Source organism: Armatimonadota bacterium (assembly GCA_016223145.1).
Classification (GTDB): domain Bacteria; phylum Armatimonadota; class Fimbriimonadia; order Fimbriimonadales; family Fimbriimonadaceae; genus Nitrosymbiomonas.
This window is the reverse complement of the sequence record JACRPN010000008.1, coordinates 114850-172520: the sequence shown is the minus strand read 5'-3', so window position 1 is coordinate 172520 and position 57671 is coordinate 114850. Positions and strand designations below refer to the sequence as shown.

The following is a 57671-nucleotide window of genomic DNA, read 5'->3' as shown; positions in this document are numbered from 1 at the left end:
GAACGGCATGAGCGCCGTCTCCAGCATCGTGAAGCACTTGAAGTCTGTCGTGTAGCCGATCCCTATGCTGGGCCCGTGAAATCCGCTGCACCAGGTCACCCAGTAGCGGTCCTCGATCCAGCAGACGCGCGGATCATAGCCGTATTGCGGCGGCTCGATCTCCGGGTCGGCGTACTTCCACTGGATCGGTTCATGGTCGAGGTTCCATTTGTAGCCGTCGTCGCTGAAGCCGGCATGAAGCACCATCTCGCGGCGGCGGCTGTCGCAGCGGAACACTCCCGCGAACTTGCCCTCGAACGACACGGCGGCGCTGTTGAAGATGCTGTTCGAGCTAGGAGTCGCGTCGCGCGGGATGATCGGGTTCTTGCTGTAGCGCCACACGGGCCGGCCGAAGTCCCCCTGGCTTTGGCCACTCTGGGAGCTTGGGCGATCCTCCCAGGGGAGGTTTGGAATGGCAGAACCGACGACTTTGACGCTGGACATGGTTAATGGAAGGGTTACCCGAAATGGAGCGATTGGAGCACGATGTGTGGTTCGACTTGGGTGAGGTTCTGGCACGTAGAACAGACCTGTCGCACGAAGGCCGAAGGCCTGGATTGGGGGCCGCGGCATCAGAACGTTGGCTCAGGCCCGAGGGGCCTATCCGGATGTCCATTTGTCCTTTTGTCCCGTATTTCTACTTCCCCCCGGGACCATCCAGAGCCCGATAGTTGACGTCCATGATCCTGAACCGCTCGAGTTGGGCATTGAGCCGAACGAGGAAGTCCGGGTAGTTCCGAAGCTCCTTTTTCGACCACACCACCTCGGCCACCGCGCAGCCCCGCGGGAAGGTCATGTACTCCAGGTGTTTGGGGTGAGGGATAAACTCGGTCCAGAGTTGGAACTGTCCGCCCAGGATGAACTTTGCCTCTTCTGCGGATAGCTCTGCAGGCACAGGCTCGAAGCGGTAGACCACTTCGAGCGGCAGGAAGCCGCCGATCGCCTTGGGTTCTGCCTTTGTGTCCTTGCTTTGATAGTAGTCGAGGTAGGTGTAGGTGGTCGGGGCCATCACCACCTCGTGCTTGGCCTTGGCCGCGGCGATGCCGCCATCCATCCCTCGCCACGACATCACCGTGGCCTTGGGGGCGAGCCCGCCCTCCAGGATCTCGTCCCAACCGATCAGCCTTCGCCCTTTCGAGGAGAGATAATCATCGAACTGCTTCACGAACCAGCTTTGCAGTTCGTGCTCGTCCTTTGCCCCGACTGAGGCCATCTTCTCTTGCGCCTTGGGGTTGCTTTTCCAGGGCGTTTTGTCTACCTCGTCGCCTCCGATATGGATCCACTGAGATGGAAACAACTCCATCACTTCATCCAGCACTTGTTTCAAAAACTTGATCGTATCGTCTTCCACATTGAAAACGTTGTTCCAGATACCAGACTTGGACTTATCGCCGAATTGGAGAATCTGCGAGAGGTTGCCGAGCTCGGGGTAAGCGTCGATGGCGGCCTTGGCATGTCCGGGCATTTCGATCTCGGGGATGACCGTGATAAATCGCTTGGCCGCGTAGGCCACGATTTCGCGAATGTCGTCTTGGGTGTAGTAGCCGCCAGGCTTCTGATTGATGGAGCGAGTCGCCCCCTTTGGGTTCATCTCCGAGAAATCCGAGCCCGAACTGCGCCCCGTCAGCCCGGGGAACCGTTTAATCTCGATGCGCCATCCGGTGTCGTCGGTGAGGTGGATATGGAAGCGATTCAGCTTGTGGAACGCCATAACGTCCAGGTATTTCAGCACGAACTCTTTGGGCATGAAGTGCCGGGCGGAGTCGATCATCGCGCCGCGCCACCCGAACCGAGGGCTGTCCTCGATGTGCACGCAACCCACGGTCCACGAACTCCGCGAGGCAGGCGCCTTCCGAAAAATGTCTGCCGGGAAAAGCTGGCGCAGGGTCTGGATGCCGTAGAAGACGCCCACGGGCTTGAGCGCGCGAACCTCGATCCGATCCTTTTTGACGGTGAGCCGATACCCCTCATCGCCAAGCCCAGACAGTCGCTTGTCGAGCTTCAGGTCGATGGTGTTTGGGCCGGTCTCTCGGGTTAACGGCATGTCGAAGCCGGTTGCCGGCGCGAAGTAGCTGCGAGCGAATTCGCCAACGGCCTCCGTGTCCTTGTTCACCGCGATCCGCGTGGACTGGTTGAGTTCGAAAGACCCTTCTGCAGGTTGGATGGAACTGGGTTGTGGGATCACGGCAACTTGCGCTCCGCTGATGGCGGCTCCGGCAACGGCGATGCTGACGAAAGGCTTCTTCATGGCGTCCTCGGTGACGCTCTCATTATGCCGGGCGCGGCTTCATTGGGGCTTTCACGCGGAGGACGCGGAGGTCCACAGGGCGCGCAGGGCTATTCGGTAGCCGCCGGTTCCGTGCCGGCGAGCTTGGAGCATTCTCGCAATGGACGCAGGGTAGCGCAGTGGACGCAGGTGTCTGGTTGGTGGCCGTGTCGCCTGCCTCGGCAGGTCGCAGTTCCGTGCCGGCGAGCCTTCGTCCAAGTGCTTTCACACAGAGACGCCGAGGTCCGCAGAGGGCGCAGACGTTGGACCGTAGCCGCCGGTTCCGTGCCGGCGAACCAGCGTCTCAGACTCGTTGAGCACCCCCCTCACCCGGTTCACTTCGTTCACCGCCTCTCCCCAAGGGGCGAGGTGAGAAACGCCCTCTCACCCTGTCGCGAAGCGATAGGGGGAGGAGGTTAGGGGTGGAGGTTCCGAAACGAAGAAGTTGGGTTTAAATGCCCCCTCACCCGGTTCACTTCGATCACCGCCTCTCCCCAAGGGGCGAGGTGGTTCTCTGGCTCAGGCCTCAGGCCCCGCACCCCGGACCCCGGACCTCAGACCTCAGACCTTCAGGAGCGACACGCGATGCGCGATACGGAATGAGTCCGTTAGCCCCCCGGGCCTCAGACCTCGGACCCCGGACCTTCTTCCCCTCACCTCTTGTGCTTCTCGAACCACGCCATCAGATAAAGCTGCTGCATCAATTGATGGCTCGGCCGGCGCCAGCCGTGGAACTCATCAGGCATCCGCACCAGCAGCGTGTCCTTCTTCAAGAGTTTCATTGCCCGATAGAACTCCTCGCTCTGCGAGATCGGCGTCCTCAGGTCGGCCTCGCCGGTCATCACCATCGTCGGCGTCACCACGTTGCTGACGTACGTGAGCGGCGAGCGCTTCAGATGGTCCGTGGGGTCCTCCCAGGGCAGCTTCTCGAACTGGTCGTACCAGAACCGTCCTCCGTCGGTGGTCCCGTTGAAGGAGATCCAGTCAATCACCGGGCGCATCGCGCACGCCCCGGCGAACCGGTCGGTGTGCCCTACAATCCAGGCGGTGAGGCACCCGCCCCCGCTCCCCCCGCAGACGAAGAGGTTCTTTGGGTCGACCCATCCCTTCGCCACGGCCGCGTCCACACAGGCCATCAGGTCGTCATAGTCCTTGCCCGGATAGCTGTATTGGATGCCGTTCACGAAGTCCTGGCCGTAGCCCGTGCTGCCGCGTGGGTTCGTAAAGAGGACGCCGTAGCCCTCTGCGGCCCAGTTCTGGAACGGCCAACTCCAGCCGATGCCGTACATCGACCAAGGCCCCCCGTGAATCCAGAGCACCAGCGGGAACTTCTTCCCTTCCTGATAATTGGCGGGCTTGACGAGCCAGCCTTGAACTTTCAGGCCGTCTTTCGAGGTCGCCCAAAGCTCCTCCGCCGTAGAGAGACTGACCCCCGACAGCACGTCCTTGTTGACGTCGACCAACTCCAGCATATCGCTCGCACGCCGAAGGCTGAACACGCTCAAGACTCCGGGATTCGTGAAGGTCGAACGGACCGTCGCGACGGTTCCATTGTCGGAGAGCGAAAAACCTCCGAGCTGCTGGACACCCTTGGTGATCTCCGAGATCTTGCCCTCGAGCGAGACGAACCAGAGGTTGGTGCTGCCCTCTTTGCCCATCAGGAAGTAAACGCCCGAACTGTCGGGCGCCCACGTCGCCCCTGACGGTGAGTTGGGCAGGCCTGTGGCGAGCACCTTCTTCCCGGCGCCTTTCGTGTCCATCAAGTAAAGGCTCGAAAGGTGGCTCGTGAAGTCCTTGTGATCGAATCCCGTGTAGGCGATCCATTTGCCGTCCCGGGAGACCGTGGGACCGCTGTCGGGGCCCTTGCGATCGGTGAGCGCGGACATCGCCCCGGTCTGTGCCTCGATGGCATAGATCTCGCCCGCTCCCTTAGTCCAGTCATCGTCCGGCACCTTGGTGGCCGAGGCGAACAGGGTCTTGCCGTCCTTGGACCAACTTGGCGAACCGAAGGAGAAAGCCCCGCTCGTTACCTTGCGTGGCGTGCCGCCAAGAATGGCGTCGAGCACATAGATCTGGCTCGTTCCCGGTTGAGTTGGCCCAACGCCATCTTGCCCCCAGGAGAGCCGATTCACCAGCGTCGGAGGTTTCGCCCATGTGGCCCCGGCGGGCCGCTCGGGCAGCTTGATCGCCAGGATCGGATCGCGGTCGGGCTCAAACTGGGTGTAGGCGAGTTGCCTGCCGTCTGGCGACCAGACCACGCCGCCCGGCGTGCGTTCGCTGTTGGTGAGCTTGGCGATCTCGCGCGTGTCCAGCCACATTACATAAAGCTGGGTCGTGCCGTCCCGATCCGAGAGGAACGCGATGCGCTTGCCATCGGGCGACCAGACAGGGCCGCTGTCCCGCCAGCCGCCCTCCGTCAGCTGCCGGGTTCGCTCGCCTTTGGCATCGGTGATCCAGAGGTTGCTCGCCGAGGAGTCCTTGACTTTGTCAATGCCGGTTCGCGTAAACAGGACGCTGGTGCCGTCGGGGGAGATCTGCGGGCTGCCGACCGATTCCATCTCGAAGAACGTGTCGCGCGTCAGCAGCTTCGATTGGGAAAATCCGGCATTCGCAAGCGACAGGATGAGGAGGCACCCGCCAAGGAATTTGACTGTTCGATTCATGCGCTACGGATTCTGCAGGAGCCCCGGTATTCCTGCTGAAAAGTCGCGCACCTTTTGCCCCGCGATCCTGGCCAAATCGGGAGCCCTCACCTGCGAGTTAGGCTTGGGTGCGGCGACTTGCCAGGCAGAACACCACATTCTTGAAATTCGTCGTGAACAAAATCGCACAAGCCTCGTCAAACATTCTTGCCGCTTCGGATGGGTGGTCTTCGGACCTCTCGTCGGAAGCGCCCTGGGGCATGGCCCAGGCTAAGGGTAAGCGGCGGTAACGTCGTGAAAGGGTCGGGCGCTCATCCCGGCCGCCTCATCGCAAGGTGGGGACCGCTATGCAAGCTGAGGCTCCTCAGACCTCCGAACCGCAAGTCGGGGGTTGATCCTGAAGGCCGGAGCTTAGGACCGACGGCAAGTGCAGAGGTCCGCGCGAGGATCGCTCCTCGCAAGGCTCCCGCGAAGGGCTCAGGGGTGAGAGCCGAAGAGTAGGGATGTTTGTTCGACCGTTCCGCCGGTAGAGCTTCATTCCAGTCGCTCGGGTTTCGGGTTCCGATGACATCGGGGCACGCCGTCCGGGACGATCGTCCGGTACCCGCGGTACGGGGAAGGGCAGAATGGCGCGGCGCATTTTGTGCCTAACAAGGTACGGAACGCCAGGCCGCGCGCGTCGTTCGAGCAACATGTGAATAGCTCAGTGGATAGAGCAGTCGCCTAATAAGCGATAGGTCTCCGGTTCGAGTCCGGATTCGCCTGCAAAGCGAAAGAGCGGCCCGCACAAGATGAAAGCAGCCTTTTTCCTCCGGCTTCGGCCAGGGAGGAGCGTGAGGGATCTCGCAAGGTCCCTGACGTAGAGTCGTGAAAGCGCGGTGTTTCCCGTAGCCGGGATTCAGCGGGGGTTAGCTGCCCTCGGCCGTCGGAAGCGGCATAACAGTTTTGTGCGATAGAGGGAGCCGAACCTCTGAAAAAAGTCGGCGGCTGAGGCGCTTGCCTGGTTACGGCTCACAACGGGCCAGGCGGACAAAACGGCGAAACGATAATGCCGTCAAAGAGTGGCCGAGGCGCAGCCAAAGTCTAGGGCTGTTCCAACGACTGTTCTCCTTCTTCCCTGAAAAGGGAAAGGAGGGAGCACGGTCGAATTCGATGCCGTGAAAGACGGCCGACAATCCCCTTCGAGCAGACGCTCCTTCTTGAAAGTTGCGGGCGCGGGCGCACTTTGCGCCCTGACTCCAGCGAATTCCCTGGCCCAGTTCGGCCGTTCGCCCCAACGCAAACGATCCTTGCGGGTGGCGCACCTCACCGACATCCACCTCCAACCTGAGCTTCATGCCGCAGAGGGCATGGAAATGTGCTTGAAGCACGCGATGGAGCAGAAGCCGGACCTCGTGGTCTATGGCGGCGACAACATCATGGACGCGCTCACCGCCGACCGTGACCGGGTGAAACTTCAGTGGGACCTGTTCAAGAGCGTGCACAAGGCCAACAGCCACGTCGAAAGCCACTACTGCTTTGGCAACCATGACGTCTTTGGCTGGGGCGCTCGCGAGCGATTCAAAACCGACCCGCTCTTTGGCAAGCGTTACACCCTCGACGTCCTGGAATACGAGCGGTCCTATCACAGCTTCGACAAGGGGCCGTGGCACTTCGTCATCCTCGACAGCATCCAGCCCAAAGAGGGCAACGGCTATGTGGCGGGACTGGACCCGGAGCAGTTCGACTGGCTGAAGGCCGACCTGGCGACTATCCCCTTGTCTCGTCCCGTTCTGGTCGTCTCACACATCCCTATTGCAGCGGTGTGCACACTCCTTGGCAGCAATGTGGTCAAAGACGGCGCCCACTCCGTTTCCATTTCCTCGATGCATGCCGACGCGAAGCCGCTCAAAGACCTCTTCGCCAAGCACCCCAACGTCAAGCTCTGTGTGAGCGGGCACATCCACCTCGGCGACCGTCTGGAGTATCTGGGAGTGACTTACGCCTGCAATGGCGCGGTGAGCGGGGGATGGTGGACCGGGCCGAACCAGGAATTCAAGCCGGCCTATGCGCTCCTCGACCTCTATGACGACGGCACCTTTGACCGGCAGCTGGTGGAGTACGGCTGGGTCGCCAAGCCCTGACGGCAAAGCAGCGGAGCCACCTCGCCCCCCCCCGGGAGAGGTCGGTGCTTGCCCCGGTTCCATCGGGGAGCGCAGCGAACCGAAGATCCCGCGCCTTACGGGACCGGGTGAGGAGTACGGTTGTGGCGACATGCGATGCGCGATGCGAATGGCGGATCCCAAGCCAAAGCCCTAACAGCCAAAGCCGACGGCGGTGGGCCATGATGGCAAAGTGGACCGCACGTGGCTGTACCTTTCTCGCGACGACCTCCTGACCGAACGCCTGCAGGCGGAGCAGGAAGGGATTGATCTCTCACCCTTTGTGGCCGAGTTTGACTCCCTCTTGAGCCAGGAAGAACCCGACCAACGCCGTGCCGAAGCACTTTTGGATGCGATTCAGACTGAGCCGATACGGGAGGGCTACCCGTTTGTGGAGCCCAACGACCTGCAGAACATCCGAGACGAGTGCGCAATGCCAGTCCCGACCTCGGACCTCGGACCTCGGACCTCAGGCCTCGACCTCGACCGGCTCCACGGCACCTGGCTCGGGCGGTGCTGTGGGTGCATGCTCGGCAAGGTCACCGAAGGTTGGCGTAGACCGACGATGGAGGGCTTTTTGAAGGACACGGGCCAGTGGCCGCTCCGCGGTTACATCTCGAAAGGGCCATCCGAGGAGATCAGAACGAAGCACGGTGTTGCTGGACGACGTTTCTGGATCGACGACCATCGCGAGATGCCCGAAGACGACGACCTGAACTACACGGTCAGCGGGTTCGAGATATTGAGGCGCTATGGGCGCGACTTCACGCCAGACCAGGTGGCGCAGTTCTGGATGTCCGACATCCCGATCCTGCACGTTTGCACCGCCGAACGCGTGGCGTACAAGAACTTCGTCAATGGCGTGCTGCCGCCTGCTTCGGCGAGCTTTCGCAATCCCTATCGTGAGTGGATCGGAGCCCAGATTCGGGCGGACTTCTGGGGTTACGCCAATCCCGGCGAGCCGTGGAAAGCCGCCGAGTTCGCCTGGCGCGATGCGAGCATCAGCCACGTGAAGAACGGCATCTACGGCGAGATGTGGGCGGCCGCGATGATCGCGGCGGCGTTTACCGCCGAATCGCCCCAAGGAGCCATCGAGGCGGGCCTGGCGTGCATTCCGCAGAAATCGCGGCTTGCGGATGCCCTCAGGCGCGTCATCGCCTGGCATGGAGAGGGTATCGACGCCTCGGAAGCTCAGCGGCGCATCCACACCGAGTGGGACGAGACCCGCTCGCACGACTGGTGCCACACAATCTCGAACGCGATGATCGTGGCTATTGCCCTGCTCTGGGGCGAAGGCGACTTCGGCAGGACCCTCTGCCTGGCCGTGGAGACCTGCTTCGACACCGACTGCAACGGCGCGACCTCGGGTTCGGTGTTAGGCGCGATGCAGGGAGCGTCCAAGCTTCCGAAACAGTGGACCGAGCCCCTGCACGACACCCTGGAAACGGGGGTTCAGGGCTATCACCGCGTGAGCATTAAGGGAATGGCGGAAAGGACGATGGAGCTAACCAGAAGAGAATCATGACCTATTTGTCACCTTTCTTCATTCGAACTTGGAGTTTGGTGAATCGTCAGGTTTTGTGGAGTAATCAGCATGATCGCAATTCTATTCCTGCTGGCGGTTGTCTCTGGTCAGGATACGGGCTGGCCGCCCAGAGACAGAGTGTTGGGCTATCGGCCCACCTGGGTTCCGAGCGTGGCAAAGGAACTACCCGTTGTTGTCTCCAACTGCGGAAGCGACTCCTATCGGGGTTATAGCTCCGTTCGCTCCACGTTCGTCCTCAAGAAGCCCCTCGCTCATGTGAATAAGGCGCTCTCACAAGAGTTTGCAGTTGTCGAACTCGAGTCATCGGACGGAAGAGTCGTTCATGGCACCCGGGTCCTGTCTGACCGGTTCATGGCGGTGAGTACGTCAGCGGGCCGGCTTGTGACCCGGCAAGAACCAACGGGTTCCCGAACGGAAACTGAAGATCGCGATTCCTACTCGACGATCGTGATCTATGAGCGACCGCTCTACGTGGGGCCAATGCCAAGGAACTGGCCCACTCCAGCGAAGAACGGCCTGAAACTCCCCAGGCGCGCGACGTACCCGCCACTTGCCGAGACCTCACGTCCACCGGATTCGTTTCATCGCCAGATCGCCTCAGCCGCTGTGGGCTACAGAATGCTGTGGGTCATCAAGGAGCCGATTGTATCTGCCGGGCCTCGCATAAGGGCTGCAATCGAGGGAAAGGGGAAGTGGAAGATCCGTTCAGAATCGAGTTTCCGAGACTCCAGCAGTGGCTTCTGGGCCGAGGACTATCCTGGTCCAAAGACAGGACGCCAAGACAGCCGGGACAACCCTCCACGGATAACCCGAATTCACGTCTATGAACGAGGAGACGCCGAAGTACCCAAGGGGTACACCATAATCGACGCGGATTGGTGGGATGGAAGTCTGTCGGATGCGCGTTGGCGCATCAGAGGGTAGAAATTCGTGGCTTGTAGAGCGGCCTTACGAGCCTAAGCAGGCAATGTACTCCTAACCAGGTCTGCGTCCTTCGCTCCAACAGGTCAGCCCGATGGGCCGCCCCTCGCTATCAGTTTCTTTCGGCTAGCCTGTGAATTGAACCTGCACAGGGCGACTCAAACTTGTCTTTCAATCTTGATCCAATTGTCCAGATTCATTTTCGTATCAGCGCGGCGATCCTGGTCCTCCCTTTCACATCGGAGGACAATCCATGCGTTCTGCTCCACATCGAAAGAGACGCCTCATCATCACCTCACTGGTGACCCTCGCAACCTTGGGTGTGTGGGGGGCGGCCGTGGGCGGCATTCCGCCCAATGCTCCCGCCGCCGAGACCTTTGTCGTGTTCGGCTTCAACGACCTGGGCATGCACTGCATGAACCAGGACTTCTCCAAACTCTGTATTCTGCCGCCCGCCAACTTCGTCCACGCGCAGGTGGTCCGGCGCGGCGAGAGCCCAGAGGTCATGACCAGCGACGTCACCGTCCGCTACTCCATGCCCGGCAACACCAAGTCGAGCACCAAGACCAACTTCTGGAAGTACGACGTGCCCCTCTTCGGCGTCGACCTTCCCAACGACATCGGGCTCTTCGGCACCGGGCTCTCTGGCAAGATGGCCAAGACCGGAAACGGCGACTTCTGGGCCCCCGGCATCCCGATCACGCCCTTGCTCGATACTGGAAGACTCGACCCCTACCAGCTTGCAAAGATCCAAGTGACGTTCAACGGCTCGGTCGTGGCCTCGGCGCAACCGGTAGTCCCAGTGTCGTGGGAGATCCGGTGCGATCTTTGCCACGGTGGGGCGACCCTCCACCCGGAGATCGACATCCTGAAGAAGCACGACGCCAAGCACGGAACCAACCTGATCAACCAGCAGCCGGTGCTTTGCGCCAAGTGCCATGCCGATCCTGCGCTCGGAGCACCTGGCGCCCAGGGCGTCTCGACGCTGTCCAGTGCCATGCACGCTTCTCATGCGACGCGAATGGCCGGGACGAAGCTTGCCAATGCATGCTACGCGTGCCATCCTGGCCCCCAGACGCAGTGCTTGCGCGACAACCACTCCGCTCGCGGCATGAACTGCAATTCCTGCCACGGCAGCATGGCCATGGTGGGCGACCCGAGCCGAGTCCCTTGGCGCGATAACCCCAAGTGTGGCGATTGCCACAACGTGCCTGGCCACGAATATGAGGAGCCAGGCAAGCTGTTCAAAGAGTCGAAGGGCCACGGCGGGATCCTTTGCGCCTCCTGCCACGGATCGCCCCATGCGATCACGCCTTCGACGAACCCGCGCGACAACGTGCAGGCCATCGCCAAGCAGGGCTACGCCGGCACCATCAACAAGTGTACGGTTTGCCACACCAAGCAGCCGGAGCACGCCTTCTTCCATCGGCGCGACGATGACTGATCGGCGAGCCTACTGACAACCCTCCTTTGATCCTATGGGTGGGCGCCTGCCCCGGCGCTCCACCCCTTTTTTTTTGTTGGGGGGAGAGTGGAAGTGAGGAAGGGCGGGTCGGCGGAACTTGGTGGGATGAGGCGATGAGGAGATGAGCACCGTTTCCGCCGAGCTTGCCCCGATGATTCAGGGTTCCGTGCCTGCGCTGTTGGGTGGAGGGAGTCACGCTAGCTGCATCGCTTGGCTCGTCCACGGGTACCCTGCCGCCTATGTTGAGGCTGGATGGCCAGGTAGCTCTGGTGACGGGCGGTGGGACGGGTATTGGCGCCGCGATTGCATTTGTGCTTGCAGAGGAGGGTGTGAAGATCGTCCTTTGCGGTCGAAGGGCCGAGCCCCTCGCCGAGGTTGCCGATCGGTTGATAACCGATTCGCTCTGCCTGGTTTGCGACGTCCGGGAGGCATCGCAGGTCGAGAGGACGGTGGCTCGGGTGGTGCAGCAGTTCGGCAGGCTCGACATCCTGGTCAACAACGCCGGCATCTTCCAGTCGGTCCCGTTTGAAGAGACAAGCACCGAACAGTGGGACGCCATCCACGACACGAACCTGCGCGGGGCGTTCCTCTTCTCCAAGGCCGCGTGGCCGCACCTCAAAGAATCAAAGGGCCAGATCGTCCAGGTCAGCTCGATCGCCGGAAGCCAGGGCTTCAGCGGCTGCTCGGCCTATTGCGCCAGCAAGCACGGCCTCAACGGGCTTTCGGAAGTCCTCACGATCGAGGGCAAGCCGCACGGCATAAGAGTTCTCTCCGTATGCCCGGGATCAGTGGATACGCCTCTTTGGCAAGCGCTGGAAACCGACGATGTGCTTGAGCGCATGATGCGCGTCGAGGACATCGCCGAGCTCTGCCGGTATCTGGTGTGCTCGCCTCGGAACATCGAGCACGGCAAGCACATCATCACGAACTACCAGAGTCCGTGGGGATGAGCCCCTCCCTTGGTTTGCGCAGCTCCCCGTTTGAACCGGGGCAGGCACCAGCCTCTCCCACAAGGGGCGAGGCGAGATGAGCCCCTCCCTTGGTTTTGCGAAGCGAAACTGAGGGAGGGGTTGGAGAGGGAGACCTACTGAATCACGTAGATGTTCTTCTTCTCGCAGATGTCCCTTAGTTGCTTCGGCCACACGGTCACGCTGACCTCGCCCAGGTGCGCCTTGCGCAGCAGCAGCATGAGCACCCTTGACTGCCCGATGCCGCCGCCGATGCTCAATGGGATCTGGTCGTTCAGGATCGCCTGGTGGTAGGGCAGCTTCAGGAAGTCCTCCTGGCCCGTGATCTTGAGCTGCTCCCTCAGCGTGTCCTTGGTCACGCGGATTCCCATCGAGGAAAGCTCGTGCCGGCGTTTGGTCACCGGGTTCCAGACCAGGATGTCGCCGTTCAGGCCGTGCATTGGGCGGCCGTCTTTGCTGACGGTCGGCGTGACCCAATCGTCATAATCCGCCGCGCGCATCTCGTGCGGATACCCGTCGTTCAGCACGTAACCGATCCCGTAGATGAACACCGCCGGATATTTCTGCAAGATCTGCGTCTCGCGCTGCTTGCGGGGCAGGTCCGGATACATGTCCAGAATCTCCTCGGCGTGCAGGAACTTCAGCTCGTCGGGCAGCTCGGGGTATCGCGGGTCCTTGAGCTGCGGATACATCTCGAGCGCAAACTTCTCGGCGCCGCGAAGCACCTTCCAGATCTTCTGGATGATGTCGGTGAGGAAGTCCAGGTTGCGCTGGTCGGCGGTCATCACGCGCTCCCAGTCCCACTGGTCGACATACGCGCTGTGGTCGTGGTCGAGGAAGTAGTCCTTGCGCACGGCGCGCATGTCGGTGATCAGGCCCTCGCCGACGTCCATGCCGAAGGTCTTCAGCGCCATACGCTTCCACTTCGTGGCCGCCTGCACGACCTGCGCCTCGATGCGCTTCTCCAGGCCGAGCCCGCATGGGAAATCAATCGGCGTGCGCGAGCCGTCGCGGTCCAGATAGTCGTTGACGCCGCTGTCCTTGTCCACGATGAGCGGGACCTCGACGCGAATGAGGTTGAGCTCCTTGCACATGCCGTCCTCGATGTACCGCTTGACGGCGGCGACGGCGATCTGGGTCTCTTTGGGAGACAGCAGGGAGCGGTAATCGGTGGGAAGGATGCGTTCGATCTCTTCGTACGTGCTGATGCCCGGACCGGCGAGATCCGCCGTCTTGTTCGACAGAGTTTGCGCCATTGCAGCTCTGTGTTTACCCTGGATTGCCTTCCTCGGTGGACCGTTATGGTGTTGTTCTAAGGATCAAAGTGCTATATTACATACGTTAACGTAAAGATTCACCAGCACATCCACTCCTACAACAGTAATTCTGGGCCGGAACCGTCAATCCGCGCACTCGCGTAAACTGCCCGAAGATGAAACGCTTGCTTCCGCTTGCACTTCTCGTCCTTTCGGCTCTGGCTGCCGCCCAAGTGGAGCGCGGGGAACCCCTCAAGCGGTCGGGCTTCCTCGGGCTGCAGACCCAAGCTGCAGAAGGTGGCAAGGGCGCCAAGGTCGTGAGGCTCCTTCCGGGAGGCTCCGGTGAGGCCCTCAAGCTCCAAGTCGGCGACATCTTGACCTCCGTCAACGGGACCGCCGTCGCCACACCCCAGCACCTCGCCAACGCCGTCCGCGGCATGAGGGAGGGCGATGCGCTCAAGATCGAATATCTGCGCAAGGACAAGCCCGGCGCCGTCTCGGCCAAAATCGCCCCTCGCCCCAAGCAGACCGAGACTGACGTCGACGTGATTTACGACCAAGTCCTTAGCCAGGGAAAACGCATCCGCGTGATCATCAACAAACCCAAAGGGCCGGGCAAGTTTCCCTGTCTCTTTTACATCGGAGGCATCGGCGCCTACACGCTAGACGCCTCGTTCTCCTCACTCTATGCGTTTGCCACGTCGGTGCTGCAACCCGCCGTTCAGGCCGGATTTGTGACCGTGCGCATCGATAAACCGGGACAAGGCGACAGTGAGGGACCGGTTTACAAGGACCTCGGTTTCGGTGTTGAAAAGGACGCTTACCTTCAGGCGCTCAGGCTTGCCAAGACCCTGGACTTTGTGGACAAGGACCGCATCGCCATTTTCGGCCACAGCATGGGCGGCTGCTTCGGCCCGATCGTCGCCTCCGAGGAGCCGGTGAAGGCGGTGATCGTAACCGGCACGCTTATCAAGACCTGGGGCGAGTACATGCTTGAGAACTCGCGCCGTCAGGCGGAGTTGGGCGGCATGGCGCCGGAGCAGCTTGATCAGGCAGAACGCGATTCCATCAAGGCCGTGCACTACCTCTTCAACGAGGGCATGAGCGCCAAGGAAATGGTCGAAAAGCACCCGGAAATGGCCGCCTGGCAGCGCGGCAATATCCCCGACGGTGAGACCTACTCCGGTGTCGGCATCCCTTTCTTCCGCGAACTCGCGCAGACGAACCTTCCCAAAGCCTGGGCGGGGGTGAGCGCGGACGTGCTGGCGATCTACTGCGAGAACGACTTCCTCTGCGGCAGGGACGATCACGAGCGCATTGCGGCAGCCGCGAACGCTCGCCGGGCGGGCTCCGGCGAGTTCAAGTTGCTCACAGGCTCGGACCATCTGTTCCGAAAGACCACCTCGCAGCGAGACAGCCAGTCGACTTGGGGGCAGGCGGGCACCCTGAACCCGAGCATCTCGGAGACCCTGGTTGAGTACTTGAAGCGAAAGCTAGGCTGACTCTGCTATCAACTGGAAATCTGTACTTCAGTACCATGTCCCAGGAGTGGACTATGGGCACGAGTCTAGGATCAGGCCGCATCTCTATATGCCCAAGATTCCGTACTTTTATTGGCAGTATCGCTGGACCTTTCTAGGATTACGATGAACCTCGAAGCCGTTTGGGCTTCACCGCTCGGTTGGATCGTTCCAACCGGGTTTCTTCGGCCAAAAGGAGGCAGAAAAATGAAGAGGGCATTGCGCCTGTCATTCGCGACGATGGCCGCCATCGGCGTCCTCGCCGCCCAATCACTTTCCGTGGTGACCCTGGCCACATCAGGATCCACCGTCGAACTCGCCGACAACGGTGCAGATGCAGGCATGGCCTACACCTGGCTGCTAGGCGGGAAGGACCACCTTTATGAGGAGCGGTACTTCTTCCGTACCAGCCCCAATGACGTGTTTCACTCGCTCGGCGATCTCGGGTTCACCGGGTACATCCATCCGCTGGCCAATCTCGCCGTGTTCTATTACGATGGGTTTGGAGTGCACATCGAGGTCAGCTACTACTTGACCGGAGGGCTCCTGACGGCTGACCTTGCTGAAAGCGTCCTTGTACAAAACGTAAGTGGGCAGACCGCCTACTTCGACCTGATCGAGTACGACGACTTTGATCTCAACCAGACGATTGGGCCGGACACGGCTCAAATCATGGGCGATCACGCTATCAAGCAATGGGATGGCAACATCGCCATCAATGCTGAAGTAGTGACGGCGCCACCGGCGACCTTCAAAGAAGTTCGCGGCTTCGCAGGGCTTCGGAACGACATCACGGGCACTCCCGGATACATGCTGAACCCTGCGAACAACTTCCATGTGGGAGACGCGACGTTCGGGTTCCAGTGGGTCTTCGAGCTCGGTCCGAACGAGGAATTCCTGATGAGCAAGGACAAGCTCTTGGTGGTTCCCGAGCCGACGACGCTACTGGCGTTCGCGGGCCTGGCAGCCCTTGCCCTTCGAAAGCGACGATAACGAGAGCCCTGCGGAGGCAGGATGGCCCTGGCGGCCCGAGGAAGACCTCGGGCCGCCGCCTTATGAGCCACAACCCGACTCAATCTTTACTAAATTGTCACAATTCCGCGCCCCACGGACAATTACTAGGTTGAGGGCGCTACATGTGCGCCGCACGCAGTGAGCCGATCGGGGTGACAGCGGCGCATCGCAAGGTAGTGCGCTTTCAGGCGATGAGCCTGAAAAGGAGTGAGTGAAATGAAACGCATCAACTTGATTGCGAGCATAGGAGCTGCGCTCTTCGCAGCGTCATCCGCAGTGGCTCAGGTGAATCCTCCGTCGTGGTTTAACATGCAAGGCCCAGATGACACCGCGCTTTGCCTTGAGTTCAACAGCTCGACGTCGATCAACGTGGCGTCCATCTTGTGGAATCCGTTCGGAACTCCCAACATGAGCGGCAGCATTTTCTGGGCAGACCAGGTCACCAACCACCAAGGTGTGATTGGAGCGCCCCCTGGAGAAACCGCAAATCTCGACCTGTTCATCCCGAACAGTCGAGACAGCCATCGCAAAAAGTTGTTCTGGGTTCAGGTGGACTGGTACGTCGACGGCAACTCCGGATTTGGCGGAAACCTGACCACTCCTGGCGGAGAGCAGATTGTCTTCACAGACGATAGCCAGGTTGACATCGGCGGTGGGTGGATTCGCCAGACCCGTAACGGCTACATCATCCCTCAACCGGAGTCTGAGACCTGGCACTTCGAGTGGAACGGCGGCAGCAACTCTCAGAACGGCGCCTGGATGGACAACTTCTGCTTCGGCACGATCTGCGTGCCGGTCCCTGAGCCGGGGAGCCTGGCGGTGCTGGGCATTGGCGTTCTTGCGTTCGCCCGAAAACGACGCAAGTAAGCCCGTGGGCTAACGGCCCTAAAGCTCGGAACCTCCAATAGACGCATGCCCCGGAGCCAATGGCTCCGGGGCATGCGTTCGCGAGGGTCCCTAGATGATGCCCTGCGACCGCATCTCGTGGTAGTGACAGGCCTTGAACTTCTTTCCGCTGCCGCAGGGGCAAGGGTCGTTCCGGCCGACCTTCTTCCAGTCAACCCGCGAAAGGTCGCCGCTCGTCGCCGGCATGGAACCGGCGGCTACGCTGCGAGATCCGGTGATGGCTTGAGCCACGTCGCCGGCTGCGAGGTCTGCATCGTCGATGCGTTGCATCTGCGGCGCAGCTTCCTGCGGCTGTTGGGGCTGCTCTTGGTTGACCTGCACGTTCGCGTGATAGATCATTCGAACCGCCTGCTCCCTGATCTGTCTGAGCGTGCCCTCGAAGAGGTCGAACGTCTCGCGCTTGTAGGCGATCAGCGGGTCCACCTGGCCGTAGCCGCGCAGGCCGATGCCCTCGCGAATGTAGTCCACCATCTGCAGGTGGTCCATCCACTTGTCATTCACAGCGCGAAGCATGACGTGCTGCTCTAACCAGCCCATGACGTCTTCGCCAAGGCTGTTGGCCTTGTCTTCATAGGCCTGGTGCGCCAGTTCGATGCAACGCCGGTCCAAGGCGTCGCCCGGCCCCAATTCCTTCAGCTCGTCCACGGTTGCGTAGTCCACGAGTGGGAAAAGCTCGTTGAGCTCCGAATAGAGCGTGTCGAAGTCGAATGCTTGGCGCGCCTGATTCTCATCGTACGTGAAGCAGCCGTGCACCACGTCGACGACCATCTGGTCGATGTAGCCCTGAAGGTCTTCACGCACATGCTTGCCCATCAGGATGTCGCGGCGCATCGAGTAGATTTTCTCGCGCTGGGCGTTCAGCACGTCGTCGTACTCCAACACGTGCTTTCGAGCCTCGAAGAAGTGATGCTCGATCCTTTCTTGGGTTTTGCGGATCATTCCGGATAGGAACTTGGCGTCCACCTGCTCCATCGGCGGCCAAGCCTTCAGCAGCGGATTTTCGAGCATGTTCGCGTTGAAGATCTTCCAGAGCATGTCTTCCAGCGATACGAAGAACCGACTCTCGCCCGGGTCGCCCTGACGGCCCGATCGGCCGCGAAGCTGGTTGTCGATGCGCCTGGCCTCGTGGCGCTCGGTGCCCAGAATGTAGAGTCCGCCGAGCTTGCGGACCTCTTCGGCGAGGCCTCGCCGCTCTTGGTCATCCAGGGGAAGCGGGGGGGCTGCGCGCTCGGTGTTGCCGCCACGTCGGAACCCGCCACCGGCGCCCGATTCGAGTTCGACGTCGCCCTTCGATTTGCGAGCGAGGTCGATCTGCTCGTCGAAGATGCGCCCACCCAGCAGAATGTCTACGCCTCGACCTGCCATGTTGGTGGCGATCGTAATCTGGCCCTTCCGGCCCGCTTCGGCGATGACCAACGCCTCCCTCTCGTGGAACTTCGCGTTCAAAACGCTGTGCGGGATGCCCTTTCTGATCGCCTCGTCCCAATACTCCTTGTTGTCCGAGGTGAGCTCGAACTCTTTCAGCGCCCAATCCATGACCTCGGCGGATAGAGGGTCGCCGCTCTGGCCCATCTTGACCAGGATCGCGCCAAACTCCTTAACCGAAACCGCATCAAGGTCTTGCTCGATCAGCTTGGCCGCATCCGTCTTGAGGTCTTTCGGCATGTCCTTCTTGACCTCGGAATGCCAGCGCAGCTTGGAAGCGAGCACCATCTTTTGCAGCATTTCGCTGGTCAGCCGGGCCGAAACGCGTTCCGACATCTCGATCGAGCGCGTGCCCACGAGCACCGGCTGCTGCTTGACGAACAGCCGCATGATCTCCCAGGCAATGCCCCGGAACTTGGCTTCGAGCGTCTTGTAAATGATGTCCGGGTGGTCCGTTCGGATCATGTCGCGGTGCGTGGGGATGGTGACCACGTCCAGGCCATAGATCTTTCGAAACTCGTCCTCTTCCGTCTTGGCGGTACCGGTCATGCCGGCGAGCTTGTCGTAGAGGCGGAATAGGTTCTGGAAGGTGATGACCGCGACGGTTTGGCTCTCTCGTTGAACGGGAACACCCTCTTTCGCTTCGAGCGCCTGGTGCAGGCCGTCCGACAGCCGGCGGCCGAACATCAGGCGGCCGGTGTTGTCGTCCACGAGCACCACTTCCCTTCCGCGTACGACGTAGTCCACGTCCTTATCGAAGAGCGCATAGGCCTTCACGCCCGCGTTCACGTGGTGCATGAGCTTGGGGTCGTTGGCCATGTTGTCCACGTCCATCAGCTCTTCCACGTAGTCCATGCCCTCTTCGGTCATGGAGACCTGGTGGTCCTTCTTCTGCGCCGTAAAGTGAATCTCCGGCTGCAGCTTCTTGACCACTTCATCGATCATCTTGTAGTAGCTGACGTCGTCGTTCGAGGGGCCGCTGATGATGTGGGGCGTTCGGGCTTCGTCGATCAGGATCGAGTCCACCTCGTCGACGATGGCGAAGTTGAGCTGGCGCATCACGAGATGCTCCTTCTGGAACGCCATGTTGTCGCGCAGATAGTCGAATCCGTACTCGTGGTTGGTGCCGTAGACGATGTCGCAGAGATAGGCCTGGCGGCGCTCGCACGGCACGAGGTTGACGTAGCGCGGGTCGCCCGCCACGTCGGCGCCGGGCGTATAAAGGTAGCTGCCGCCGAGTTCGTCGGAATCCTCGCTTTGGCCCTGGATGATGCCAACGGTGAGGCCCAGGGCATGGTAGATCGGGCCCATCCAGACGGCGTCGCGTCGGGCGAGGTAGTCGTTGACCGTGACAAGGTGCGAGCCCTGGCCATCGATGGCGTTCAGATACATTGCGAGCGTGGCGACGAGGGTCTTGCCTTCACCAGTCTTCATCTCAGAGATGCGGCCGTTGTGCAGCACGATGCCGCCCATCATCTGGACGTCGAAGTGCCTCATGCCGAGGGTGCGCTTGCTGGCTTCGCGAACGGCGGCAAAAGCTTCAGGAAGGATGTCGTCTAGGGTCGCGCCGGATTTGAGGCGGTCCCGAAACTCGTCGGTCTTGGCCCTGAGCTGATCGTCGGTGAGCCCCTCCAAGGCGGGCTCGAACGCATTGATCTGATCGACGACCGGATACAACGCCTCTACATCCTTCTTGGATGTATCAAACATTTTTCGCAGATATTGAACCATGGCAATGCCTTGAAATCGGGGTTGGAACCTAGGTTCCGGATGGGGCGGCATCCCAGCCGCATTGGGCGCGGACGAAGCGCCGCGTGAACGTCCTTGAAGCCCTTTTTAGGGCTAAGCCGAGGGGCCGTCGCGGGTGCGGCCGGACTTCAGGAAGCCTTGTGAGGGCTCGCCTTGGCAACGCTCGAAAGGTGGCGGGGCGCTGCGCTGAACGATGGGGGCATCGGGCGTGTCCAGGGGCCTCGCCTCGCAAGCCACGAACTGAAAGACCTCGGCCAGGAAGCGTGAGAATTCGGGCGATTCCTGCCCGATTTGGAGGAGAGATTCGAGTTCTGGGCCGCCTTGCTCAACAAGCTCGGACAGACACGAAGGCGCGCGCACGGAGTGCTTCGCCGCCCAAACTCGCAGCGCTTCGGCGAGCTTGCCGTCAAAGCGCGATTGCTCGAGGCCCGCGGGCCCCTGCAAGATCAGCAGCAAAACGGCAGGAATGAGCGACAGCATGAGATGCCTTCTTCTATTATGGAACGCCGGTAAGTCCCAGATTATCCCTATGGCCCAGGGATTTTGAAAGATGAGGGGAGGGGATGAGGTGACAGGGAGGGGAGATGAGGCGAGAGGCGCAAGGTGAGAGGCGACGCGCGATTCCGGAGCCCCCTCCTCGTTTTGGTTCGTAAATGCTTCCGAGTCCCGACGTGTCGGGAAGGAGGGGGTTGGGGGTGGAGACATTCCCATCATCCCATCATCTCTTCACCACCTCATCCCTTCACTTCAGCTCCGCGGCCTTCGCCCCTTCCTGCATGGCCTGCAAGTTGTGCCCGTCTGGATCGACGAAGTTGAGGATCACTCCGCCGGGCGTGTCGTGGTAGTCGCCTCGAATCGAAACTCCAGCAGCTTCGAGCTTCGCCCGCAAGCCGGCGATGTCGTCCACTGAGAGCACCACGGTCCAGCCTTTGCCCGGCTCCGCAAACGGCAAAGTCGAACCCTCGAACGCAGGATGCAGCCCGATGCGAAACGAGCCCGCAAACACGCTGGACCAATAGGGAGTCACATATTCGGCCCTCAAGCCGAGCAGGTCGCGATAGAACGCGACAGAACGGTCCATGTCCTCCACCTGACATATGGCGGTACCCACTCCTGTAATCGTCATGGAGTGGATTGTACAGGAGTTGAATAAGGCCTGTTAGGCTTGCACCCCTACAAGACCTATCGGTCCTATAAGCCTTATATGTCCTAATTCAGCTGGACGAGCACCTCAGCCGCCCGGCTTCATGCGCTTCTCAAGCTCCTGGAGCTGCCTGTCGAGGTCCGACTCGGCCACTTCGGGCGCGGCCGGAGCGCCATCCACAGGGGGCGCGCCACCCTCTCCCACGGAAACCGTTTGTTCTGCGACCTGCTCCTGTGCCTGGGCCGCCGGCTGGTTCTTGGCAGCCACCTTGGCTTCCAGCGCCTGCAATTGCTCTTCGGCCTCGTAGTCCATGGCTTGGTCTTCCATCGCCATGATCTTGCCCTGAAGGCTGGAACCGAACATCTCTTGCCGCGCGGCAGCCTCGGCTTGGGCATCGCGAATCTTCTCGGCCGCAGCGCCGAACGTCTCGAACTGGTTCTCGAAGGTCAGGCCTTCCAGCGCTTTGGTGATCGAGCTTTGAATCTGAGCCTGCTTCCATTGGGCCTTGAGTGCCAGGGCCTCGGCGGTCTTGCGACGAACCTCTTCCTCTTGCCGCTTGACTGCCACCTTGACGGCCTCCACGGCCTGACAGGCCTGGTCATAGGAGGTTTGCAGGTTGCCAAGAACCGAATCGTTGCCGGCCTTTTCACGCACAAACTGGCGGGCGAGGTCTCGGTTGCCCTGTTGCAGGGCCATGATGGCCTTCTTTTCAAGCTCGACCGAGCGCTTCTGCGCCATGTCCAGTTCGTATTGCAGCTTGTTCTTTTGGGCGATGGCCTGGACGGCCCGTTCACGGTTGGCGATGAGGCCCTCTTGCATCTCACGCTTCGCCTGATCGAGCATGATGTCCGGGTCCTCCAACCGATCCATCGTCTTGTGGAAGAGGCCCGTGAGCCAGCGCCAGAATCTTTTCATTCGTTACACCTGGATGCGAAACGGCTACCGCAATGCCGTCGGCATTATATCATGCGGAGCCCGGAGGGGAATTACGGCCCCAGACAGGTCTGGGTTGCGACATGTTTGGGACTTGCCCTCGTGAGGCGATAATGGGATGAAGGGATGAGGAGCGAATACACCGGCTACTGGCTATTCCTGGGTCAAAAACCCTTGGCTCGTCCCCTCCTCTCTTCATCCCCTCACTCCCCATCCAAGCTACAGCCCAAGCTCCATATCTGAGCTATGGCCCGGAAAGAGCTTGGCGGAGGGATCGAGCCTCTGCTTGGCGTGGCAGACCGCCGAAACCGCCTCGCCGACACCCGTCGCAATCAGCTTCAGCTTGCCTTCATAGGTGCAGACATCCCCTACCGCGAACACCCCCGGCAAGTTGGTCTCCTTCGTGATGGGGCTCACCTTGATCTGCTGCTTCTCAAGCTCCAGGCCCCAGTCCAAGATGGGTCCGAGCGAGGACTTGAATCCGATGGTGACCACGAGGGCATCGAGGGGCAGTCTTTCAGTTTCACCGGACTGCTTGTTTTGAACTGTCACCGCCTCCAGGCGGTCTTCGCCGTGAAGCTCCGTGATCACGCTCCAGAGCTTCATCGCCACATCGGAAGCCTGGACCTTTTCGACGCTGTCCTCCAGCGCGCGGAACACGTCGCGCCGGTGGACCAGGGTAATCGACTTGGCGTGCCCGAGGAGATTGAGGCACCAGTCGAACGCGCTATCGCCTCCGCCGACGATGGCCACGACTTTGCCTTCGAGTGAGGCTTTGTCGCGCACCCCATAAGTCAGCCCACGGCCCTCGAAGTGCTCCTCACGGTCCACGCCGACCTTGGTAGGGGTGAAGGCGCCTGCGCCAGCCGCGATGATGAGCGTACGCGTGCCCAGTTCTTGGCCAGAAGCCGTCGTCAGAATGTAGCCGTCCTCATTGGCAGAGAGCCTGCGAACGGTTTCTTCGAGCAGGACTTCCGGATGAAACGACCGGCCCTGCTGCGCCATACCTGCGGCGAGGTCTTTGGCGAGGACCTTCGGAAAGCCGGGCATATCGAAGACGTACTTCTCCGGATACAGCGCCGTCAACTGGCCTCCCAGTTCGGGGAGGCTGTCCACGATGCGTACGCTGAGCCCGCGCATGCCCGCATAGAAGGCGGCGAAGAGCCCGACTGGGCCTCCGCCGATGATCGTGACATCCTTGGTTTCCATCAATCTGGAATCTCGGCCAACGCGTTCTCGAGCTCTTCGTTCGGGCCCAGCGCCTCCCGAAGCTGACGCTTCAGTCCGATCGCTTCCTCCCGGTTGCCATTCCAGTGCGCCGCGAGCGCCAGTTGAGCGAAGATCGTCGGGGACTGCGGGTGCTTCTGGGCCGCGAAGCGCATCAGGTTGTACGCTTCCTCGTTCCGCGACTGAGAGTGCATCGCGGTGCAGGCTTCGGCATACCCTGGTTCGAAGCCCGGGAAGAGGTCGAGTAGCTTCATCGCGGCCTCTTCCGCCTCTCGCGCGTGCTCACCGGCATCGTCCGATCCGGCGGATTGCAGGGCCAACCGGTTGCACGCCGCCGACATCAGGAACCACATCTTCCAGTAATCCGCCAGCCAGTTTCGCATGGGCTTAATGAGCCCGAGCGCGCCCGCAAAGTCGCCCTCATCCATCTTCTTCCGCGCCATCTCCACGGCCTCGACCCGTTTGGGCTGCTCGATCTCGATCAGCCAGGCCAGGATGTTCGCGCGGGTGTCGGGGTCCGGATTGCAGGCGAGCGCATCGCGCAAGACCTTGGGAATCTCGAAATCCCGGCCGGCCTTCTGGAGGGTTTGGGCGTATTCCAGCAGCAGCGGCACATCAGTGGCGACGACGTCCAAACAGTCCTCATAGAAGTCCATCGCCCGGTCCAGGTCGCCCTTTTCGACGAGGTGCGGTGCATAGTAGCGCTTGACCAACGTCGGGTCCGAGGCCCTCGTCAGTGCCTCCTCGAACGCTTTCTCGCCATCCTCCTTGCGTCCGGCCTGCATCAGGCTCATCGCATATTTGGCGTGGGATTGCGCGTCCTCCGGCCTTCGCTCAAGCTGCTCCTTCCAGAGGTTGGGGATATCGTGGGCGCGGTTGGTTTGGGCGAGCACCATCGCCAGATAATCAAGCGTCGGTTTGTCCTCGCCCTCCATCTCAACGGCCTTGCGGAAGTTGCGCTCGGCGTTGACGGGCATGTTCAGCGCCATCTGCGCCATGCCGAGCCGAGTGTAAAGCGCGGGCTCCTCGGGCGAAAGCTGGACAGCTTTCTCATAGGCATCGGCGGCGCGGTTCGCATCGTTGACGGACTGGTAGACCTCGCCGAGCGCGAAGTGAGCCCGAAAATCGTCGCTCGCGAGCGCGACCGCCTTCTTCAGAGACTCCTCGATCAGCTCGAACTTGCCCATCCGATGCTGTGCGCACAGGCGGCAGAGCTGGATGAGCGCCTCATAGGAGCCCAGGAAGTCGGGATCGGCTTGGGAGGCTTCGAGAAGCAAGTCGATCGCAGGCTGCGGATCGAACTCCCTGGCCACGCGCCCTTGAGTCTGCTGGATGTAGAGCAAAGCGTCGTAGCCCTCAAGGAACTTGAGAAACACGTCGCCGCTGTCGGTGCCGAAGTCGAGGTCGGTCTTCAGCTCGGCGGGAAGCTCGATTTCGGCTGCGCCGGCGATGGTGTTCAGCACGTCGCGCAGAACGTCGAAGACCCCGGAGGCTTCGAACGGCACGGTGCGGTCACTTCTAGGCTCATCGACGCCCCGATCGTGGACCCTCAGGCGAAGCTCGTAGCCCGCGTCCCTGGTGGAGATCATCCCGTCCACGATGCGCGAGACGTCCGACTGATCGAACATCTGCTTCAGCCAATCGCCCTCCAGGAGCGTGTCGGCGATGTTCACATAGGCCGCTCGCGCGCCGTCCTCACCCTCGATCTGCGTGAGAAAGCTGACGGGGTGGATTTCCTCGGTCCCGGTGGCCGTACGGATGGTGTCGCAGGCAAAATTGACAAACTGCCGGCCAAGCGCGGGACGCGCGCCTTCGGCAGCGTTGAACGGGAGTACGGCAACCTTCATGTGGGGCGAAGTGTACCTTTGACCCTAGTCCGAGAGCCGCCGCTGGACCTCTGCGGCGGACAACCCCAAGACCTTCACGATTTTGTCCCTGCCTGAATGCCCGCGCGTGATCTCCAGGTTCGATTTTGCCGTCGAAAGCGCTCTTGAAAGAGCCTCGATGACGGCTTCGTTGGCTTGCCCGTCGGCAGGCGGCGCGGTGACCCACACTTTGACAGAACCATCGGGCTGAAGGGACACTTGGGTTCTGGAGGCACGAGGGGCCACCTTCACGTTGAGCGACGCCTCGTTAGGTTCGGACTTGGCCATTCTATTCTGCCGGCTCCCCTTCCGGGGCGAGCCCGACCTCGGGGACCGCGTCTGGCTCGGGCTTCACCGCTTCGGTTGGCAGGTCCGGCTCGGGGGCCTTTGCCAATAGCGCGGCGGCGCCGTTCGTCGGCTGTGGAGGAGGCTTCGCCCGCGGGTCGCCGGCCAGAGATTCCAAGTGGTCTTCGAGAAGCGACCGGAAGCTCTCGACGCAGTTCCGCTGCTGGATGGAGAGCTTCTCGTATTCCCAGCGAAGCTCGTTCAAGCGCTTCTGCAGGCGAGCTTCCTGTTCTTCGGCCCTCTTTCGTGCGTCCTCCAAGATCGCCTGAGCTTGACGCTTGGCTTGCTCGTGAATGGACTCTGCGGTCTGCTGGGCGCTGACGATGGCCGCCGAGATGCTCTCCTCCCTTGCTCGGTAGGCGGCGAGGCCGGCCTCAAGCTCCAAAACCCGGTCGTTTAGCTGGGCTAAATCCCGTACTAGCACCGAATACTCGGCGGAAGCGCGGGCCAGAAGCGCGTCTACGGAAGCGCGATCGTATCCCCTGAAGGCGCGCGGAAACGAACCTGAATTCAGTTCTTCCGGGTTCATTCTCTCCATCGCTCGTCCTCAGGGGGTTCTTGCCCCAAGGTCATTATGCGAGAGAAGCGGCGGTGCTCCAAAGATGGAACCCCACCCCAACTTGACCGACCCGACAACTTTGTGCCACCTTCTGGATGATGGGCTGGCTGAAGAACCTGCAGAGCGTGTTGACTTCCCTCTGCGGCCTGACGCTGGTGGCGTCCATCTTCCTTCCGGACTCCATCCTCCCTTACCTCAGCGCGGCGTTTGGCTCCTATTTCGCGCTCAAAGCAGCTTATGGGTCGGTGAAGGACCGAAGTATCGACGTGAACTTCCTGATGGTGTTCGCCGCCATCGGTTCTGTGGCTGTAGGGCACGTCATCGAAGCGGCCGTCCTGCTCTTCCTCTTCAGCCTGTCCAGCACCCTTGAATCCTATGCGATGGCGCGCACAAAGTCGGCGATCGAGGGCCTGGTCAAACTTCGCCCAGACTCCGCCATTCGTTTGGGTGCGGACGGTGAGGAAGTCGTCGCGGTCAAAGACCTCCAGGTTGGGGACGTGGTTCGAGTGCCTGCGTTCGAGCAGATCCCCGTGGACGGCGAGGTTGTTTCTGGCGTTACGTCGGTAAACCAGTCTGCTATGACCGGGGAATCAGAACCGGTCAGCCGGAGCGTCGGGGATCGCGTTCTCGCGGGCACTCAGAACCTCGACGGGATCATCACCGTCACGGTTACGGCGGCTCTTGGGGACACCACCCTAGAGAAGATCGTGGACCTGGTGCAAGAGGCCCAGGAGCATAAGGCCAGCGGCGAGCGGATCAGCCACTGGTTCGGCCAGAGGTACACGTTCTTCGTCATCGGCGCCTTTGTTCTCTCATACTTGGTTCGCGTCTGGCTTGGGCAGGCCCAATCCGATGCGCTCTACGCGGCGCTCACGCTCCTGGTGGCGCTCAGCCCCTGCGCACTGGTCATCTCGACGCCGGCGAGTACGCTCAGCGCCCTAGCTTGGGCCGCACGGCACGGGCTCTTGATACGCGGCGGAGCGTTCATCGAGGAAGTGGCCCGGGTCGACGCCATCGCCATCGACAAGACCGGGACTCTGACCCTGGGAAGGCCCAAACTGGTCGAGATTTGCGTATGCGCTCCGACGGCCACGACGGTGGGTGGGGGCGGCGCCTGCAAGGAAGAGGAGGCGTGCTGGCATGGCAAGGGCGGCTTCTCGGATCAAGCCCTGTTCTCCCTTCGCGTGGCAGCTTCTGCGGAGCAATACAGCACGCACCCGGTCGCCGAAGCCATCGTTCATGCCGCGCGCGAGGCGGGTATCGAGGTCCCTGAGGCCAGCGAACAAACGGCTCACCCTGGCCTTGGCGTCACGGCGACAGTCGAGGGGCACAAGGTCAAGATCGGCCAGCGCCGGTTCTTCGAATCGCAGCCTGGCGGGCTCTCAAAGGAGTTCATTCCTCACATCGAGGAACTGCATGAGATGGGCCTGACCGTCGTTGTGCTCGAACACGACGGAAATCTCGCCGCACTCGGGCTTCGTGACGAGCCCAGGCCGGCCGCCAAGGCGGTGCTCCAGGAACTGCGGAGCCTTGGCGTCAAGCATCTGGCGATGGTGACCGGCGACACCCAGCACACTGCCGACGCGGTCGCCGCGGATTTGCCGCTGGACGCCGTTCATGCGGGGCTGATGCCCCAAGAGAAGGCCGAGATCGTTGAGAAGATGATGGCGGAGGGCCGACGGGTGATGATGGTCGGCGACGGGGTCAACGACGCTCCGGTGCTCGCGGCCAGCCATGTGGGCGTCGCGATGGGGGGCCTGGGCAGCGACGTCGCGCTCAATGCCGCCGACATCGTGCTGATGCACGACCGGCTGGAGTCACTGCCATCGCTGGTCAAGCTTGGCCGAATGACCGGCGGCATCATCAAGGCACACCTGATCTTCTCGACCGCGATGATCCTGACCCTGGCCATTGGGACCTTTGCCTTTGCAAAGCTTTCGGGCGGCCACAACAACCTGATGCTGCCCTTGGCGGTGGTCGGGCATGAGGGATCGACGGTCCTGGTCATCCTCAATGGCCTGCGGTTGTTGCGCGGGCCGAAATGACCCGTTTCATTGCAGGTCTAGGTCTCTCAGCGCCGGTCCTTATGGCGTTCTTATCGCGGCATTGCGTGGACTCCGGTCTTGAGACTCTCTCGCAGAGGACGCAGAGCAGATCCTGAGGACGCCTGGGAGCTCTCCTAACGCGAACGTCCACAGAGCCCATGAGCACCCCTCTGCGCTCTTTGCGGAAAATCTGCGGACCTGGCGTGGAGCCCCTGAACTGTCAACGCCGGCACGGAACCGGCGGCTACCCGAATTCATTCATCCCGAGTGAAGCTCCTAGACTGCCAACGCCGGCACGGAACCGGCGGCTACCCGATTTCATTCATCCCGAGTGGAGCCCCTGAACTGTCAACGCCGGCACGGAACCCGAGCAGTCGGGCTGTATCAGCGGGCCTCTTTAGGACCTAATGATCCAAATGGGGCCCCGGTTCGTCAAAGCAAATGCACACCGTCCAGCCCATCAGACGATCAGGGAAGGGCGAACCATTAGGTGAACATGATGAGACACAACCAGCCTTTGGCAAAAACAGCCATAGCCCTCGCGCTGCTGCTTTCCGCTGGGAGCGCGCTGGCATGGATTCGCGAGATGAACGCGAAGGAAGACGGCAAGGGATGGATCACAATCGAGGGCCGCAGGCCCATCGATGTGGACCGGCTATCGGTGATTCTCCATTCCGACGGCTCCATGCAGATCAAGCAACTTCGCGATGAGACGATTACGTTTGAAGGGACTTGGCGCAACGACGGACGAGACCGCGTGCGGCTGCGCATCGACGAGATGAACCGGCGGCGCGCCGAAGGCGCCGGCTACGTCGAGCTCGGCCGAGGAGACACCTTCGACGTGGTGAGCCTCTCGGGAACCTCTGGCCGAGACCGCTTCCGGCTCGAATTCGCCCGCAAGGGCGTCCGGTTCGACAGCCGCCCGAACAACAGGCCTGGTCGCTATGACGAGGACCGATACAACGACCCAAGAACCTATCGCGGGCCCATCTCGATCAGTCGGACCCATGACTCGCGCGGCCGCTACGAGTTCTATCGCGGCTTCGCCGTGCTCAAGCGAGCCCACGTCAAGGTCGACCGCGATGGTCGGTTCGAGATCTCCTTTTGGGGCGATCGCAACGACCGTGTTTCGGGAACCTGGACCAACGTCAATGGACGGCTCAGGCTGACTGTGACCCGCGGATTCGGCGACCGCGCCTGCACGGGGGACGGCTGGATGGATGTGGACGCCCGTAACGGCGACTGGGTGCAGTTCTCGTTGGACGGCGGCTCGGGCCGCGACCACTGGTCGCTTGAGTTCTTGCCCGCGAAGAGGTAAGGGGAGGCGGACAGCCTCCACCCCCAACCCCCTCCTCATTTTCGCTGCGCGAAGACGAGGAGGGGGCTTCGTCCGTTCAGGGCGAAAACCAAGGGAGGGGCGCAGAGTGATCCGCAGACGGGCGCTGGGCCATAATGCTCTGAGCTCGCCTGCCCGTGAACATCCGTCGACGCAACCTGTTCATCGCCTCGTTTCTCGCCCCAGCCGTGGCGTTTTATGGGCTATTCGTCGTCTACCCGTTGGCGCAGGCGTTCGCGCTCTCAATGTACCGTTGGCGCGGCGTTTCCTCCAAGAAGACCTTTGTAGGATTGGACAATTTTGAACGCCTCTGGAACGACGATGTCTTCTGGCGCGCGCTCAAAAACAACCTCTGGCTCCTGGGCTTCGCGGGCTGTTCTCTGATCCTCCTCGGCATTGCGCTCGCCCACGGAATGCAGACCAAGGGGCGCATCTCCAAGCTTCTCCGTTCGGTCTATCTGTTTCCCCAGGTCATTTCGATGGTCATCGTGGCGGTGCTGTGGATGTTTCTTTATAACCCCAGCTTCGGGCTGGTGGATGCCGGGCTCCACGCGATCCATGCGCCGACGCCCGAGCACGGCTGGCTCGGCGACGCGTCGCTCGCTCTCCCGGCCGTTGGTATCGCCTTCATCTGGTACGCGCTCGGGTTCTACGTGATGCTGTTCTCTGCTGGACTGAACGGCATCGCCGCTGAGGTCTACGAGGCGGCCGAGCTCGACGGTGCGAAAGGGCTTTATAGGTTCTGGACGATCACTTGGCCGTTGCTTTGGTCGATCCGCAAGGTCGCAGTCGTCTATGTGGCCATCAACGTGATGAACATCTTTGCGCTGCCCTTCCTGATGACCCGTGGCGGTCCGGACCGAGCGACCGAAACCCTTCTGACTTACCTCTACGAGCAAGGCTTCACCAACTTCCAGTTCGGCTACGCCACCGCGCTCGCCGTGGCCAACTTCATCATCGTGATGGGCATCAGCGGGCTGCTGCTCTTTCTCTTCAGAAAGAACCCTGAGGGAGCCCGGGCATGAAGAACGTGACGTCCAAGGTGGCGCTCCTTCTGTTCGCGCTGGCGGTCGTCGTGCCGCTGGTTTGGATCCTTCTCGACTCGTTCAAAGAGAGCGTCGAGGTCTTTTCCAGCGTTTGGGGGCTCCCCAAGCAACTGAAGTGGGCGAACTACCAGACGGCCTGGACCGAGGCGGGTCTGGGGCGGGCCTTCTTCAACTCGCTCAAGGTCTGCCTGGGAACGCTCGTCATCCTGGTTCCGATCGGCTCGATGGCGGCTTACGTTTTCGCCAAATATCGGTTCAAAGGCTCGGGCGTACTGTTTGGCGGTTTCCTCGGCGGCATGATGTTCCCCAATTTCCTGGTGATCGTGCCGCTGTACTTCCTGATGCACAGTCTGCATCTCTATGATAATCTTTACGGACTGGTTCTTGTATACGTCGCTTATTCGCTCTCGTTCACGGTATTCGTGATGACCGGTTTTTTCCAGGCATTGCCGAACGATCTCATGGAGGCTGCCCAGATCGACGGCTGCGGCCACGCGCGCACGTTCTGGTCGATCATGTTCCCCCTGGTCCGGCCCGGCATCGTGGTGGTAGGGATCTTCAACGCGATCGGGCTCTGGAACGAATTTGGACTGGCGCTGGTTCTGCTGCCCGGCGCTGAAAACCGCACACTGCCGCTCGGCATCTATGACCTGGCGCAGGTGCAGCACTACCAATCCGACTGGGGCGCGCTCTTTGCGGGACTAGTGATCGTCATGACCCCGGTGCTGATTGTGTACTGGATCTTTCGCGACAAGATCCACGAAACGATGCTCGCCGGCGCAATCAAGGGATAAGCACAAGGCAATCTTGCCAGGTCCTCAATCTTGACAAAAACATCGTCTCTGGAACCCCTGGTGGGCGAAGTGTGTTCGTGGTATTGTCAATCATCTCTCTCGATGAGGAGCAAATTTACTATGACCAAGTTCTTGATGACTCTTGTCGCTGCAATGAGCCTGATGGCGTTCGCCGCAGCCCAGCAGGCCGACTGCTGCGCCGAAAAGGCGCCCTCTCCCAAGGCAAAGGAAGCCAAGGCCGCTCAGGCCAAGTCGACCCCCAAGGCCAAGGCCGCAGGCGATGAGTGCACGGACTGCAAGGACGCCGCCAAGGCCCAGATGGCTGACGACGAGTGCTGCAAGTCCACCGCCGCCAAGCCGATGAAGGTCGGCGATCCCGGCTGCTGCAACAACGCCAACGAACTTGCCAAGTTCAAGCTGTTCGTGGTGGGCAAGGGCTACGCTTACTTCGGCTGCGAGGACTCCGCAGGTAAGGCACGCGAAGCCTTGGTCAAGAAGGGCGAGTTTGTGGGCAACGTCCAGAAGGTCGCCAGCAAAGTCAAAATCGGCAAGGGCGTCAAGGTCTGACCTAGTCACTTCCAATCGTCATGAAAACGCCGAGCCGCTGAGCGGCTCGGCGTTCTTTTTTGTATAGATTTCCTGCAAGACTTGGCGATCATCAGGCGGATAACATGAGGGCATGGTCGCCCTGACACTGGCGCTCGTCGCCCCCCTCCTCCAGCCGATCGATACTTGCTCCCTTTCCGATCTCGACCTTTCCAAAATGACCGTGGGCTGGGGCAAGGTCCGCGTCGGACGCTCGATCGAAGACAAGCCGCTCACCGTTGGCGGCAAGGTCTACACGGCCGGCATCGGCACCCATGCCGCGTCCCGGCTCCGTCTGAGGCTGGACGGCAAGGCGACCTCGTTTCGGTGCCTCATCGGGGTGGATGACGAAACCCAAGGGCGTGGTTCGATCCGCGTTCGGGTCTACCTGGATGGCAAGGTGGCCTTCGACTCGGGCACGTTGAAGGGCGGTGCGCCGCCCGCGCAGGTTGACCTGAAGCTCGGCGGCGTCAAGGATTTCATCTTGGTGGCCTCCGGCGCCAACGACGGCATCGACTACGACCACGTGGACTTCATCGAACCCACCTTCACTTTCAGTGGAGCCAGACCCGCTGCCCTTGGGGAGCCAGATGAAAAGGAGGTCATCCTCACGCCGCCGCCCCCAAAGTCCCCGCGCCTCAACACCGCGCCCGTCATCGGCTGCACGCCAGGAAAGCCCTTCCTCTACCGAATTCCAGCGACCGGCGTACGACCCATGCGGTTCTCGGCCCAGGGACTTCCCAAAGGCCTCATCTTGGACGCTTCCACTGGATTCCTCTCAGGAAGGACTCCCGCGCAAAAGGGGACCTACCGGCTGCGCTTGTCGGCTCGGAACGCGAAGGGACTTGACCAGAAGTCGCTCAGCCTGAAGGTCGGAGACACGCTCGCGCTGACGCCCCCGATGGGCTGGAACTCCTGGTACATCCATTACGGACGGGTGACCGATAAGGCGATGCGCGCCGCCGCCGATGCGATGGTCAAGAGCGGCATGGCGGACTTCGGCTATCAATACGTGAACATCGACGACTGCTGGCCAAGGACGCAGCGCGAAGCGCCCCTGCGCGATGAGAGCGGCACGGTGCTCTGCAACGACAAGTTCCCCGACATGCCCGCCTTGACAAGCTACATTCACTCGAAGGGCCTGCTTGCGGGCATCTACACCTCGCCGGGACCTTGGACCTGCGCGGGCTTCACGGGGGCCTGGCAGCACGAACGCCAAGACACCGAGACCTTTGCTCGATGGGGCTTCGACTTCCTGAAATACGACTGGTGCAGCTATGAGAACGTGGCCACCGGCACGGGCATCGAACGCCTGAAGAAGCCCTACGCCCAGATGGGCGAGATCCTGAAGGGCCTCGATCGCGACGTGGTCTACAACCTGTGCCAATACGGCATGGGAGACGTTTGGAAGTGGGGCGCGGAGACCCGTGGCAACTGCTGGCGCACGACCGGAGACCTCGGCAACATGAGCTCCTGGCGAGATGTGGCGTTCGCCAATGCGAGGCTCTGGCCCTACGCGAAACCGGGCCACTGGAACGACCCCGACTATCTGCTGATCGGATGGATCGGGGACAGCTCGCCGCTGGGACGCCGCAAGTGCACGATCCCCCCTGCCGAGCAGTACAGCTACATGGGCATGTGGTGCCTGATGGCGGCGCCGCTGATCTTCTCGGGGGACATGGAGCGGCTGGACCCGTTCACATTGAGCGTGCTCTGCAACGCCGAGATGATCTCCGTCGATCAGGACCCGTTGGGCAGGCAGGCCAAGGTCTTGCGCGCGACCGACGAAGAGTGGGTGCTGCAGAAGCCGCTGGCCGACGGCTCGACGGCGATCGGGCTGTTCAACTTTGGGGAAGTGGAGCGGACCGTCTCCGCGACGTGGAAGGAGTTGGGCTACTTGAGCGGGAAGAAGCTCCGGGTCCGGGACCTGTGGCGGCAGAAGGACATTCGGACGATCTCCACTGGGCTATATGCGACGTTGAAGCCGGGGGCGTGTTTGGTCGTGAGGGTTTGGGAATAGAAGTCGCGGATCTTCCGGGCTTGCCCTTCCCTCCAAGACCTGGCCCTTCTTGAGCGTGACCACGTAATCTGGACCGTCGAGCTTGACGTCTTTGCGGTTCCAGGTGGGTGATTGGCCGCCAAAGGGGTCCCGGAGAGTAAGGGTTCCAGAGGAGGCAGACTGGAGAGTCTGCCCCACAGGGGCATATTCGACCTTCACCCACACCGTGATGCCGTGCTGGCGCTTGGCCGAGACCTTGAACCCTCCCTCGGCGCGCAGGTCGTGGAACTCACAGTCCTGCCATTCCTTGGCGACCGCTGGGAATACGTTGACCGTGCCGCCGTCGCTCTGCAGCAGCATGAGCTGAACGGCCTGCATCGCCAGGAAGTTGCCTTCAAGCGTGAACGGCCGGTAAGTGAAGTTGCTCAGGCCCGATTTGGTCTGGTCGCCATTGGCATGGAAGCCGTTGCGAAGGATGAACGCGCGCTCGTAGTCCTTCAGGTACTTCAGCGCTTCCTCCGCGCGGTGGGCTTGGGCGAGCATGCACGCCATCCAGGAGAAGCTGTAGCCGCACCACCAGGCTGTGCCCTGCTTGAGGATGTCGTCGATCGTGCCGTTGACGATTGCCTTTCCTTTCGGATCGTCCGCGCTGAAAATCCCCAGCGGATGGATGGCCATCGCGTGGGAGAAATGCCGATGCGATTCGTTGAACGGCTCGCCGCGAGCAAAGGTCAGGCTGCCGTCGCTATCGTGGTAGAACCCACCCAGCCCGGCGGCGGCTCGATGCCATCCGTCGGCTTCGGTGCTGAGCTTGAGTTCCTCCGCCATCGACGCGAGCGCCTCGAAGAGCCACATCATCAGAGCCTGATCGTAGTTCGAATTGGGCTTGAGCCAAGCCGCCAGCGAGTTGTCGTGAATTTCCGGTGAGCTTGAAAGCGGCAGCTTTAGCTCGCCGTTCTTGTCGGGCTTCAATAGGCCCATTAACGCAGTACCGATCTCCTTGCACCATGGGTACGCCCGCTCTTTCAGGAACTTGTGGTCCATCGTGGTGCGCCAGTGCAGATAGAAGCTCTGCGCGACCCACGCGCCGTTGGTCGGCGAGAGCGAGTACATCCCCCAGCCGCCCATCGGTTTGCCGTCGAGGGTCATGACGCCCGGCACGACCGCGCCTTCGACGCCATAAAAGCTCTTCGCGAACCGCTTGAATTCCGGCAGGAGCTTCCAGAGAAAGTCCAGCCACGCCTCGCCCGACTCCCTCAGCCCCGCGGAGTGGTAGGCAAGGTAGGTCATCTGGGTGTTCAGGTCGTTGTGGTAGTCGCCCTTCCAGGGCGGCAGCCCGCCCTCGTCAGCGGTCCATACCCCTTGAAGCGGCATGGGCGGCGCGCCTTTCCGGGAGCCCGCGCCGTACAGGTACTTCACGAAGTCGTAGTGCTTCTGGAGCTTGGGGTCAGGGATTTGGACCGACGAGGTGGCCCAGAACCTGCGCCACCATGTCTCACTGGCCTCCAATCGTTTGAAATAGCCCTCTTTGAGGCCCGCTTCAACCCTCTTCCGGGCGAGCGCAACGGGGTCTTTGGACTCGGCGCTGGTAGCGATCGTCGCCACAAGCATGCCCGCGTTGCCTTCGGCGACGGCGCCGAGCATGACGCAATATTTGAAGCCTTGGGCGGCCTCTTGGACATACCACTGAAGCGCTCCTTCCGCTCCCCACTTGGCCTGCGCGTAGCCCAAACTCGCCACACCCGCCGGTGGAATCAAGCGGGCCGATCCTGGGCAGGGAACGGCAAGGATCGCCACCGGCTCGCCGGCGCACACGAATGCCGTCAAGCTCCCGACAGCTCCCCCCTCCACGCTTCCTAGCCCCTTCGAGAGGTCCAATCCGAATTGGCTCGCCTGAAAATCCTCTTGCAGTTCGAGTTCCACCCTTCCCGCCGGCAGCTTGGTGGGGTAGGGGATGTTGTCGTAGGGCGCATCGAACAGGCGCACCAGCTCCGCGTGGTTCTTGGCCGCCACCAGCTTCTGCATATTGGCGTAGGTCCAGCCTGGATCCTTGAGGGTGTCTGGCGTGCGCTGGTCCCAAAGATCGCCTCGATCCAAAGATACGTTGATCTTGTTGCCGCCTCCCCAGAGAAGCAGCCCCATCATGCCGTTACCCAGAGGGATACCCTCGTCCCAACGCTCGATCGGCGCCTTCAGAACGAGGTCGGAGCGGGGGTCTGGGTAGCGATTGGCTTGGGGCTGGAAGGGCGTAGAGGCCATAGCGAGGTAGAGGCCCAGCATGGCCCTTTGTACCTGAGGCAGGGGCTGCAGGACCGCTTGCGCCGAGTGAACGTCTGAGGCAAAAGGGTCCTTTTGGACCTATCTCGCTCGGACGAACCGGGTATAGTCCTCCCCGTCGTCTCAAACGAGTCGAAAAACCTGGAGGAAGCATGTCTATGTCTAAAGCAGTTCTTGCCGTCTTCGATTGCATGCCCCTCTTCGTCGCGGCCTGATCCGCGCCCGGCATTCCCGGGTTCCATCGCCGCCGAAGAGCGGCCATGCGCCATCCCTCATCCACTGCGCGCCTTCACGCGTGCCTGACGGACCGACGCATTTGGAAACCCATTGAAGACAAAGAAGAACCACAGCACCAACTCGCCTGACGAGCTGCGCCGGCTGCGAAAGCGCGCGGCCAAGCTCCGTCACCGCGAGCGAAAGGAGGGCGGCGAATCCGCCCCACTCGACATCTGGATGACCCGCCTGAAAGGAGCGGGGCATCAAGACCTGATCGACGGCTTCACCTGCCGTCAATGCGGCGCTTTCGCCGCTTGGGACGGCGCGGGAAGCCGCCACCGAAACCACTGCCCGAACTGCATGCACAGCGTTCACCTCGACGACGTTCCTGGAGATCGCGACGCCACTTGCGGCGCGATCATGGAACCGATCTCCGTCTGGGTGCGCAAGGGTGGCGAATGGGCCATCGTGCACCGCTGCCGGGAGTGCGGCGCGCTCAGCAGCAACCGGATTGCAGCGGACGACAACCCGACGCTCCTGATGAGCATCGCTGTACGGCCACTTGCGATGCCGCCGTTCCCGTTGGAACGGCTGGCAGAGAGCCGCTAGCAGCCCATCGACATCCCTGGCACTGTCCGACACAAGCCAAGGCGGAGCCAGGGGTGGAGATGGAGCTGGAGATTGGTGCCGGTGATCCGGCCGCGAGGGTAACGGGTGGTACCAGGTTCTGGCCTTCTGTCGATTGGCTCCGCCAAAGTGTCACAAATGCAATGCTCGCAGACAACTATATACACATGCCCACTGGGTCACGTATTTCATCCGCCCGGTGCGGCCCGGATGACAAAGGAGAATCAGATGAGAACCTTGATTGCACTTACCGCGATGTTTGCAGCGGCCACCTTGGCCGATGCAGCAGACTTCGTTTCCAATGGGAGCTTCGAAAGCGGCAACGTTCTCTTCTCGTCGGACTACGTGTTCCATGACGCCAATCTGGACGACCTTCACAGTGCAGGAACCTACACCGTGGACGACGATCCGGTCGACAACCACACCGCTTGGGCGTCTTTTGGAGACCACACGTCGGGATTCGGCCATATGTTCATCGCCAATGGCTCGCTGTCTTCCGGAGATGAGGTCTGGCATCAGAGTGTCTCAGGGCTGCAACTAGGCGAGACCTACACCTACACCGTTTGGGGAGCGTCCGCTTATTCATTCCATCCAGCGTCGCTCAAGCTGATGGTCAACGGAGACATGGTGGTGGCCGAGGCATTGTCAGCAACCACGGGCCTATGGAACGAGGTCTCAGGCACCTGGGTCGCTACCACGACATCGGCCGAACTCTACGTCTACGATCTGGTCAGCTTTGGCGATGGCAATGACTTTGTGCTGGACGATATCAGCTTCACCGGGCCCGTGCCGGAGCCAGCGACGTTTGCGGCACTTGCACTTGGCTTCCTTTGTCTCCGCAGGAAGATAAGGGCTTAAGCCAGACCCGCGCACTCCCAAAACGCGCGAAGGTCGCTTGAGCGCGGCGGGCCCTACAGCGTCCCGCGGAGGGCTTGCTCGCGCTCAATGCTCTCAAAAAGGGCTTTGAAGTTGCCCTTGCCAAAGCTCTTCGCGCCCTTGCGGTGGATGATCTCGTAAAACAGCGTCGGGCGGTCCGTGATCGGCTTCGTGAAGATCTGCAGCAGGTACCCCTCGTCGTCGCGGTCCACCAAAACCCCAAGTTCCGCGAGCACGTCGATGTCCTCGTCGATCCTCCCAACCCGATCCGGCAGCATGTCGTAATAGGTCTTGGGTACAGGCAGGAACTGGATTCCGCGCGCCATGAGCCTCGAAACCGTGTAGATGATGTCATCGGTGCGAAGCGCCACATGCTGGCAGCCGGGGCCCCCGAAGAACTCGAGATACTCGTCGATCTGGCTCTTCTTTTTGCCCTGGGCCGGCTCGTTGATCGGGAACTTCACGCGCATGTTGCCGTTGGCCATCACTTTCGACATCAGCGCCGTGTACTCGGTCGAAATGTCCTTGTCGTCGAAGCTGATCAGGTTCTTAAAGCCGAGCACGTCCTCGTACCATTTCACCCACGTATTCATCTTCCCCAGCTCGACGTTGCCCACGCAGTGGTCCACTTCGATCAGGCCGATGGGGTCGCCGGGCCGGTCCACCTGCTTCATTTTAGGCAAGAAGTGGCCGCTGAACTTGTCGCGATTGATAAGCGTGTGCACCGTGTCGCCATAGGTCTTGATGCTGGCGATGCGCACCTTGCCGTTGTCGTCCTCCAGCCAATAGGGCTCGCGCCAAGACTCCGCGCCGCGATCGGTGGCCGCTTTCCACGACCAATCGACGTCGTCAACCTCAAAAGCGATATCCTGCACAAAATCGCCGTGGATCGCCAGCTTTTCGGCGATCGGGTGGCCGGGGCGGACCGGCGCCGTAAAGAGCAGGCGCACGTCGTTCTGTTCCAGCAGGTAGTCCACCTCGTGCTTCAGGCCGGTTTCCAGGCCGTGATAGCCGGTGATGTGGAACCCGAAGGTGTGCTGATAGAAGTAAGCCGACTGGCGGGCGTTGCCCACATAGTGTCGGATATGGTCGATGCGGCGGATGGGAAACGGATCGTGAGACATCATCGTTCTCCTGGGATTCTTGACTGGAGAGTATATCAGGGCGCAGGGACAGGGGGACAACGGATAAAGGGACTCGGAGTTATGTCTCCACCCCCCAACCCCCTCCGTATTTGCGAACCAAAACGAGGAGGTGGCTTCAAACCCCTTGCCCATCCACATACCAAAACAAGGAGGGGCTCAAGAACCGGGGCCCCATTCCACATTTCGCCCCAAAAATAACCAGTAACCGCATCCCTGACAGGGTGCCAGTGAAAAACCGAGATTCTAAGTGGAAAAGCCCATTTGGAAGGTGCTCATATGCGGATACTCTGGCTTGGCTGCGCAGCAGCGCTTGCATCATTATCATTGGCAGAAAACGGACTGGATCAGCCGTTCCAGGCGATCAAAGGCGTGCGGGAGTTTTCGGGACGCCTCATCGCCCACCCGAAACAGGACGTTGCGGCGGTCCGCACCAACCGCGGAGTCCAGTACCTCCAGGCCAACCGCCAGGCGGCGATCCAGATGATCGCACCCTACACGGTGGCGCACAGCGCCGAGACCGACGATTTTCTGGTGCGGGTGCCTCGCGGCATGAACGAGTCCAGCGCCGCCGACGCTTTGCTCCGCACGGGCAACTTCGAATACGTCGAGCCGGACTGGATCGTCTACCCCGCCTCGACGCCGAACGATCCGCTCTTCAACAACCAGTGGCACCTGAACAAGGTTCATGCACCGCTGGCATGGGACTATTTCCAGGGCAATGGGTCGGTGACCGTTGCGGTCTGCGATACCGGTGTGCGCTCGAGCCACGAAGACCTTGCGCCACTCATGGTTCCGGGCTTTAACTCTGCCAGCAACCTTCCGCAGTGGCTTGGGGGCGACGTCTCCGACATTAATGGGCACGGAACCAAGTCTGCTGGTATCGCCGTGGCGGCGGGCAACAACGGCATGGGCGTTTCCGGCCTTAGCTGGAACTTGAAGCTGATGCCGGTCCGCGTGACGAACAACTCGAACGGCTCAACCACGACCTATGCCATCTGTCAGGGCGTGAAGTGGGCTGCCGACAATGGCGCGCGCATCATCTCAGTCAGCTATTCGGGCGTGGCCAGCGCGGCGGTGGGCGCCGCAGGCAACTATGCTCGGCAGCGCAACGCGCTGCTCTTTTGGTCCGCCGGCAACGAGAACGCCGACCTCTATGGCTTCGACCATTTGACGGTCACGGTGGTTGGCTCTCTGGATTCCAACGACCAAAAGGAAGCCTCGAGCAACTTCGGCCGCGGCGTGGACCTATTCGCGCCGGGCGTCGGGCTCTGGACGACCACAAAGACGGGCGACTCAACCTATGGTTCTTTCAGCGGCACGAGCGCCGCAGCGCCCTGCGCTGCGGGCGTCGCCGCTCTCGTCATGGCGTCGAACCCGTGGCTCTCCGCGGGCCAGGTCGAGCAGATTCTGCTGGAGTCTTGCGAGCACATGAGCCTCGGGCCGGATGACACTTACTGGGGTTGGGGTCGCGTCGATGCAGCCGCAGCTCTGGGTGCGAGTTACGACCAGTACGGCTTCGCGCCGGTTGCATCCAGCCTCTCGGCGGTCCGCACTACCAGCTCGCTGGGCGACCTTCAGGCTTCCGATGACGTATGGTTCGGCTTCCGGGCCATCATGGGCGCCAACACCGACCGCATCCAGCCCTCGCTCACGGTCACCGGCACGTCGACGATCGCCTCGATGGGCAGGCTGACCTTCCAGTGGGAGGGCTGGTCCACCGGCCAGATGATGGCGCAAGTCAAGCTTTGGGACTACTGGGCGAACGCCTGGACCACCGTAGATATGCGCCAGCTCGGCGGCTTCGATCAGGAGTTTTCGGTGAGCCCGGCCGATCCGAACCGGTTCATGCAGCCTGGCACGGGCCAGATGAAGGCGCGGTTGACGTTCGGCTCGATGCTGCCGAACCAGAACTGCTGGGTGTATGTGGACAGCGTTTCCTGGAAGACGGGAATCACCAACTAAAGCGTGAGAGCTGGACAGGATCTCTCAGGCAAGACGCCTGGGCTACAAACAGAATCACCAACGAGGGGTCAATGGTGAGGGGGAAAGGTGGGCCCTTCCGCCGCAAGGCGGGAGGGCCCACTGGCTTATCTTGCCAGGCTGCTCCGAATTGCCCTGCCGACGACAGGGCCGGGCTCCAGGCCCCGGAACCGCCACCCCCTGCACCCTCCTCCTCTCTCGCCAGAGCGAGACAAGAGGAGGGAATCTAGCGGCCTCCGCCGCGAGGCGGGAGGGCCCACTGGTTGGTCATTTGACCAGCCGGCTAACGTCCAGAAATACTGCAGACAGCACCAACAATGAGACAAACAAAAGGCCGACGTTGAGTAGGACGGTCTGAACCCTGAAGCTGAGTCTTCGTCCTCGGCGCAGCATCTCAACGAAAGCAACCAGCATCTGGCCGCCGTCCATGGGCATCGCCGGCAGAAGATTGATGATCCCAAGGCTGATGCTGAGCACGCCCGCCATGCTGATCATGTCGGGGATGCCGCTCTTGGCACCTTCCTGCGCGGCCTGGAAGATGGCGATCGGCCCGCCCACTTCATCCTTCAGTCGAGAAGGCTGCAAGACTGATCCGGCGAGCCGACCCACGATAACGAAGGGCAACTCGACAGACTTCACAAAGGCAGTGGCGATCCCCACCTTTTCGGGGACGGCATTCGGGCCCATGCCGAGCTTTCCCTGTTTGCGGCTGTCGCCTGTGGGCTCGAAGTCTTCGTTGAGAACGGGTCCGTCCTCCAGGGTTGGCGTGGCCGTCGTTACGGCCTGAACTCCCTTGCGGACGTAAGTGATCTCAGTCGGCATCTTGGCGCGGTCGCGCACGATGGTCATCACCTCGTAGAAAGTCTTGACGGGCTTGCCCTCCACCGCGACGATCCGGTCTCCTGGCCTGAGGCCCGCTTGGTACCCAGCCTTGTCCTTCGCCATGAAGCCGATGACCGGCTCGTGCGAGCGCTTCATCACCCCGACCGACATGAAGAGCGCGGTCAGGAGCGCCACGCCTGCGACCACGCTGAACAATGGCCCCGCGAAGAGGACCATGAACCTCTGGAAAGGGGGCTTGCTGTAGAAGCCGTTGGCGATGTTGACTTCGCTGCCGTCCTCCTCGGGCATCATGCCCTTCACCCTCACGAAGCCCCCGAGCGGCCACGCCCTGAGGGTGTATTCGGTGTCGCCCTTCCTCAGCCAGACCCATTTGGGCTTGCCCAGGCCGATGGCGAACTCTTCGACGTCCATCTTGAACCATCGTGCAAAAAGGAAGTGGCCAAGCTCGTGCGCCGCCACCAAGACGGTGATCAGGGTGAGGAAGAACAGGGTGCCAAAGATGGTGACTTGCATGGCCTTTCACTTAGTACGAATTTGGAGACGATTTGCGTCGCAGGGACCCGGTTGAATGGTCTACTTTCGGAAGCTTGCCCGCAAGACAATTCGACACGCGGCGAGAGCTACCGCTGCAATGCCTCCCAAAAGGCTTGTCTGGCCCATGCATCGGCCCGCAGGATCGACTCCAGCGACACTGGCAGGGCAGAGTGCCGTTCCATCACAAGCTGCACGGACTCGGCGATCTGCAAAAACCCAATTTCCTCGCGCAAGAAGGCGTTGGCGGCCTCTTCGTTGGCGGCGTTCATCACACATGGCATCGTGCCACCGGCCCTGGCCGCCTGAATCGCGAGCCCGATAGACGGGAAAGTCTCGTGATCAACGGGTTCAAAAGTGAGGTTTGGCGAGTCCAGCGGCGACCATGGCGGCAGGGAGTTTTCCGGCCGCTCGGGCCAAAGGAGCGCGTACTGGATGGGCAGCCTCATGTTGGGCCAGCCGAGTTGCCCGAGCACGCTGCCGTCGGTGAACTTTACCAGGGAATGGACAATGCTCTGGGGGTGGATCACGACCTTTACGCGGTCGATCGAAGTGCCAAAGAGCCAGTGCGCCTCGATAGTTTCGAGGCCCTTGTTCATCAGGGTCGCTGAGTCGATCGTAATCTTTCCGCCCATGCTCCAGGTGGGGTGGTTCAGGGCCTCTTTCGCCGTGATTCGAGTCAATTCGGACGTTTTCTTTCCGCGAAACGGTCCGCCGCTTGCGGTGAGGATCAGCTCCTGGATCTGGTCTGACCGATAGCCTTGAAGGCACTGGAAGATCGCGCTGTGCTCGCTATCGATGGGGGTCATCGCCACGCCTTTCTCGCGGACCAGAGGCATCACGATTTCGCCTGCCGCGACGAGCACTTCCTTGCTGGCGAGAGCAATCTGCTTGCCCGCATGGATCGCGGCGATGGTGGGCTCGAGGCCGATCACTCCGGCAACGCTGACCACCACGATGTCGGCTTCAGGGAGGGTGGCCAGATCGACAAGCGCGGACATGCCCCGGGGAATGTCGCCTGTGCAAGGGCGTGCGGTTCGTGGCTCGCGGTCGGTGGTCCCTCCGTCCCTTCGTCCCACGGTCCCTTCGAACAGCGCCAGGCGCCTCACCCCGAAGCGCTCGGCCTGCTCGCGGAGTTTGGCTTCGTTCGAACGTGCGGCCAGTCCCACGACCTTGAGCCGCTCAGGGTGCTGGGAGATGACGTCCAGGGTCTGGGTGCCGATGCTGCCGGTGGAACCGAGCACGACGACGCGCTTCACGGGTTGGAGTATGGCTGAGCCAGGCTGTGGCCCGCCGGGGCAGCGGCGTCGTTGGGTTCTGGGTCCTTGCTGCGGACCCGGCCACAAGGCCCGAAGCTGGGCCCAGGTTCACCTAAGCCGCAGCCTTCACCATTCCCGTCTCGATGATGGAGTCAATCGCTCCCAACACTTCAGCGCCCCATATCTCGACCTGAAGAGGTGCGGGATCGGGCAGGCACCCCCAGGCCACCTTTTCCCAAAGCTGCCTCGCCGCCACTTCCGTGATCGCCTTTGAAGGTAGACGGTCTCGGACGATGACGTCACTGGCAATCCTCATCTGGAAGCCTGCTCTGGAAAGCCTGTGGGCGGCATCCAGAGCCCCGACCTCATCGGCCAGAGCGCCGTCCCAACCCCCGATCACATCAAACGCCTGCCGGGGGAGGGCCACACAAGATGACTCAAAACGCTTAGCTGGGAACGACATCCCGCAGTTCCACTCGGCGATCAGCGCTGCCGCTTGCTCGAATCCGAACTCGCCGGTGATGCAGGTGGGCACGTGCGGTTGGAAGCTCTGAAGCCCCTCGGGCTGGTCCAGCAGCGGGCAGACCGCCCCAACCGCCGCTCCTCGGGAATGCGCCCAAAGGGCATCGAGCCATCCCGGTGCAAACTGGGTGTCCGGCTCGCAGAAGACCAGGAGGCTTCCCTTCCCCGCTGCCGCGCCCGCATTCCAGCACGCCGAACGGCCCTCTTTGTGCCTCCGCACAACCCGAATTCTGCTATCCGCCGTCTCAAGCTGGAGGAGCAGATCGGCGCTCTGGTCCGTCGAGCCATCGTCCACCACGATCAGCTCGTCGATCGCACTGAGCGTTGGCAGGATGCTCTTGAGGCAGTCGGTCAGGAGCGCGAAGCCGTTCATCGAATAGACGATCACGCTGGTCCTGACATTGCCTTCCGCGGACCCGGTCTGCGCCATTCCTGGGCCGGTTTGGAGCGCCCCAGTGGCGATCGGCTGCAAGCCATAGATGTGGTGTCGAAAGGCGCCCGTGCGCTCCTTTTCCACCCCAAACTCGACGTTGTGGCGAAACATGACCGGACGCCCGTTGAAGTGAAGCTCGTTTCCGACTCGGGCCGCTTCGAGTGGGAGCGGATGGCAACCGTGGGTGTGGATCTCGCCCGGCAGATTGCGGACCTCGAAGTTTCCCGTCTCCAGGAGGTACGAAAGCAGCCACTGCTGCTTGGCGTAGTGGCCGAGCAGGACATCCACTTTGGCAAAGGCCTGGACATAGGCCTCGCAGAGACTCCTATAGGCCGACCGGCGTGCGATCAGCACGCCCGTGTTGTAGCACGGCATGGCGTCCCAATCTCCGGGGAACACGCCCTTTATCGCCTCGAGATCCGATTGGGGGTTCAGCAGGCGGATCTCGCGCGCCAGGCTGCCCCAGGGACCCTCGTTCAGCCCCACCGCCACACCGTTCTCAGGCAGCGTGCTGAGCCATTTGAGCTCGTCGGCGGTGAACCACCTCTGCAGCACGATGTCGCCGTCGGTGAAAATCACGATGTCGTCGTCGGCGCCGTCGGGATCGTCGAAGGCCAGGAACTCACCATGCTGAAGGCAGTTGTTGGGGTTTTTGGCCTTGAGCTGCTTGACGGGTACCGGGCGCCATTCCATCTTGTCGAGCGACCGGATGCGGGTGAACCAGTCCTCCTCCCCCTGTACGGGAACAAAAACGACGTTGCGCTTGGCCTTCGAGTGCTTTTCAATACTCTCGAAATAGGCCCAGATTCGGGGGAGATACTTGTAGTCGGAACCGGTGGCTAAGATAATGTTCATGGGAGTTGGTAGTGCTCGGCGTTGAGGTCTTCAGGGTTTCAGGTTGTCAGGTGTGCAGGTGCGATGGGTGTCGGGTGCTCAGTTGCTAAAGTGTTCTGGTTCTCGGTTTTCGGGTACTAAGGGTGTCGGCCATAATAGAAGCCATCTCAAAGGTCGTTTCCAGAGGCCCAACGGGCCGAAATGTTGAAGCGAAGGGCGAAGCCCTGGAACCTGGTGGCCGTTTGCGATCGAGCCCTGTAAGGGCGGAATAGCGACTCTTGAGATTCGCTGTAGTCTTCGAACTCATCTGGCTCAAGGTCTTTCAACATCCAACATCCAACACCCATCATTCGTCATCCGTCATTCGTCGCCTACGCCGCTATTCGCTCGTTCCTCCTGCTTCCGTGGAGCTTCTCCACCAGAGTCAATGCAGCGCCGATGGCTTGGTGCATATCCCAATAGACATAGCGCCCACAACGACCGCCGAAGAGAGTGGAAGTTTCGAGTTGGCGATAGCGTTCGTAGAGGGCTCTGTTGGCTTCGTCGCCAACCGGGTAATAGGGCTCCTTTCCTACGGAGTAGGCGTCTGGATACTCTCGCGTGATGATCGACTTGTTGGAGTACACGCCGTGAAAGTGCTTGTGCTCCAAGATCCGTGTAAACGGCACGTCGGCATCGGTGTAGTTCACCACGGAGCAGCCCTGATAATCTCCGTCCACAAGCTCGTCTTCAAAGCGCAGCGATCGGTACTCCAGCGGACCAAATCGATAATCGAAATAGGCGTCAATCATGCCGGTGAAGATCAACTGCCCCATGGGCTCAAGCTCCTTTCGGTTCTCGAAGAAGTCGCAGCCCAACTCCACATCGATCCCCTCCAGCATGCGCTCGAAGAGCGGCGTGTAGCCTTCTACAGGTATTCCCACAAAACGATCGTCGAAATAGCTGTCGTCAAAGTTGAGCCTAACCGGAATTCTGCGAACGATACTGGCCGGCAGATCGGCAGGCTCCCTTCCCCACTGCTTCTTCGTATAGCCGCGAATGAACGTCTCATAGAGATCCCGCCCTATGGCGGAGAGGCACCACTCTTCCATGTTCCTCGGGTCTTGCACCGGTTCCCGGCGCGCGGCAAGTTCTGTTTCTGCTTCCTGTGGCGTCGTCACCCCCCAAAGCTGATGCAGTGTGAGCAGGTTTATCGGAAAGGACAGTATTTGGTCTTTATGGCGGACTTTGACCCTGTGGCAGTAAGGCCGGAAGTCGGCGAACATGTTCACGAAGTCCCAGAGACGTTGGTCGTTCGTGTGGAAGATGTGCGCGCCGTAGCGATGTACCGGAATGCCCTCGACGGTTTCGGTGTAGCAGTTCCCGCCCAGGTGGGGTCTGCGGTCGACCACAAGGACCCTTTGACCGCGACGGGCAAGTTGGTGTGCGCACGTTGCGCCGAAGAAGCCCGCACCGACGATCACGTAGTCGTATGACGCCAATCCACCCTCATGGCGCAAGGGACGCGCCTATTGGAATGATCGGCATATTTGCTGGGAAGGCTAGCGGGATGACGTTCTATTTACTGCCAGGATCGGTGCCTGGCAGACCGGTTGCCAGGTCGGCCGCGGGGCAGCGGCCGACTGGCGGGCAGCCGATGGGATGGTGGCTGCTTACCGGTGGTGATGATTACTGTAGGCGTCGGACGCGCCCATGACGATGCCGAGTACGCCAAAGGCGACGACGGCGATCGGAGCGAAGAGCGCGAGCGGAAAAACGGCAACGAGACCCGTGATCGCCGCAAAGAAGATGCCCGTCAGGCCCAAGAGGACCAGGCCAATGCCGGCGTAAGTCTTGCCCTTTGCCGTCTCGATGGTGGGGATTTCGGCGTCCAATAGTTCCGCTTTAAGCACTTTGCTCATGATCAATCCTCGATTAAGAACACTTTCCGGTTCTGTATAGATAGGTTACGGCATGAAGGCGACATTCTTTATTTACAAAATCGTATGGAATCCCTCTGAAAGATATCTATTTTTGTAAGGATTGAAGTGGGAACGCATCCGTGAGGATGAGCGAGGTGTGAGTGAAGCCCGTGGGGCAGACTCTCAATCTGCCGACGCCGCGGGTGATCAGGAGGAAGGGATGGTGGGATGGGAAGATGGTCAGATATGGCGACTCAGGAGTCTGGAATCACTCCGAGCAGCGTGGAGAGGCCGCTACTTCCTGGGCCTAAGCTGCAGGCCCATTTCCACCCACTGGGCCTCGTCGACTTCGGATGGGGCGCCCATCATGGGGTCGAGCCCGGGGCCGATCTTCGGGAACGCCATTACCTCGCGGATGTTCTCCTCATCGAGCAGGTGCATCACGATGCGGTCGATGCCAGGGGCAATCCCTCCATGCGGGGGCGCTCCGAACTGGAACGCTTCGAGCATGTGCCCGAACCGATCCTTCTGGGTCGGCTCATCGATGTTCAGCAGCGAGAACACACGCGACTGGATGTCGGGTCGATGGATTCGGATCGAGCCGCTGGCCATCTCCGTGCCGTTGCACACCACATCGTAGCAGTCGGCCAACACGCTCCCCGGGTCGCTCTCCAACCGATCCAAGTGCTCGAACTTCGGGCTCGTGAACGGGTGGTGGCTCGGCGACCATCGGCCGGTCTCCTCGTCTCGCTCAAAAAGCGGGAAGTCGAGGACCCAGCAGAACACCAGCTTGCGCTTGTCGCGCAGGCCGCACCGGGACCCAATCTCGTTGCGAAGCCGAAAGAGCACGTTGTTCCCCGCTTCAAAGGTGTCGGCGGCAAAGCAAAGCAGGTCTCCATCCTCGGCATGACCGACCTTGAGAATCGCGTCGAGCTCCTCCGGCTTGAAGAACTTGGCGATCGAGCCTCGAACCTTTAGCCCGCACGGCGCCGAGAGCGCGCCCTCGCCATCCGCGACCCAAAGCGTGGCGAGGCCCTTGGCGCCCCATTCCTTGGCCATCGTTTCGAGATCGCCCACATCCTTGCGCGAGAGCGAGGCCCCGCCGGGATAGCGAACGCCCCGAATCTTGCCGCCTGAAGCAGCGACAGACTTAAACACGCCAAACTCACTGCCCTTGACCGCGTCGGTGATATCAAACAGCTCCAAACCGAACCGAAGGTCGGGCTTGTCGCAGCCGAACCGCTCCATCGACTCGGCGTAGGTCAGCCTCGCGAACGGCTCAACAGGGTCCTTTTCAAGCCCGAACTTGGCGATCACATCGTTGCAGACTTCGCGCAGCAGCCCTTCGGCCACCTGGAGCACATCCTCTTGCGTCACGAACGACATCTCGAGATCGAGCTGCGTGAATTCGGGCTGGCGGTCAGCGCGCTGCGATTCGTCGCGGAAGCACTTGCAGATCTGGTAGTAGCGCTCAAGCCCTGCAACCATCAGGAGCTGCTTGTACTGCTGCGGACTCTGCGGCAGGGCGTAAAACTTGCCGGGGTCGAGGCGATAGGGCACCAGATAGTCGCGTGCGCCCTCGGGCGTCGAGCGGGTGATGATGGGGGTCTCGGTCTCGACGAAGCCCCGCTCGTCGAGGTATTTGCGGATGCCCGTGACCACCCCAGCCCGGACCGCGAGCTTGCGGTACATCGAGGGACGGCGCAGGTCGAGGTACCGGTGCTTGATCCGCAATTCCTCGTTGACGCTCACCATCTGTTCCTCGTCGCTGACCGGGAACGGGATCGGTTTCGCGGGGCCAAGAACCTGATAGGATTCGACGACCAGCTCCACCTCGCCGGTGGCCATCTTGGGGTTCACGGTTTCGGGGCTGCGATGGCGCAGGGCGCCCTGGATGGAGAGGCAGGTTTCGGAGCGGATTTCGGCGAGGTTCGAGAACTTCGCGGGGTCGAAGAACGCCTGGACAATACCGGTCCGGTCGCGAACGTCGACGAAGAAGAGCCCTCCAAGGTCGCGGACCCGATGGGCCCAGCCGTTGATGACGACGGCCTGGCCTTCGTGCTGGGGGCGCAGTGCGCCACAGTCATGGGTTCGCTGTTGGAAGCTCATTTGAGTTCAAAAGGATACCTTTTGAGGGGGGTTGGGGATTGGGGGATGGGGTCCGGGGTGAGGGTTGGGTGCCCGTTGGTCAGTAGCCGCAGACTTTAGCCTGCGATCGTGTTAGTTAGGTTCTGTAGCCGCAGGCTTTAGCCTGCGTCCGGTCACATTGGTCTCTCGAACCATAGGTGGGCGTGATCCGGCTAAAGCGAGCATCGCGCATCGCTCGGGCATGGTCGAAGGACCGGAAGGCCAAACCTGCCGAAAAAACCACGGCGCCGGCCGAAGGCCTGGAATCTGGGCGCCACCATCCCATCACTATGCCTGAAGGGCCGACGCGGCTCTTGCGCCCCTTCAGGGCTTGTCGGGCGTGCGGGTAATCCCCAATTCCAGGGCGACGCCCTTCGCTTTCACCTTCCGGCCCGTTGTTCCTCTTTGACTCGCCGCCGCCTTTGGGCTCAACGACGCTTCACTCAATACCCACCCTTTGGCCCTTTCTTTGCCTCCGAACGCATCGGCCGGCGCGTTTCAGCCACAAGCGCAAAGCCGCGGCGCATCTCGGGAAGCGTCCCCCACCTCTCCGCCAGCTCGCCGACCTTTTCCAGCGCCTCGACCAGTTCCTTGCCCTTGACGGTCAGGCGGTACTCGACGTGCGGAGGAATGTAGGAATGGACCTCGCGGACCACAAGCCCCGCGTGCGAAAGCTCCTTCAGCCGGCAGGCCAGCGTGTTCGAGTTGATGCTCTTCGCCGAGGCGATTTCGCTGAAGCGCCTCTTGCCCTGTGCGAGGACGCGGATCACATGGATGGTCCACCGACGGTCCAGCAGGTCGAAAAGGTCCTCCGCGAAGCTCTCGTCGGCGCCGTATCTGGCGCGCACTTCTCGGACGACATCGATCTGGCGAGCGCAAATCGGCAGGCCGCCGTAGAGCAGGGTCGGATTGCAATTCAAGCCGGTCATGATTCCTCCGTGAACACGCAAAGTGAGTTCCAAGAGGATCATAGCACTATAGTTTTTCATTTGACAAGAGAAACGGCGAAATTGCAGTAGCCGATTGGTTCGGGTCGGGACGCGTTTGGCAGACTGAGAGTCTGCCCCACGGATCCCTTCACCCTTCCATCCCTCCACCCTTCCACACTGCTTTAGGGCCTGTCTCTCCATGCGGACTGGCGCAGGCGGACCACCCAGTCGTCGTCGAAATAGCCCGCGCCGATCACACCCGATAACCCCGAGGCGTACACTTTCGTGTCGAACACACACCAGTCCGGATACTGAACGCCCGACACGAAATACGGCAGACGGTTTGTTGCGGCCATGCCCTGCAGCCCCGTCCCCGCCACGACGCCGACCATCGCAAACTTGGAGTCGGGCCGAGGGTAGACGAACAGACACCCCAACCCCACGCCCTTCTGCTCCTTCTCGCCCACCGTCAGCTTGCCGGACCTCACCTGAACCGGCGCCTCCTTCAAGAGTCGACTGAAGGTCCGGTTTGTCTCGCTGTTGCCATAGAGCACCACGTTGCGATCGCGCGTCTGCGAGGGATCATCGAGCGTCGCCAGAAACGCGGCGTCGCTCATCACGCGGAACGCACCGTTGCCACGATAGCCGAACTGCTCCGCGTCAAACCGCGCTTTGGCCAGTGACCAGGCGTTCTCCTCGGGGGTTCCGGAGGTGCCGTACACGAGCCACGCGCCGTTGCGGAACGCCGATTTGAACTGATGGCGCCGCTTTGGGGCGTCGGTCGTACCCGCGGGGCCCGCGCAAATCCAGGCGTCGTCCACCATTTCGTAAGCCAGGCCATCCTTGGGGTCGGTGGGCAGCGGTGCGGAAACGCTTTGCCCATCGAGTTCGGCGATGAACACCCTCCCGCTGCGGTCGATCGCCTCGGGGCCCACGATCAAACGCCTCACATTCACGGTCTTCCCCACGATTCTTCCCGGCTGGCGAGCCAGTTCCACGGAACTCAGACCGTAAGGGATGTTTTGGGAGTCGATCCGAGCCCAGAGGTATTGCCCCGATCGCGCCGGATCGAACGTGCAGAAGCTGACGGACAGGGCGTCGGCGGGCTTCTTGAGGGCGCTATCCTGGAAGAGCTTCATCATCGGGGGCCAATCCACACAATCGGCCCCGGGCGCGGCGTCGCCATCCCACCAGTGCCCCGCTCCCGGCTGCTCGTGGTAACCGAATTTCGCGCCTATCTGGGTGAGTTGCTCCTTCATGGTCCTGGCCTCCCGCACCGGCACGTTGTCGTCGGCATCTCCGTGGAGGATGTAGACCTCCTGGTTCAAGTAGTTCTTCTTCTGGGCGAGCGTATCGCTGCCGTTCATCGCTCGGTAGAAGATCTCTTCGACCGGGTTCGTCGGGGCGCTTCGAGGCGATCCGGCATAGCTGAAGAAGCTCACCCAACCGGCGCTGGGGCCTATTGCGGCGAAGAGGTTGGGGTAGGTGACGCCCAGGTGCCAGGTACCGTGGCCACCCATCGAGTGGCCCGTTAGGTAGGTCTTGGCCGGGTCTGTGGCAAGTGTGGTCTGGGCGTGTTTGAGCACCTCGATCGCGTCCTCCTCGCCCCAATCCTCCCAATCAAAGCCGAAGGGGCGTCGGTTGGTCGGAGCGGCCAAATGCGCCCAGTCTTTGCCCGAATAGGCGTCGGCCTGCCCGATACCCTCGACCCCCGCGCCATGCGGCGAAAGAATGAGAGACTTTCCGATACCAGGGGTCTGCGCCGGGTTCAAGCCGTAATACTGCACGCTGCCGTCGATCGCGCTAAGGAAGGTGACCTTGCGGGTCTGCTTGACGCTCCGAACCCGAAGCGGCACCCGCTGGAACTCGAGCATCCCAGAGGGGCCCACCAATGCAAAAGTGGCTTCGGCGGTGCCCTCCGCCGTGGGCGCGTCTACTTTTAGCTTGACCGGGACCTTGTAAACCCCAAGCGGTGGGATCGGGGGCACTTCGGTGGTGACCTTTGCGCCGCCGGCGACCCGGGTCTGCACAGAAAGACCGGACATCTCGGACGCGGTCGCGTTCATCACAATGATGCCTGCCAGCATTTCGCCTCCTTGCCCAACGACGAGGTCCGGCACGGTCAGGTCCGCCATATTGAAGCTTGCGGGAACCGAAGGCCTGACAAGCCGCACGTTCAGATTGCCGCGCCCCGCGCCAAAGAGCAGGGTGTTGGCGCCGGTTTCCAGTTGGATCGGGAGCTTGAGATAGCCGTTGCCGTAGGGGTCGCCGGCCCTGGGCACCCCGTTGATCAAGGCGACGCCATGTCCCGAGGCTTCGAGAATGACGATCTCGGGCTGAGCGCGAACCACGTTGAAAAGCGCATAGCCGCCCTGAAACGGTCCCTGGTTGATGGCGCCGTTTGCGTCAGCCTTGAACGAGGTCCAGGATTGCTTGCTGCCGCTCGCGAGTTCTACTTCGTCGCCGGCCTTGGGCGTGCTCCACTTGCCCTCGGCAAGCTGAAGCTGGATGGCGTCTGTCGGGAACGGGATACGTCCAGACCGCACCACGCCGCGAATGGCGAGACCTTCGGTCAGGATCTCTGGCGGAGCCGCCGTTTGGGACGTGTGAAGCGCAACGAGTAGAGCCGTGACCAGCATGGCGACGTTTTACCGGATGCGGACGAGTGAGCACCGACTCGGCTCTATGGCTTTTTTGCTTTGCATCACTCTTCGAAGGCACGAAGGCAGACTGAGAGTCTGCCCCACGAGACGCCTTCAAACGGATCACAATCCTTCATCCTGGTGCACCCTCCCCCACCCTCATGCACCGCCACCGCGCGGGTACCCTTCCCTCTCCAAATGGACCCCGCCCTCTTTCAGGAGAACGAGCGACTCACCCCGCAAGCCGACGAGCGCCAGTTTGTAGATATCGGCAGATTCAGGTGTGGACGGGGGCCGGTGACGGTGGCGTACCAAACCTGGGGAACCTTGAACGAAGCCAGGGACAATGCGGTGCTGGTCTGCCATGCCCTGACCGGCGACAGCAATGCCGCGGGTTGGTGGGACCGCATCGTTGGGCCGGGCAAAGCCATCGACACCGATCGCTTCTTCGTCATCTGCACCAACACCCTTGGCGGGTGCCGCGGTACGACCGGGCCAAGCTCGATCTACGAGGACGGAAAGCCCTGGGGGTCGCGATTCCCGCAGATTTCGATTCGCGACACGGTCGAGGCAATGCGCAAGGCCCTGCACGCTCTTGGCATCGAGAAGCTCTACGGCGCGGCCGGCGGCAGCATGGGTGGGATGCAGATCTTGGATTGGACCGTTCGGCATCCTAACGAGATTCGGAGGGCTTGGCTCACTGCGTGCTGCGCGGCGCATAGCGCAAATCAGATCGGTTTCAACGAGGCGCAGCGCCAAGCAATCATTCGGGACCCGAAGTATCTTGGCGGCGATTACCCGCTTGACGATCCTCCCGTGCAGGGTCTTGCGGTCTCCCGAATGATCGCCCACCTCATGTTTCTGAGTGAGGCAGCCCTTGATGCCAAGTTTGGGAGGAGATTTCAGATCCAGTTGGACGCGACCGACGGGTCAGGTGGGTCAGACCTGTCCGACAAGTCCGACTGTTCGGCCCAATCCGAAAACGCGGAAGAGACTCAGCGCCAGCAATTTCAGGTCGAGTCCTACCTCAACTATCAGGGCGACAAATTCACAAAACGGTTCGACGCCAACAGCTTCGTGCTCCTCACGCGCGCCATGAACACCTTCAGCTATGAGTCGCTGGAAGGCTCCACAACGGAGTATCTCTTCACTAGCTTTACTAGTGATAGGCTCTATCCTCCTTCGCAGAGCGAGGAGCTGCATCGGCTGGCCCTGGCTGCCAGGTGCAAGAGCGACTGGGTCAACATCGACCTCCCATACGGCCACGATGCGTTCCTCTTGGATGAAGCCGGTCAAGGCGAGGCGGCACGGAGATTCTTGCTTGAAGGGTGACCTTCCCTGATAGAATGAACCCTTAAGGGAGATCGTTGAGAAGTGTTGGATTTGCGCTCGGCGATTACAGTCGCCGGCCCCGAGTCACCCGGACGGGACGCTTGGGCTACGCTGACTTCAACGTTCGCTCAAGGGGATGGCTGAGAAGTGGCTGAAGAAAGCCAGGTGGTTGAGCAGAACCAAGCAAAGGGTGGCCGACGGGCGGCCAAGATCGCATGGGGTGTCTTCGCGCTGGTTGTGCTGGCCGCTGCAGGATGGGTCCTCTACGATCCCGCCATCGAAGAGGGCCTGATTCCCCCGGAACCCGAGCAAGAAACTGGCTACTACATCGTAAAGGACATCGAAGCCGAGCTAGCCACACCCGTGCCGAACCCGCCCATTCTGCCCCCCATCCAACCGGGCCAGAAGGCCGCGGACTACGAAAAGCTGACCGCGCCTCTATGGGCGCCCTACCGGAAGCGCGAGCAAGAAAGGAAGGATCGGCTCTATGCCAAGCTAAAGGAGGTCCTTAGACTTCCCTTCAGGTTGCCGGAAGCCGAGAAAGAACGCATCGCGCGCCGAGATGCAGCCGCTTTTCTCGGCGACATCAGCCAGCTCCGCCCCGATCAGGTCGCCGATTCCGGACTCACGATGCAGAACATCCCCATGCTACTGGGCTCGCGGATTAATCCCTCTAGGCCCGATCCCGACATCGGTCTCGATGCCTGTGTCACTGCGCTTCAGTTGGAGGCCAAGTTTCTGGAAGACGGAGGGTTCGCGCCCGCCGCCGGATCGAATCAAGCGGCCTACAGCGCTATTCAACAATTCCCCATGTGGATCCCAAAGGCCTCGCTAAGTGCCCTAGCTGATGCCTTAAGGCGCATGCGCGCCATTCCTAGTCGTGCAGCCATGGCAGCACAGACCTTTCGCGACGAGAGGAACCGTCAGCTTCGGTTCATCCGCGCCTTCACCGCCCCTGTCAACTGGCGAAGGCAAATGGTGTCCAACTTCGAAATGCCGCTCAAGGATGCGATTGGCATTTGGCTATCTCATCGGAACCATCTGGCCAAGCAACTCTCGGCCTACCACGACGGGTGGAAGCGTCTTCTTGATACGCAGTTCGCCAATACGAGCAACCCTCCAAAGTGGCCCGAGGGTCCCGTGTTTTACTATTTGAGCTTGCGCGACGGCACAAAGGTTGATGCCCATATTGCGTACTGGCAGACTCTGAAATACTCGGACCTGAACTTGGCCTTCGTGTGCGGGGCGCTCTCGCTTGAGGTGTATAAGCGGCGCTTTGGGCACTACCCTTCACACGCGGAAGCCATGAAACAGTCTCTCTATCTGCCCGGAGATCCTTTTGGGACGGGTGTGCTTCACTATGCGCTAAAGGGCGACGGGTACCTGCTTTACTCCGTAGGTCCTGATGGTAAAGATGACCAGGGCGTACCCGCGGGCATGATCCGCTCAACGCTTTCCTCCGGACTGTATCAATCCTATGCGCTGAACGATCGAGGTGACGTGTTGTATATGGGTTCGAACTTCGACCTTGTCGCTCCTCAGCCGGCAGCCTCCGAGCGGCCCGTCATCCGGTCCAAGAGCACGGCGGACTGAGGCAAGCGCCCCGGCCCAATCTCCCCTACGGGCAATTTCGGGTCTAGGGCCTACACTGGCAGACTGATCATCTGCCCCACAGGGATCATCCCTTTGCTCTAGATCCCTTTGTCCCTCCGCCCCTACCTGTATTCCACCAACCACTGAGCCTCGGCCTCAAAGAGCCGCATCGTCATCTCTTTGATCTCAGCAGGGCAGCAGACCGCAGACGTCAGCGGATCGTGCAGGAGGGCATGAACCGCCGTCTCCTTGGAGCGATTGAGGCACGCCTCGACGCCCAGATCGAAGATTCTCATGTTCGATTCGCACACGGCGGCCATTTGCCTAGGCAACCTGCCATATCGCGTGGGCTGGACGCCGTTTCGATTGATGAGGCACGCGACCTCGACGCATCCGTCCGACATTAGGTTCGGAATCAGCCCCTCGTTCGGCGCGACGTTGCCATAGATCACGATCGGGCGGTTCTTCTCGATCGCCTCGATGATCCAAGCGCCGTACTCCTCGCTTCGATCCAGCTTGATCGGCTCTTCTCCAGCGATAAGCTTGGCTCGCATGTCGTCTTGCCCCTTGCGCCAGCCTGGCCACTCGTCGGCATAGAAGCTCTCTTGGCCCCCATAGCCCTTGATCGTGTAGGCGTCGAGAAGCTTCTTGCTGGTTCGATAATAGGGCACATACTCGCTTAGGTGGCCACTCGACTCTGTGATGAACGCGCCGAAATGAAGCATCATGTCGGTCCGCACGGGCTCGGCTTTGGCGAATTCCGACTCCCGATTGCGGGCCTGTTCCATTAGGGTCCCATACAAATCAGTGCCATCCGGCCCCCGAAGCGTGGTGAACCATGCCAGGTGGTTGATTCCCGCACATGTCCACTTCATTTGGCCGTATTCGACCTCCGCATATTTCGCTAGGAGTTTGGACGTTCCCTGCACGGAATGGCAAAGCCCGACCACCTTCATCGTGGATGCGCGCTGTGCTGCAAGGCACATCATGCCCATGGGGTTTGTGTAGTTCAAGACCAGGGCGTTTGGGCAGAGCCTCTCGGCGTCGCGCAAGATGTCGATCCACACCGGGATCGTGCGAAGCGACTTGAACAGCCCACCAGGGCCGATCGTGTCGCCGATGCACTGGCTCACACCGTATTCCAGCGGAATGTCGTTGTCGAAGCGAACGCACTCGATGCCGCTCACTTCGATCGAGTTCACGATGTAGTCCGTGCCCGGAAGAAGCTCCTTGCGATCGATGCTGGCCCGAATCGTCCATTTGTCCGCTTCGCCGGCTTCCTCCAGGATCCTCTGCATGAGCTTGGCGGCTAGCTGAAGCCGGGCGTCGTCGATATCGATGAGCCGTAGTTCACCGCCCAGAGAGTTAGGGATGAGAACGACGTCCTTCAAGATGGAGTTGGTAAAGAAGCTGCCCGCGCCGATCATGGTGACGTTGATCTTCCTGGGCATGGCGCCTTCGAGACCGGTACGGTGTGGTTGGGTTGCGGACGCTGCCATAGGCTCAAGCATATCTGAAGAATCGAATCCCTGTCTGGTAGCGTATAGTAGACATACTCCTACTTCTTCGGGGCTTATCGGCAGCGCCGGGTTTTCCACACACGTTATCCCCGTGGGCAATGTGGATAGTCCGGCAAATTGGAACCTGAAACAAGCCCTAGAGGGCCTGTGAACAGCTTTCCCATCCGTTGTGAAAGGTCCCGCATTTCCGGGAAGATAGGGTGTCAAGAGTACTGATATGGCCGTTGCGCGAGAGATCCTGATTCCCCTTCACAGCATGGACGCCGAGATGAGCGCCCTCGGCTCGATGATGTACGGAGAGCGGCCCGCAGAGCAGGTCTTTGCGGCCTTGGGTGAAGACGACTGGTA

The 57671-nt window shown here is 61.1% G+C and carries 42 protein-coding genes and 1 tRNA gene (2 of these 43 only partly in view); 20 read left to right on the top strand and 23 right to left on the bottom strand.

Going from position 1 to position 57671, the window contains the following annotated elements:
- From HZC36_05970 to HZC36_05960, 3 genes are all read right to left on the bottom strand, one after another.
- Window positions 1-483, bottom strand: partial view of a glycoside hydrolase family 130 protein gene (locus HZC36_05970; GenBank protein ID MBI5706519.1) — the start only. The gene continues 528 nt to the left of window position 1, outside the view; only the first 483 of its 1011 coding nucleotides appear in the window; it begins with the start codon at window positions 481-483; its stop codon lies beyond the left edge, outside the window.
- 193 nt (window positions 484-676) lie between these two features.
- Entirely contained in the window at window positions 677-2287 is a 1611-nt protein-coding gene (locus HZC36_05965) for a beta-N-acetylhexosaminidase (protein MBI5706518.1), read from the bottom strand.
- A 671-nt stretch (window positions 2288-2958) separates the two neighbouring features.
- The gene (locus HZC36_05960) at window positions 2959-4968 is read right to left on the bottom strand and encodes a S9 family peptidase (protein ID MBI5706517.1); all 2010 of its coding nucleotides are present in this window, start codon (window positions 4966-4968) and stop codon (window positions 2959-2961) included.
- A gap of 671 nt (window positions 4969-5639) precedes the next feature.
- On the opposite strand from HZC36_05960, the gene HZC36_05955 reads away from it, so the two are divergent.
- The 5 genes from HZC36_05955 (at window position 5640) to HZC36_05935 (ending at window position 11970) form a co-directional block, all read left to right on the top strand.
- Window positions 5640-5712 (top strand) — tRNA-Ile (locus tag HZC36_05955).
- A gap of 392 nt (window positions 5713-6104) precedes the next feature.
- Window positions 6105-7070 (top strand): metallophosphoesterase, encoded by a 966-nt coding sequence (locus HZC36_05950; GenBank protein ID MBI5706516.1) that lies wholly within the window; start codon window positions 6105-6107, stop codon window positions 7068-7070.
- Window positions 7071-7281: 211 nt separating this feature from the next.
- Entirely contained in the window at window positions 7282-8613 is a 1332-nt protein-coding gene (locus tag HZC36_05945; GenBank protein MBI5706515.1) for an ADP-ribosylglycohydrolase family protein, read from the top strand.
- Window positions 8614-9856: 1243 nt separating this feature from the next.
- Window positions 9857-10999, top strand: a complete 1143-nt coding sequence (locus HZC36_05940; protein ID MBI5706514.1) for a hypothetical protein — start codon at window positions 9857-9859, stop codon at window positions 10997-10999.
- A 260-nt stretch (window positions 11000-11259) separates the two neighbouring features.
- Window positions 11260-11970: an SDR family oxidoreductase gene (locus tag HZC36_05935; protein ID MBI5706513.1), complete on the top strand. Its 711-nt coding sequence runs from the start codon at window positions 11260-11262 to the stop codon at window positions 11968-11970.
- A 134-nt stretch (window positions 11971-12104) separates the two neighbouring features.
- Here the strand turns inward: HZC36_05935 and HZC36_05930 are convergent, their stop codons facing one another.
- Window positions 12105-13232 carry an aspartate--ammonia ligase gene (locus HZC36_05930; GenBank protein ID MBI5706512.1) on the bottom strand — a complete coding sequence of 376 codons (1128 nt, stop codon included), beginning with the start codon at window positions 13230-13232 and terminating at the stop codon, window positions 12105-12107.
- 188 nt (window positions 13233-13420) lie between these two features.
- Here HZC36_05930 and HZC36_05925 point away from each other — a divergent pair, with 188 nt between their 5' ends.
- The 3 genes from HZC36_05925 to HZC36_05915 all read left to right on the top strand — a co-directional run bounded on the left by HZC36_05925 (window position 13421) and on the right by HZC36_05915 (window position 16645).
- Entirely contained in the window at window positions 13421-14746 is a 1326-nt protein-coding gene (locus HZC36_05925; protein MBI5706511.1) for an alpha/beta fold hydrolase, read from the top strand.
- 225 nt (window positions 14747-14971) lie between these two features.
- Window positions 14972-15757, top strand: a complete 786-nt coding sequence (locus tag HZC36_05920) for a PEP-CTERM sorting domain-containing protein (protein MBI5706510.1) — start codon at window positions 14972-14974, stop codon at window positions 15755-15757.
- A 237-nt stretch (window positions 15758-15994) separates the two neighbouring features.
- Window positions 15995-16645 (top strand): PEP-CTERM sorting domain-containing protein, encoded by a 651-nt coding sequence (locus tag HZC36_05915; protein ID MBI5706509.1) that lies wholly within the window; start codon window positions 15995-15997, stop codon window positions 16643-16645.
- A 90-nt stretch (window positions 16646-16735) separates the two neighbouring features.
- Here HZC36_05915 and HZC36_05910 read toward each other — a convergent pair whose 3' ends face one another.
- The 8 genes from HZC36_05910 to HZC36_05875 form a co-directional block, all read right to left on the bottom strand.
- Window positions 16736-19840 carry a preprotein translocase subunit SecA gene (locus HZC36_05910; protein ID MBI5706508.1) on the bottom strand — a complete coding sequence of 1035 codons (3105 nt, stop codon included), beginning with the start codon at window positions 19838-19840 and terminating at the stop codon, window positions 16736-16738.
- A 111-nt stretch (window positions 19841-19951) separates the two neighbouring features.
- Window positions 19952-20338, bottom strand: a complete 387-nt coding sequence (locus tag HZC36_05905) for a hypothetical protein (GenBank protein MBI5706507.1) — start codon at window positions 20336-20338, stop codon at window positions 19952-19954.
- A gap of 262 nt (window positions 20339-20600) precedes the next feature.
- Window positions 20601-20984, bottom strand: coding sequence for a VOC family protein (locus tag HZC36_05900; GenBank protein ID MBI5706506.1), 384 nt, complete (start codon window positions 20982-20984; stop codon window positions 20601-20603).
- Between the two features lie 105 nt (window positions 20985-21089).
- A complete protein-coding gene (locus tag HZC36_05895; protein ID MBI5706505.1) occupies window positions 21090-21917 on the bottom strand; it encodes a PspA/IM30 family protein in 828 nt (275 codons plus the stop codon).
- Between the two features lie 237 nt (window positions 21918-22154).
- A complete protein-coding gene (locus HZC36_05890; GenBank protein MBI5706504.1) occupies window positions 22155-23144 on the bottom strand; it encodes an NAD(P)/FAD-dependent oxidoreductase in 990 nt (329 codons plus the stop codon).
- Complete coding sequence (locus tag HZC36_05885; GenBank protein MBI5706503.1) at window positions 23144-25009, bottom strand: hypothetical protein; 1866 nt, start codon at window positions 25007-25009, stop codon at window positions 23144-23146. The genes HZC36_05890 and HZC36_05885 overlap by 1 nt, the downstream gene beginning before the upstream one ends.
- Window positions 25010-25033: 24 nt before the next feature.
- Window positions 25034-25315, bottom strand: a complete 282-nt coding sequence (locus HZC36_05880) for a DUF167 domain-containing protein (GenBank protein ID MBI5706502.1) — start codon at window positions 25313-25315, stop codon at window positions 25034-25036.
- Between the two features lies 1 nt (window position 25316).
- A complete protein-coding gene (locus HZC36_05875; protein ID MBI5706501.1) occupies window positions 25317-25901 on the bottom strand; it encodes a DivIVA domain-containing protein in 585 nt (194 codons plus the stop codon).
- Between the two features lie 125 nt (window positions 25902-26026).
- On the opposite strand from HZC36_05875, the gene HZC36_05870 reads away from it, so the two are divergent.
- The 6 genes from HZC36_05870 to HZC36_05845 all read left to right on the top strand — a co-directional run bounded on the left by HZC36_05870 (window position 26027) and on the right by HZC36_05845 (window position 33757).
- Complete coding sequence (locus tag HZC36_05870; GenBank protein ID MBI5706500.1) at window positions 26027-27976, top strand: cation-translocating P-type ATPase; 1950 nt, start codon at window positions 26027-26029, stop codon at window positions 27974-27976.
- A gap of 496 nt (window positions 27977-28472) precedes the next feature.
- On the top strand, window positions 28473-29294 hold the full coding sequence (locus HZC36_05865) for a hypothetical protein (protein ID MBI5706499.1): 822 nt from the start codon (window positions 28473-28475) through the stop codon (window positions 29292-29294).
- Between the two features lie 155 nt (window positions 29295-29449).
- On the top strand, window positions 29450-30337 hold the full coding sequence (locus tag HZC36_05860; GenBank protein MBI5706498.1) for a sugar ABC transporter permease: 888 nt from the start codon (window positions 29450-29452) through the stop codon (window positions 30335-30337).
- Entirely contained in the window at window positions 30334-31152 is an 819-nt protein-coding gene (locus HZC36_05855; protein ID MBI5706497.1) for a carbohydrate ABC transporter permease, read from the top strand. The genes HZC36_05860 and HZC36_05855 overlap by 4 nt, the downstream gene beginning before the upstream one ends.
- A gap of 120 nt (window positions 31153-31272) precedes the next feature.
- Complete coding sequence (locus tag HZC36_05850; protein ID MBI5706496.1) at window positions 31273-31719, top strand: hypothetical protein; 447 nt, start codon at window positions 31273-31275, stop codon at window positions 31717-31719.
- Between the two features lie 112 nt (window positions 31720-31831).
- Window positions 31832-33757 (top strand): NPCBM/NEW2 domain-containing protein, encoded by a 1926-nt coding sequence (locus HZC36_05845; protein ID MBI5706495.1) that lies wholly within the window; start codon window positions 31832-31834, stop codon window positions 33755-33757.
- Here HZC36_05845 and HZC36_05840 read toward each other — a convergent pair.
- Window positions 33704-36016 carry a glycoside hydrolase N-terminal domain-containing protein gene (locus HZC36_05840; protein MBI5706494.1) on the bottom strand — a complete coding sequence of 771 codons (2313 nt, stop codon included), beginning with the start codon at window positions 36014-36016 and terminating at the stop codon, window positions 33704-33706. The genes HZC36_05845 and HZC36_05840 overlap by 54 nt on opposite strands.
- A 450-nt stretch (window positions 36017-36466) precedes the next feature.
- On the opposite strand from HZC36_05840, the gene HZC36_05835 reads away from it, so the two are divergent.
- Entirely contained in the window at window positions 36467-36838 is a 372-nt protein-coding gene (locus tag HZC36_05835; protein ID MBI5706493.1) for an RNHCP domain-containing protein, read from the top strand.
- A gap of 246 nt (window positions 36839-37084) precedes the next feature.
- Entirely contained in the window at window positions 37085-37714 is a 630-nt protein-coding gene (locus HZC36_05830) for a PEP-CTERM sorting domain-containing protein (GenBank protein ID MBI5706492.1), read from the top strand.
- A 53-nt stretch (window positions 37715-37767) separates the two neighbouring features.
- Here HZC36_05830 and hppD read toward each other — a convergent pair whose 3' ends face one another.
- Window positions 37768-38856, bottom strand: a complete 1089-nt coding sequence (gene hppD / locus HZC36_05825) for a 4-hydroxyphenylpyruvate dioxygenase (protein ID MBI5706491.1) — start codon at window positions 38854-38856, stop codon at window positions 37768-37770.
- A 345-nt stretch (window positions 38857-39201) separates the two neighbouring features.
- On the opposite strand from hppD, the gene HZC36_05820 reads away from it, so the two are divergent.
- Window positions 39202-40839, top strand: a complete 1638-nt coding sequence (locus HZC36_05820; GenBank protein ID MBI5706490.1) for a S8 family serine peptidase — start codon at window positions 39202-39204, stop codon at window positions 40837-40839.
- A 285-nt stretch (window positions 40840-41124) separates the two neighbouring features.
- Here HZC36_05820 and HZC36_05815 read toward each other — a convergent pair whose 3' ends face one another.
- The 8 genes from HZC36_05815 to HZC36_05780 all read right to left on the bottom strand — a co-directional run bounded on the left by HZC36_05815 (window position 41125) and on the right by HZC36_05780 (window position 52875).
- Window positions 41125-42213: a site-2 protease family protein gene (locus HZC36_05815; GenBank protein ID MBI5706489.1), complete on the bottom strand. Its 1089-nt coding sequence runs from the start codon at window positions 42211-42213 to the stop codon at window positions 41125-41127.
- 107 nt (window positions 42214-42320) lie between these two features.
- The gene (locus HZC36_05810) at window positions 42321-43490 is read right to left on the bottom strand and encodes a 1-deoxy-D-xylulose-5-phosphate reductoisomerase (protein MBI5706488.1); all 1170 of its coding nucleotides are present in this window, start codon (window positions 43488-43490) and stop codon (window positions 42321-42323) included.
- A gap of 112 nt (window positions 43491-43602) precedes the next feature.
- On the bottom strand, window positions 43603-45300 hold the full coding sequence (locus HZC36_05805) for a glycosyltransferase (protein ID MBI5706487.1): 1698 nt from the start codon (window positions 45298-45300) through the stop codon (window positions 43603-43605).
- A gap of 350 nt (window positions 45301-45650) precedes the next feature.
- Window positions 45651-46760, bottom strand: coding sequence for a UDP-galactopyranose mutase (gene glf / locus HZC36_05800; protein MBI5706486.1), 1110 nt, complete (start codon window positions 46758-46760; stop codon window positions 45651-45653).
- A gap of 171 nt (window positions 46761-46931) precedes the next feature.
- Window positions 46932-47180, bottom strand: a complete 249-nt coding sequence (locus tag HZC36_05795; protein ID MBI5706485.1) for a hypothetical protein — start codon at window positions 47178-47180, stop codon at window positions 46932-46934.
- Between the two features lie 294 nt (window positions 47181-47474).
- Window positions 47475-49289: an aspartate--tRNA ligase gene (gene aspS, locus HZC36_05790; GenBank protein ID MBI5706484.1), complete on the bottom strand. Its 1815-nt coding sequence runs from the start codon at window positions 49287-49289 to the stop codon at window positions 47475-47477.
- A 461-nt stretch (window positions 49290-49750) separates the two neighbouring features.
- Window positions 49751-50236, bottom strand: a complete 486-nt coding sequence (locus HZC36_05785; GenBank protein ID MBI5706483.1) for a helix-turn-helix transcriptional regulator — start codon at window positions 50234-50236, stop codon at window positions 49751-49753.
- Window positions 50237-50418: 182 nt separating this feature from the next.
- The gene (locus tag HZC36_05780; protein ID MBI5706482.1) at window positions 50419-52875 is read right to left on the bottom strand and encodes a prolyl oligopeptidase family serine peptidase; all 2457 of its coding nucleotides are present in this window, start codon (window positions 52873-52875) and stop codon (window positions 50419-50421) included.
- 201 nt (window positions 52876-53076) lie between these two features.
- On the opposite strand from HZC36_05780, the gene HZC36_05775 reads away from it, so the two are divergent.
- Together HZC36_05775 and HZC36_05770 are read left to right on the top strand one after the other, a co-directional pair.
- On the top strand, window positions 53077-54210 hold the full coding sequence (locus tag HZC36_05775; GenBank protein MBI5706481.1) for a homoserine O-acetyltransferase: 1134 nt from the start codon (window positions 53077-53079) through the stop codon (window positions 54208-54210).
- Between the two features lie 147 nt (window positions 54211-54357).
- Window positions 54358-55803, top strand: coding sequence for a hypothetical protein (locus tag HZC36_05770; GenBank protein MBI5706480.1), 1446 nt, complete (start codon window positions 54358-54360; stop codon window positions 55801-55803).
- A 122-nt stretch (window positions 55804-55925) separates the two neighbouring features.
- On the opposite strand, the gene HZC36_05765 is transcribed toward HZC36_05770, so the two are convergent.
- The gene (locus tag HZC36_05765) at window positions 55926-57254 is read right to left on the bottom strand and encodes an alpha-glucosidase/alpha-galactosidase (protein MBI5706479.1); all 1329 of its coding nucleotides are present in this window, start codon (window positions 57252-57254) and stop codon (window positions 55926-55928) included.
- A gap of 286 nt (window positions 57255-57540) precedes the next feature.
- Between HZC36_05765 and dnaB the strand changes: the two genes are divergently transcribed.
- Window positions 57541-57671 carry the start of a replicative DNA helicase gene (gene dnaB, locus HZC36_05760; protein ID MBI5706478.1) on the top strand. Its footprint extends 1237 nt past the window's final position, so 131 of the gene's 1368 nt are visible here — the first part of the coding sequence; its start codon is at window positions 57541-57543; the stop codon falls past the right edge of the window.

Coding starts and splice junctions, on each gene's coding strand:
- HZC36_05865 (MBI5706499.1), top strand. CDS start 28,473: ATGATGAGACACAACCAGCCTTTGGCAAAAACAGCCATAGCCCTCGCG.
- aspS (MBI5706484.1), bottom strand. CDS start 49,289: ATGAGCTTCCAACAGCGAACCCATGACTGTGGCGCACTGCGCCCCCAG.
- HZC36_05830 (MBI5706492.1), top strand. CDS start 37,085: ATGAGAACCTTGATTGCACTTACCGCGATGTTTGCAGCGGCCACCTTG.
- HZC36_05920 (MBI5706510.1), top strand. CDS start 14,972: ATGAAGAGGGCATTGCGCCTGTCATTCGCGACGATGGCCGCCATCGGC.
- HZC36_05765 (MBI5706479.1), bottom strand. CDS start 57,254: ATGCCCAGGAAGATCAACGTCACCATGATCGGCGCGGGCAGCTTCTTT.
- HZC36_05885 (MBI5706503.1), bottom strand. CDS start 25,009: ATGAAGGTTGCCGTACTCCCGTTCAACGCTGCCGAAGGCGCGCGTCCC.
- HZC36_05890 (MBI5706504.1), bottom strand. CDS start 23,144: ATGGAAACCAAGGATGTCACGATCATCGGCGGAGGCCCAGTCGGGCTC.
- HZC36_05785 (MBI5706483.1), bottom strand. CDS start 50,236: ATGACCGGCTTGAATTGCAATCCGACCCTGCTCTACGGCGGCCTGCCG.
- HZC36_05775 (MBI5706481.1), top strand. CDS start 53,077: ATGGACCCCGCCCTCTTTCAGGAGAACGAGCGACTCACCCCGCAAGCC.
- HZC36_05935 (MBI5706513.1), top strand. CDS start 11,260: ATGTTGAGGCTGGATGGCCAGGTAGCTCTGGTGACGGGCGGTGGGACG.
- HZC36_05795 (MBI5706485.1), bottom strand. CDS start 47,180: ATGAGCAAAGTGCTTAAAGCGGAACTATTGGACGCCGAAATCCCCACC.
- HZC36_05840 (MBI5706494.1), bottom strand. CDS start 36,016: ATGCTGGGCCTCTACCTCGCTATGGCCTCTACGCCCTTCCAGCCCCAA.
- HZC36_05905 (MBI5706507.1), bottom strand. CDS start 20,338: ATGCTGTCGCTCATTCCTGCCGTTTTGCTGCTGATCTTGCAGGGGCCC.
- hppD (MBI5706491.1), bottom strand. CDS start 38,856: ATGTCTCACGATCCGTTTCCCATCCGCCGCATCGACCATATCCGACAC.
- HZC36_05835 (MBI5706493.1), top strand. CDS start 36,467: ATGACCCGCCTGAAAGGAGCGGGGCATCAAGACCTGATCGACGGCTTC.
- HZC36_05960 (MBI5706517.1), bottom strand. CDS start 4,968: ATGAATCGAACAGTCAAATTCCTTGGCGGGTGCCTCCTCATCCTGTCG.
- HZC36_05895 (MBI5706505.1), bottom strand. CDS start 21,917: ATGAAAAGATTCTGGCGCTGGCTCACGGGCCTCTTCCACAAGACGATG.
- HZC36_05965 (MBI5706518.1), bottom strand. CDS start 2,287: ATGAAGAAGCCTTTCGTCAGCATCGCCGTTGCCGGAGCCGCCATCAGC.
- HZC36_05870 (MBI5706500.1), top strand. CDS start 26,027: ATGATGGGCTGGCTGAAGAACCTGCAGAGCGTGTTGACTTCCCTCTGC.
- HZC36_05925 (MBI5706511.1), top strand. CDS start 13,421: ATGAAACGCTTGCTTCCGCTTGCACTTCTCGTCCTTTCGGCTCTGGCT.
- HZC36_05805 (MBI5706487.1), bottom strand. CDS start 45,300: ATGAACATTATCTTAGCCACCGGTTCCGACTACAAGTATCTCCCCCGA.
- HZC36_05910 (MBI5706508.1), bottom strand. CDS start 19,840: ATGGTTCAATATCTGCGAAAAATGTTTGATACATCCAAGAAGGATGTA.
- HZC36_05855 (MBI5706497.1), top strand. CDS start 30,334: ATGAAGAACGTGACGTCCAAGGTGGCGCTCCTTCTGTTCGCGCTGGCG.
- HZC36_05845 (MBI5706495.1), top strand. CDS start 31,832: ATGGTCGCCCTGACACTGGCGCTCGTCGCCCCCCTCCTCCAGCCGATC.
- HZC36_05880 (MBI5706502.1), bottom strand. CDS start 25,315: ATGGCCAAGTCCGAACCTAACGAGGCGTCGCTCAACGTGAAGGTGGCC.
- HZC36_05815 (MBI5706489.1), bottom strand. CDS start 42,213: ATGCAAGTCACCATCTTTGGCACCCTGTTCTTCCTCACCCTGATCACC.
- HZC36_05915 (MBI5706509.1), top strand. CDS start 15,995: ATGAAACGCATCAACTTGATTGCGAGCATAGGAGCTGCGCTCTTCGCA.
- HZC36_05780 (MBI5706482.1), bottom strand. CDS start 52,875: ATGCTGGTCACGGCTCTACTCGTTGCGCTTCACACGTCCCAAACGGCG.
- HZC36_05850 (MBI5706496.1), top strand. CDS start 31,273: ATGACCAAGTTCTTGATGACTCTTGTCGCTGCAATGAGCCTGATGGCG.
- HZC36_05900 (MBI5706506.1), bottom strand. CDS start 20,984: ATGACGATTACAGGAGTGGGTACCGCCATATGTCAGGTGGAGGACATG.
- HZC36_05875 (MBI5706501.1), bottom strand. CDS start 25,901: ATGAACCCGGAAGAACTGAATTCAGGTTCGTTTCCGCGCGCCTTCAGG.